Annotated in this window: 55 protein-coding genes and 1 tRNA gene (2 of these 56 running past the window's edge); 38 read left to right on the top strand and 18 right to left on the bottom strand. The window is 69.1% G+C overall.

Translation table 11 applies throughout. From position 1 onward, the window contains the following. Positions 1-193 carry the 5' end (the start) of a YdcF family protein gene (locus tag ACZ5IK_RS14525; protein ID WP_465488113.1) on the bottom strand. It extends 461 nt beyond the left edge of the window, so the window shows 193 of its 654 coding nt (coding positions 1-193); it begins with the start codon at positions 191-193; its stop codon lies beyond the left edge, outside the window. 73 nt (positions 194-266) lie between these two features. After that, a tRNA-Gly gene (locus ACZ5IK_RS14520) sits at positions 267-337 on the bottom strand. Between the two features lie 111 nt (positions 338-448). Here ACZ5IK_RS14520 and ACZ5IK_RS14515 point away from each other — a divergent pair. After that, positions 449-1,654 carry an oxygenase MpaB family protein gene (locus ACZ5IK_RS14515; protein WP_465488112.1) on the top strand — a complete coding sequence of 402 codons (1,206 nt, stop codon included), beginning with the start codon at positions 449-451 and terminating at the stop codon, positions 1,652-1,654. Positions 1,655-1,667: 13 nt separating this feature from the next. Further along, positions 1,668-2,249 carry a dCTP deaminase gene (gene dcd, locus ACZ5IK_RS14510; protein WP_016338162.1) on the top strand — a complete coding sequence of 194 codons (582 nt, stop codon included), beginning with the start codon at positions 1,668-1,670 and terminating at the stop codon, positions 2,247-2,249. On the opposite strand, the gene ACZ5IK_RS14505 is transcribed toward dcd, so the two are convergent. Together ACZ5IK_RS14505 and ACZ5IK_RS14500 are read right to left on the bottom strand one after the other, a co-directional pair. Next, entirely contained in the window at positions 2,246-2,683 is a 438-nt protein-coding gene (locus tag ACZ5IK_RS14505; protein ID WP_465488111.1) for an FAD-dependent oxidoreductase, read from the bottom strand. The genes dcd and ACZ5IK_RS14505 overlap by 4 nt on opposite strands. A gap of 14 nt (positions 2,684-2,697) precedes the next feature. Then, positions 2,698-3,261, bottom strand: a complete 564-nt coding sequence (locus tag ACZ5IK_RS14500; protein WP_465488110.1) for an FAD-dependent oxidoreductase — start codon at positions 3,259-3,261, stop codon at positions 2,698-2,700. Between the two features lie 72 nt (positions 3,262-3,333). On the opposite strand from ACZ5IK_RS14500, the gene ACZ5IK_RS14495 reads away from it, so the two are divergent. Next, positions 3,334-3,801 (top strand): MarR family winged helix-turn-helix transcriptional regulator, encoded by a 468-nt coding sequence (locus ACZ5IK_RS14495; RefSeq protein ID WP_465488109.1) that lies wholly within the window; start codon positions 3,334-3,336, stop codon positions 3,799-3,801. Between the two features lie 121 nt (positions 3,802-3,922). Then, positions 3,923-4,615 (top strand): CAP domain-containing protein, encoded by a 693-nt coding sequence (locus tag ACZ5IK_RS14490; RefSeq protein ID WP_465488108.1) that lies wholly within the window; start codon positions 3,923-3,925, stop codon positions 4,613-4,615. Here ACZ5IK_RS14490 and ACZ5IK_RS14485 read toward each other — a convergent pair. From ACZ5IK_RS14485 to ACZ5IK_RS14475, 3 genes are all read right to left on the bottom strand, one after another. Then, positions 4,609-5,604: a cation diffusion facilitator family transporter gene (locus ACZ5IK_RS14485; RefSeq protein ID WP_410662693.1), complete on the bottom strand. Its 996-nt coding sequence runs from the start codon at positions 5,602-5,604 to the stop codon at positions 4,609-4,611. The genes ACZ5IK_RS14490 and ACZ5IK_RS14485 overlap by 7 nt on opposite strands. 30 nt (positions 5,605-5,634) lie before the next feature. Further along, on the bottom strand, positions 5,635-6,036 hold the full coding sequence (locus tag ACZ5IK_RS14480) for a DUF742 domain-containing protein (RefSeq protein ID WP_465488107.1): 402 nt from the start codon (positions 6,034-6,036) through the stop codon (positions 5,635-5,637). A 317-nt stretch (positions 6,037-6,353) separates the two neighbouring features. After that, a complete protein-coding gene (locus ACZ5IK_RS14475; protein WP_465488106.1) occupies positions 6,354-8,636 on the bottom strand; it encodes a (Fe-S)-binding protein in 2,283 nt (760 codons plus the stop codon). Positions 8,637-8,805: 169 nt separating this feature from the next. On the opposite strand from ACZ5IK_RS14475, the gene ACZ5IK_RS14470 reads away from it, so the two are divergent. Genes ACZ5IK_RS14470 through ACZ5IK_RS14460 form a run of 3 tightly spaced genes read left to right on the top strand, consistent with a single transcriptional unit; the run spans position 8,806 to position 10,150 of the window. Continuing rightward, positions 8,806-9,132, top strand: coding sequence for a DMT family transporter (locus ACZ5IK_RS14470; protein WP_465488105.1), 327 nt, complete (start codon positions 8,806-8,808; stop codon positions 9,130-9,132). Continuing rightward, complete coding sequence (locus ACZ5IK_RS14465) at positions 9,133-9,693, top strand: TetR/AcrR family transcriptional regulator (protein ID WP_020632424.1); 561 nt, start codon at positions 9,133-9,135, stop codon at positions 9,691-9,693. A 22-nt stretch (positions 9,694-9,715) separates the two neighbouring features. Further along, positions 9,716-10,150 carry a GNAT family N-acetyltransferase gene (locus tag ACZ5IK_RS14460; protein WP_465488104.1) on the top strand — a complete coding sequence of 145 codons (435 nt, stop codon included), beginning with the start codon at positions 9,716-9,718 and terminating at the stop codon, positions 10,148-10,150. Positions 10,151-10,236: 86 nt separating this feature from the next. On the opposite strand, the gene ACZ5IK_RS14455 is transcribed toward ACZ5IK_RS14460, so the two are convergent. Then, positions 10,237-10,776 carry a YbhB/YbcL family Raf kinase inhibitor-like protein gene (locus ACZ5IK_RS14455; RefSeq protein ID WP_101611392.1) on the bottom strand — a complete coding sequence of 180 codons (540 nt, stop codon included), beginning with the start codon at positions 10,774-10,776 and terminating at the stop codon, positions 10,237-10,239. Positions 10,777-10,937: 161 nt separating this feature from the next. Here ACZ5IK_RS14455 and ACZ5IK_RS14450 point away from each other — a divergent pair, with 161 nt between their 5' ends. The 8 genes from ACZ5IK_RS14450 to ACZ5IK_RS14415 all read left to right on the top strand — a co-directional run bounded on the left by ACZ5IK_RS14450 (position 10,938) and on the right by ACZ5IK_RS14415 (position 21,433). Next, complete coding sequence (locus ACZ5IK_RS14450) at positions 10,938-11,705, top strand: DUF4097 family beta strand repeat-containing protein (RefSeq protein ID WP_465488103.1); 768 nt, start codon at positions 10,938-10,940, stop codon at positions 11,703-11,705. A gap of 26 nt (positions 11,706-11,731) precedes the next feature. Next, positions 11,732-12,418: a DUF4097 family beta strand repeat-containing protein gene (locus ACZ5IK_RS14445; protein ID WP_465488102.1), complete on the top strand. Its 687-nt coding sequence runs from the start codon at positions 11,732-11,734 to the stop codon at positions 12,416-12,418. Next, entirely contained in the window at positions 12,415-13,833 is a 1,419-nt protein-coding gene (locus tag ACZ5IK_RS14440) for an alpha/beta hydrolase (RefSeq protein ID WP_465488101.1), read from the top strand. Before ACZ5IK_RS14445 ends, ACZ5IK_RS14440 begins: the two co-directional genes overlap by 4 nt. 165 nt (positions 13,834-13,998) lie before the next feature. Further along, positions 13,999-15,876 (top strand): molecular chaperone DnaK, encoded by a 1,878-nt coding sequence (gene dnaK / locus ACZ5IK_RS14435; protein ID WP_465488100.1) that lies wholly within the window; start codon positions 13,999-14,001, stop codon positions 15,874-15,876. After that, entirely contained in the window at positions 15,873-16,646 is a 774-nt protein-coding gene (grpE, locus tag ACZ5IK_RS14430) for a nucleotide exchange factor GrpE (protein ID WP_465488099.1), read from the top strand. The genes dnaK and grpE overlap by 4 nt, the downstream gene beginning before the upstream one ends. Before the next feature lie 33 nt (positions 16,647-16,679). Next, the gene (gene dnaJ / locus ACZ5IK_RS14425; RefSeq protein ID WP_465488098.1) at positions 16,680-17,858 is read left to right on the top strand and encodes a molecular chaperone DnaJ; all 1,179 of its coding nucleotides are present in this window, start codon (positions 16,680-16,682) and stop codon (positions 17,856-17,858) included. A 5-nt stretch (positions 17,859-17,863) separates the two neighbouring features. Beyond that, positions 17,864-18,295 (top strand): heat shock protein transcriptional repressor HspR, encoded by a 432-nt coding sequence (locus ACZ5IK_RS14420; protein ID WP_101611386.1) that lies wholly within the window; start codon positions 17,864-17,866, stop codon positions 18,293-18,295. A 162-nt stretch (positions 18,296-18,457) separates the two neighbouring features. After that, positions 18,458-21,433 carry an AfsR/SARP family transcriptional regulator gene (locus ACZ5IK_RS14415; RefSeq protein WP_465488097.1) on the top strand — a complete coding sequence of 992 codons (2,976 nt, stop codon included), beginning with the start codon at positions 18,458-18,460 and terminating at the stop codon, positions 21,431-21,433. Between the two features lie 4 nt (positions 21,434-21,437). Here the strand turns inward: ACZ5IK_RS14415 and ACZ5IK_RS14410 are convergent, their stop codons facing one another. Beyond that, positions 21,438-21,614, bottom strand: a complete 177-nt coding sequence (locus tag ACZ5IK_RS14410; RefSeq protein WP_465488096.1) for a hypothetical protein — start codon at positions 21,612-21,614, stop codon at positions 21,438-21,440. A 174-nt stretch (positions 21,615-21,788) separates the two neighbouring features. Between ACZ5IK_RS14410 and ACZ5IK_RS14405 the strand changes: the two genes are divergently transcribed. From ACZ5IK_RS14405 to ACZ5IK_RS14375, 7 genes are all read left to right on the top strand, one after another. Next, positions 21,789-21,932 (top strand): hypothetical protein, encoded by a 144-nt coding sequence (locus tag ACZ5IK_RS14405; RefSeq protein WP_158255745.1) that lies wholly within the window; start codon positions 21,789-21,791, stop codon positions 21,930-21,932. Between the two features lie 63 nt (positions 21,933-21,995). After that, complete coding sequence (locus tag ACZ5IK_RS14400) at positions 21,996-22,748, top strand: hypothetical protein (protein WP_465488095.1); 753 nt, start codon at positions 21,996-21,998, stop codon at positions 22,746-22,748. Next, a complete protein-coding gene (locus ACZ5IK_RS14395) occupies positions 22,745-23,440 on the top strand; it encodes a hypothetical protein (RefSeq protein WP_465488094.1) in 696 nt (231 codons plus the stop codon). Before ACZ5IK_RS14400 ends, ACZ5IK_RS14395 begins: the two co-directional genes overlap by 4 nt. Beyond that, positions 23,437-24,666 carry an MFS transporter gene (locus ACZ5IK_RS14390; protein ID WP_465488093.1) on the top strand — a complete coding sequence of 410 codons (1,230 nt, stop codon included), beginning with the start codon at positions 23,437-23,439 and terminating at the stop codon, positions 24,664-24,666. Before ACZ5IK_RS14395 ends, ACZ5IK_RS14390 begins: the two co-directional genes overlap by 4 nt. Further along, positions 24,663-25,766 carry an insulinase family protein gene (locus tag ACZ5IK_RS14385; RefSeq protein WP_465488092.1) on the top strand — a complete coding sequence of 368 codons (1,104 nt, stop codon included), beginning with the start codon at positions 24,663-24,665 and terminating at the stop codon, positions 25,764-25,766. The genes ACZ5IK_RS14390 and ACZ5IK_RS14385 overlap by 4 nt, the downstream gene beginning before the upstream one ends. Next, positions 25,763-26,911: a peptidase M16 family protein gene (locus ACZ5IK_RS14380; RefSeq protein WP_465488091.1), complete on the top strand. Its 1,149-nt coding sequence runs from the start codon at positions 25,763-25,765 to the stop codon at positions 26,909-26,911. The genes ACZ5IK_RS14385 and ACZ5IK_RS14380 overlap by 4 nt, the downstream gene beginning before the upstream one ends. Beyond that, on the top strand, positions 26,895-28,082 hold the full coding sequence (locus ACZ5IK_RS14375; protein ID WP_465488090.1) for a cytochrome P450 family protein: 1,188 nt from the start codon (positions 26,895-26,897) through the stop codon (positions 28,080-28,082). Before ACZ5IK_RS14380 ends, ACZ5IK_RS14375 begins: the two co-directional genes overlap by 17 nt. Positions 28,083-28,516: 434 nt before the next feature. On the opposite strand, the gene ACZ5IK_RS14370 is transcribed toward ACZ5IK_RS14375, so the two are convergent. The 4 genes from ACZ5IK_RS14370 to ACZ5IK_RS14355 all read right to left on the bottom strand — a co-directional run bounded on the left by ACZ5IK_RS14370 (position 28,517) and on the right by ACZ5IK_RS14355 (position 32,812). Further along, on the bottom strand, positions 28,517-29,122 hold the full coding sequence (locus tag ACZ5IK_RS14370) for a DUF305 domain-containing protein (protein WP_101611380.1): 606 nt from the start codon (positions 29,120-29,122) through the stop codon (positions 28,517-28,519). Between the two features lie 10 nt (positions 29,123-29,132). After that, on the bottom strand, positions 29,133-29,888 hold the full coding sequence (locus tag ACZ5IK_RS14365; RefSeq protein ID WP_465488089.1) for a lytic polysaccharide monooxygenase: 756 nt from the start codon (positions 29,886-29,888) through the stop codon (positions 29,133-29,135). A gap of 158 nt (positions 29,889-30,046) precedes the next feature. Then, positions 30,047-31,147, bottom strand: a complete 1,101-nt coding sequence (locus tag ACZ5IK_RS14360; RefSeq protein WP_465488321.1) for a globin domain-containing protein — start codon at positions 31,145-31,147, stop codon at positions 30,047-30,049. A gap of 459 nt (positions 31,148-31,606) precedes the next feature. Beyond that, positions 31,607-32,812, bottom strand: a complete 1,206-nt coding sequence (locus tag ACZ5IK_RS14355; protein ID WP_410662683.1) for a globin domain-containing protein — start codon at positions 32,810-32,812, stop codon at positions 31,607-31,609. A 269-nt stretch (positions 32,813-33,081) separates the two neighbouring features. On the opposite strand from ACZ5IK_RS14355, the gene ACZ5IK_RS14350 reads away from it, so the two are divergent. The 4 genes from ACZ5IK_RS14350 (at position 33,082) to ACZ5IK_RS14335 (ending at position 38,389) form a co-directional block, all read left to right on the top strand. Beyond that, the gene (locus ACZ5IK_RS14350; RefSeq protein ID WP_101611378.1) at positions 33,082-33,546 is read left to right on the top strand and encodes a MarR family winged helix-turn-helix transcriptional regulator; all 465 of its coding nucleotides are present in this window, start codon (positions 33,082-33,084) and stop codon (positions 33,544-33,546) included. A 75-nt stretch (positions 33,547-33,621) separates the two neighbouring features. Then, the gene (locus tag ACZ5IK_RS14345; RefSeq protein WP_465488088.1) at positions 33,622-34,821 is read left to right on the top strand and encodes an MFS transporter; all 1,200 of its coding nucleotides are present in this window, start codon (positions 33,622-33,624) and stop codon (positions 34,819-34,821) included. Positions 34,822-34,893: 72 nt separating this feature from the next. Beyond that, entirely contained in the window at positions 34,894-37,491 is a 2,598-nt protein-coding gene (gene clpB / locus ACZ5IK_RS14340; RefSeq protein ID WP_465488087.1) for an ATP-dependent chaperone ClpB, read from the top strand. A 187-nt stretch (positions 37,492-37,678) separates the two neighbouring features. Beyond that, positions 37,679-38,389 (top strand): type III secretion system chaperone family protein, encoded by a 711-nt coding sequence (locus ACZ5IK_RS14335; RefSeq protein WP_101611375.1) that lies wholly within the window; start codon positions 37,679-37,681, stop codon positions 38,387-38,389. Here the strand turns inward: ACZ5IK_RS14335 and ACZ5IK_RS14330 are convergent. Further along, positions 38,386-39,519, bottom strand: coding sequence for a hypothetical protein (locus ACZ5IK_RS14330; protein WP_465488086.1), 1,134 nt, complete (start codon positions 39,517-39,519; stop codon positions 38,386-38,388). The genes ACZ5IK_RS14335 and ACZ5IK_RS14330 overlap by 4 nt on opposite strands. A 106-nt stretch (positions 39,520-39,625) precedes the next feature. Between ACZ5IK_RS14330 and ACZ5IK_RS14325 the strand changes: the two genes are divergently transcribed. From ACZ5IK_RS14325 to ACZ5IK_RS14295, 7 genes are all read left to right on the top strand, one after another. Then, positions 39,626-40,393 (top strand): SDR family NAD(P)-dependent oxidoreductase, encoded by a 768-nt coding sequence (locus ACZ5IK_RS14325; RefSeq protein ID WP_465488085.1) that lies wholly within the window; start codon positions 39,626-39,628, stop codon positions 40,391-40,393. 69 nt (positions 40,394-40,462) lie between these two features. Further along, positions 40,463-40,957 (top strand): PepSY domain-containing protein, encoded by a 495-nt coding sequence (locus ACZ5IK_RS14320; protein ID WP_465488084.1) that lies wholly within the window; start codon positions 40,463-40,465, stop codon positions 40,955-40,957. 71 nt (positions 40,958-41,028) lie between these two features. Next, complete coding sequence (locus ACZ5IK_RS14315; RefSeq protein ID WP_465488083.1) at positions 41,029-41,787, top strand: ABC transporter ATP-binding protein; 759 nt, start codon at positions 41,029-41,031, stop codon at positions 41,785-41,787. Further along, positions 41,787-44,321, top strand: a complete 2,535-nt coding sequence (locus ACZ5IK_RS14310; RefSeq protein WP_465488082.1) for an FtsX-like permease family protein — start codon at positions 41,787-41,789, stop codon at positions 44,319-44,321. Before ACZ5IK_RS14315 ends, ACZ5IK_RS14310 begins: the two co-directional genes overlap by 1 nt. A gap of 69 nt (positions 44,322-44,390) precedes the next feature. Then, positions 44,391-44,954, top strand: a complete 564-nt coding sequence (pyrE, locus tag ACZ5IK_RS14305; protein WP_101611368.1) for an orotate phosphoribosyltransferase — start codon at positions 44,391-44,393, stop codon at positions 44,952-44,954. Positions 44,955-45,073: 119 nt separating this feature from the next. Next, entirely contained in the window at positions 45,074-45,466 is a 393-nt protein-coding gene (locus ACZ5IK_RS14300) for a DUF2784 domain-containing protein (RefSeq protein WP_465488081.1), read from the top strand. A gap of 14 nt (positions 45,467-45,480) precedes the next feature. Next, complete coding sequence (locus ACZ5IK_RS14295; protein WP_465488080.1) at positions 45,481-46,137, top strand: TrmH family RNA methyltransferase; 657 nt, start codon at positions 45,481-45,483, stop codon at positions 46,135-46,137. A gap of 71 nt (positions 46,138-46,208) precedes the next feature. Here ACZ5IK_RS14295 and ACZ5IK_RS14290 read toward each other — a convergent pair whose 3' ends face one another. Then, positions 46,209-48,344, bottom strand: coding sequence for a molybdopterin oxidoreductase family protein (locus ACZ5IK_RS14290; RefSeq protein ID WP_465488079.1), 2,136 nt, complete (start codon positions 48,342-48,344; stop codon positions 46,209-46,211). 73 nt (positions 48,345-48,417) lie between these two features. Between ACZ5IK_RS14290 and ACZ5IK_RS14285 the strand changes: the two genes are divergently transcribed. Further along, entirely contained in the window at positions 48,418-49,437 is a 1,020-nt protein-coding gene (locus ACZ5IK_RS14285) for a glycoside hydrolase family 76 protein (RefSeq protein ID WP_465488078.1), read from the top strand. A 152-nt stretch (positions 49,438-49,589) separates the two neighbouring features. Here the strand turns inward: ACZ5IK_RS14285 and ACZ5IK_RS14280 are convergent, their stop codons facing one another. From ACZ5IK_RS14280 to ACZ5IK_RS14270, 3 genes are all read right to left on the bottom strand, one after another. Then, positions 49,590-50,123 carry a GNAT family N-acetyltransferase gene (locus ACZ5IK_RS14280; RefSeq protein WP_465488077.1) on the bottom strand — a complete coding sequence of 178 codons (534 nt, stop codon included), beginning with the start codon at positions 50,121-50,123 and terminating at the stop codon, positions 49,590-49,592. 47 nt (positions 50,124-50,170) lie between these two features. Next, positions 50,171-51,040 carry a LacI family DNA-binding transcriptional regulator gene (locus ACZ5IK_RS14275; protein ID WP_168214444.1) on the bottom strand — a complete coding sequence of 290 codons (870 nt, stop codon included), beginning with the start codon at positions 51,038-51,040 and terminating at the stop codon, positions 50,171-50,173. A gap of 88 nt (positions 51,041-51,128) precedes the next feature. Further along, entirely contained in the window at positions 51,129-52,163 is a 1,035-nt protein-coding gene (locus ACZ5IK_RS14270) for a LacI family DNA-binding transcriptional regulator (protein ID WP_465488076.1), read from the bottom strand. Between the two features lie 115 nt (positions 52,164-52,278). Here ACZ5IK_RS14270 and ACZ5IK_RS14265 point away from each other — a divergent pair, with 115 nt between their 5' ends. The 4 genes in view from ACZ5IK_RS14265 to ACZ5IK_RS14250 are tightly spaced (at most 8 nt apart) and all read left to right on the top strand, a layout consistent with a single transcriptional unit that may run on beyond the window. Then, positions 52,279-53,295 (top strand): substrate-binding domain-containing protein, encoded by a 1,017-nt coding sequence (locus ACZ5IK_RS14265; protein WP_465488075.1) that lies wholly within the window; start codon positions 52,279-52,281, stop codon positions 53,293-53,295. Further along, entirely contained in the window at positions 53,295-54,284 is a 990-nt protein-coding gene (locus ACZ5IK_RS14260; RefSeq protein ID WP_184897291.1) for an ABC transporter permease, read from the top strand. Before ACZ5IK_RS14265 ends, ACZ5IK_RS14260 begins: the two co-directional genes overlap by 1 nt. Next, entirely contained in the window at positions 54,281-55,090 is an 810-nt protein-coding gene (locus ACZ5IK_RS14255; protein ID WP_465488074.1) for an ATP-binding cassette domain-containing protein, read from the top strand. The genes ACZ5IK_RS14260 and ACZ5IK_RS14255 overlap by 4 nt, the downstream gene beginning before the upstream one ends. Positions 55,091-55,098: 8 nt before the next feature. Then, positions 55,099-55,301, top strand: the 5' end (the start) of a protein-coding gene (locus ACZ5IK_RS14250; RefSeq protein ID WP_465488073.1) for a PfkB family carbohydrate kinase. The gene runs 676 nt beyond the window's last position; the window shows 203 of its 879 coding nt (coding positions 1-203); its start codon is at positions 55,099-55,101; its stop codon lies off the right edge, out of view.

The raw sequence follows: 55,301 nt of genomic DNA, 5'->3' as shown, positions 1-55,301 counted from the left end.
CGTTGGCTCCGGTGAAGACGATGAGCGGGAACATCCCGGTCTGAAACAACTCCGCGGTGTAAGTCGCGACGCCGAGGTCATGGCTGCCGAGTCCGATCCCGACGTCGGAGGGCCGGGGTGCGTGGTGCATGTCGTGGTAGTCCCAGAGCGTCTGGACGTCGGTGCGGAGATCATCCGGCAGGGTCTCGGTCATCAGGGGACTCCCCGGACAAAGCGAAAGCCCCAGGTCCTAAGTGGACATCCACTGACCTGGGGCTTCGCGTGAGAGCGGATGACGGGAATCGAACCCGCGTATTCAGCTTGGGAAGCTGATGTTCTACCATTGAACTACATCCGCAGTGCTCGGCCAGCATACATGGTCCGGATCTCTCCCTGCCAAGACCCCGCCCACCTTGACGTCGCCACCTTCAAGTGACAACACTTGTTGTCTACATCGGAGGTGATCCGGATGGGCGAGAGGCTGCCTGACCCCGAGCTGTTCCGGCAAGGCGGGTTCCGGGTCGCGTCGAGGTTGTTCATCGAGGGCGACATCAGGGGTGACGAGCGCCAGGTGGCCCGGTTGCGGAAGTTCGCGCAGCGGGAGGATCCGGCGGCCGACGTGCTGGTGCCGCTGCTGCGAAAGGGCGCCCAAGGGCAGTTCGAACAGGCGCTCCGGCAAGGCATCGACAGCGTCGAGGAGCCGCCGGAGGAGCTCGAAGCCTTCTTCCGCAACGTCGAGGCGACGCCGTACTGGGTCGACCCGGATCGCCTCGACCGTGGGGCGCGGGCGATCACGCGTGCCGGGTTGCTCGGCCTCTTCCCGCTCGGTGACGTTTCGCTGATGGGCGGGTATCTCGCGTCGCGCGCGACGAAGTCGCTCGTCGGTACCGGTGAGATCGAGTACAAGGCGGCGCAGCGTCTCGTCGAGACGGCGACCTGGTGGATTCACGTGACCACGCCGGGCGCGCTGGTGCTCGGCGGGCGCGGGTACGAGTCCGCGTTGCGGGTGCGGGTGGTGCACGCGCACGTCCGCGCGGCCATGAATCGCCGCAAGGACTGGGATTACGCCGCCTGGGACAGGCCGGTCAATCAGGTCCAGACCGCGGGCACGCTCCTGCTCTTCTCCCTCGTCTACGTCTTCGGCACGCAACTGCTCGGGCTCCGCTACAGCGACCGCGAGCGCGCCGACATCCTGCACCTTTGGCGTTACGTCGGCTGGTTGATGGGAGTCGACGAGGAACTCCTGCCCGCCGGCGAGGAAGACGCCTGGCGTCTGCTGTGGCTGCTCGCCACCACCGAGTTCATCCCCGACGACGACTCCAAGCGGCTCGCCGCGGCGCTCATGAAGTCCCACGCCGGGATCGGTGACGGCCGCGGCGCGCTCGGCAAGGTCCTCGCCCACGTGTCGGTCGCGGGGCACGGGGCGATCAGCAGGCTTCTCCTCGGCAAGTCCAACGCCGACTTCCTGGAGCTGCCCGACGATCTGATCGCGCAGGCGGCCGTGGTCGCGGTGGCGGGAGTCAACTTCGCCGCCGAGACGGTCCGGCGGGTGGTGCCTGGGGCGACGGCCCTCCAGGAACTGATCGGAGCGGCCGGGCGGCGCCATTACCTCCGGCAGGTCACCAAGGTCTTCCGGCTCGACCCCACCTACGGCAGGCACATGAAGGCCGCTTGACTACGCTGATCTCGTGCTCCTCAGCGACCGTGACCTCCGTAAAGAGCTCGACGCCGGCCGTCTCGGCGTCGACCCGTTCGACCCGACGATGGTCCAGCCGTCGAGCATCGACGTGCGCCTCGACCGCTTCTTCCGCGTGTTCGACAACAGCAAGTACACGCATATCGACCCGCAGCTCCAGCAGGACGAGCTGACGTCGCTGGTCGAGAAGGAGGGCGAAGACCCCTTCGTGCTCCACCCCGGCGAGTTCGTGCTCGGCTCCACCTACGAGACCGTCACGCTCGCCGACGACCTCGCCGGCCGTCTGGAGGGCAAGTCCTCCCTCGGCCGCCTCGGCCTGCTCACGCACTCCACCGCGGGCTTCATCGACCCCGGCTTCTCCGGCCACATCACGCTGGAACTGTCCAACGTGGCCAACCTGCCGATCACGCTCTGGCCGGGGATGAAGATCGGCCAGCTCTGCATCTTCCGCCTGTCCAGCGCCGCGGAGTTCCCGTACGGCTCGAACGAGGCGGGCTCGCGCTACCAGGGGCAGCGCGGACCGACCCCGAGCCGTGCGTACAAGAACTTCCACCGCGTGGACACCTGGCGTTAGCCGACGGGGGCTTCCCAGTCGATCCGGTGCTGCCACATGAAGGCGTTCGGATCCTCCTTCGGCGGGTTCTTGAACGCCCGCGCGATGAAGAAGTCCCGGATCACCCGTCCGACGGACCCGACCGCCTTCGCGTCGCCGTTGCGCTTACCGCGCTCGACGACGGCCTCGACGCGCTCGCGGCGTAGTCCTTCGTAGGCGGCGAGAGCTTTCGGGATCGAGGGCACGTCACGCAGGCAGCGCGCCAGCGTGACGGCGTCTTCGATGGCCATCGCGGCGCCTTGGCCCGCCGCCGGTGAGGTCGCGTGGGCGGCGTCGCCGATGATGACCATCTGGTCCGTCCGCCAGGTCGGCACGGTCGGGAAGTCGTAGGTCGCCCACGGCCGGTAGATCTCCCGCGTCGCGCGCACGATCTCGACGGCAGGGGTGCGGTCCACCGCGAGTTGCCGGATCAGGTCCTCGCGCCAGCCGGTCGTCGCGGCGAGGTCGGCAGCGGACGGCTCATGGCCCGCGGGTCGATGATCTCCCGCACTCGCGACCGGAGCCCGTCCGCGCCGACCAGCAGGTCGCCCTCGGACGACGAGCCGTCCTCGAACGTCGCGAGCACACCGGAAGCGGTCTCTCGTGCGTCTGCCAAACGTTTGCCATAGCGGACTTCGATGCCGCGTCTCACCGCTTCGTCGCGAAGGGCGACGTACAGGTCGGAGCGCAGCACGGTCTGGCTCAGGGTGCCGTCTTCCAGACGCCCGCCGAGCGCGAAATCCGCCACCTCGCGCCCGTTCCCCACGTGCATTTTGATCTGCGGCGTGTCGAATCCCAGGTCTTTGACCAGCTCTTTCAGGCCCAGTGGCGCCAGCGCGTCGAGTCCGTTCACCGCGAGCGTCAGGAACGCGCCGACGCCCTCGGCGGTCCGGTCGTACGCCTCGTGGATCACCGGTTCGTGGCCCGTCTCGTGCAGTGCGATCGCCGTGATCGTGCCCGCGATACCCCCGCCGGCGACCAGTACCTTCGCCATGTAGTTCACCCATCGAATCTCTTAGAAACTAATTCGTTCTATCGAACTAAAGACTCCGCTAGGCTGGTCGACGTGTCAAGCGAGCGGGCGGAACTGGTCGAGCGGATCCTCAACGGGTCGCGGGCCCTGTCCACCGAGACGGTCATGTTCCACACGGCGATCGCCGAGCGGAGCGGCCTTTCGGCGGTGGAGAGCAAGGTGGCCGACTACCTCGCTCGCTTCGGCCCGCAGACGCCGAAGGCGCTTTCGCAGCTCTCGGGGCTCGCGCCGGCGTCGATCACCGCGCTCATCGACAGGCTCGAGGGCAAGGGGATCGTCGCGCGGAAGCCGCACCCCGAGGATCGGCGAAAGGTGCTCATCGAGATCGACGGGGCGATGATGGCCTCGGCCGCGCCGATGTGGGATCACCTGGTGAAGTCGGTCCGCGAGGCCTGCGAGAAGTACACGGACAGTGAGCTGGAGACGGTGATCCGGTTCCTGGGCGACGCCACGACGATCACGAACGAGTCCACGGGGTTGATCACCCAGCGCGACCGTTGACCGGTATTACTACTTTCGGGGGTATTGCCGTAACCAGTTCGTGATAGTTTTCGGCCTCGTGTCCCCCAATAGAACACGAAGCCGGTTACTGCTTGTCACACTCAGCGTTCTGTTGGGCGGGGTGATCGCCAGCGCGAGCTACCTGATGGTGACCGACCGTTTTCAGGGGACGGCACTGAGTAACCTGTCGTTGAGCATCCCGGACACCAAGGGCAGACCCGGCGACGCGCTCGCGAAGCCTCCCGCCTACTTCGGCCAAACGACCGCTCCGGCGCCAGGCGACCCCGCGCCCGGTCAGCCCGCTCCGGCACCGTCTTCTGAAGCTCCCACGACCTTCTCCGCCCCGCCCAGCTCGTCCTCCGCCGCGGCTGAGCCGCCCGCTCAAACTTCCGAGGCTCCGAAGCCCACCTCGAGCAAGGCTCCCGTGCCGCCTCGCTCGCAGGACAGTTCGCTCGCCGGTCAGGTCATCGACCTCGTCAACGCCGAGCGCGCCGACGCGGGCTGCTCGCCGGTGAGCAACGAGTCGCATCTCGCCGCGGCCGCGCAGGGACACAGTGACGACATGTCGGCCCGGAACTACTTCTCGCACACCACGCCGGAAGGCACCACGTTCGACCAGCGCATCCGGGCCGCCGGCTACGACAAGCCCGGCGCCGAGAACATCGCCAAGGGACAGTCGAACGCCGCCAAGGTGATGGACGCCTGGATGAACTCCGAGGGCCACCGCGCGAACATCCTCAACTGCAAGCTGAAGAAGATCGGCGTCGGCGTCAACACCAAGGGCATGTACTGGACGCAGAACTTCGGCTACTGACCCTTGTCCCATCGTTCCGCGATGTCGCCGTAGCGGGCCAGAACCGCCGCGCGCAGCTCGGGATCCGTGCGCGGGACCGGTTCGATGAACACCTCGGTGATGTCACCGAACGTCCGCGTCAGTTCGGCGGCCATCCGGACGCAGGCACGTTCGACGTCCGCCGCGCCCAGCGCGTCGTCGAAGTCGACGCGAGCGCAGACGAGCACCTGATCGGTGCCCATCAGCATGGTCTGCAGGTCGACGACGGCCTCGATCTCGGGCGCGCCCACCAGGTGGTCCCGCACCGCGCGCACCAGCCTCGGATCCGCCTGCCTGCCGATCAGCAGGCCGCGGTTGGTGCGCCCGAGCACGTAGGCGACGAGCGCCAGCAGCACCCCGATCGCGATCGACGCCGCACCGTCCCAGACATGCGATCCGGTGAGCTGGTGCAGCCCGATCCCGGCGAACGCGAGCAGCAGGCCGATCAGCGCCGCCGAGTCCTCGAACAGGACGGTCTTCGGCGCCGGGTCGTCGATCATCCGCAGGTAGACCGAGATCTTCTGGCCCGCTTCGGCGGCGTCGCGCCGCACCTGCCGCACGGCTTGGAACCACGAGACGGATTCGAGGACGAAGGCGATCGCGAGGACGACGTAGCCGACGATCGGATCGGTCTGCTCGGTCGCTTCGCCGAACACCGTCGAGAAGCCTTCGTAGAGCGCGAACATCGCGCCGGAGGCGAAGATCGACACCGCCGCGAGCAGCGACCAGAAGTACCGTTCCTTGCCGTAACCGAAGGGGTGGACGCGGTCTGCGGGGCGGTCCGAGCGTTTCAGCGCTGTCAGCAGGAGTACTTCGGTGATCGTGTCGGCCACCGAGTGCGCGGCTTCGGACAGCATCGCGCCGGAGCCGGTGATGATCCCGGCGATCAGTTTCAGCACCGCGATGGCGAGGTTCACCCCACCCGCCAGCACTACGGTCAAGGTGCTTTCGTCGCCGGATTCTTCACTCACCTTGCGTAGCGTAGTGCGAGTGCGCCGATCTCACAGGCGACGCAAACCCTGCAGCACGCGTTCCATCAAGGCGAGTGCCGGATGACCGTCGAATTCAGCTTGCGTTTCATGAACGGTAACCAAGCCGAGTTCGGCCATGTCACCCAAAAGGACCTTTGCAACGCCGAGTGGAACGCATAGTGACGCGGCTACTTCCGCGACAGAAGTCGGACGGCGGCACAGTGATCGGACCGAATGGAATTCGACGCTGAACCCCGGAGCGCTCCATGGCGCGTCGTTCCGGACGGAAATCATCGCTTCGATGGCGAAGTTCCGCTTGGACTGCGTGCGTCCGCCCGTGCGAACGTACGGGCGGACGCGCGTGCGTTGCCGTTCCTGTCGCGGCGGCCGCCGGGCGGCCGGGATGCTGGGGATGGTCGCTTCCTGAGCCATCCGGGCGAGTGCCGCGGCCGATGGGAGGCGGGCCATCGGGCGAGGGGTCGACGATCCCGGCGTCGCGAGGCGGTGTTCCTTGCGCTGACGGAGTTCGTGCCGGTTACCCATTGATTTCCTCGCCCCTTATTTCAGACCCAGAGCCGTGCCGCCTAAAGAAACCTCGCAGACGGACAACGGCAACGAGGAAACGCCAGCTTATCGTTGCCGTGTACCGCCGAACGGGTAACGGGACGGAATGGTCCGGACGGGATAAAACAAGAGGGAACATTCTCTCGCATTATGTGCGAGAGAATGTCCCCTCCGGCCTCGAGGTTCTACTTGTCTTCCTCCGAAGGAGGCGTTTCGCTGGCAGGCGCTTCGGTCTTCTCGTCGAGTTCAGCATCTGGGACGGCGTCCAAGGACGGCGCTCCCGCCGGGACGAGTTGCGGTTCCGGCTTGCGCTTGACGGCGGTCAGCAGCAGCTGCGCGACGTCGACGATCTCGACCTTTTCGCTCGCCTGGCCGTCGCTCTGCCGTGCGGTGAGGCCGTCATTGAGCATCACCTTGCAGAACGGGCAGCCGGTCGCGATCTTCGACGGCGCGGTGCCGAGCGCCTCATCCACGCGCTCGACGTTGATCCGCTTGCCGATCTTCTCTTCCATCCACATCCGCGCGCCACCGGCGCCACAGCACATCGACCGGTCGCCGTGCCGCGGCATCTCCCGCAGCTGCGCGCCCGAAGCGGTGACGAGCTCGCGCGGAGCGTCGTAGACCTTGTTGTGGCGGCCCAGGTAGCAGGGGTCGTGGTAAGTCACGTCCTCGGCGACCGCGGCCACCGGGGTCAGGTGCTTCTCCCGCACCAGGCGGTTGAGCAGTTGCGTGTGGTGCACGACGTCGAACTGGCCGCCCAGTTCCGGGTACTCGTTCGCGAGGGTGTTGAAGCAGTGGGCACAGGTGACGACCACCTTGCGCGCCTTGCGTTCGCGGCCCTCGAAGACCGAGTTCAGGACCTCGACGTTCTGCTGCGCCAGCATCTGGAACAGGAACTCGTTGCCCGCGCGGCGGGCCGGGTCACCGGTGCAGGACTCCTCCGAGCCGAGCACCGTGTACTTGACGCCCGCGATGTGCAGCAGCTCCGCGACGGCCCGCGTGGTCTTCTTCGCGCGGTCCTCGAACGCACCGGCGCAGCCGACCCAGAAGAGGTACTCGGCGTCGCCGAGGTCGCCGTCGAACACCGGCACCTCGAACTCCAGGTCCTCGGTCCAGGCGAGCCGGTCCTTGGCGTTCTGGCCCCACGGGTTGCCCTTGTTCTCCAGGTTCTTGAACATCCCGTTGAGCTCGCTGGGGAACGAGGACTCGATCATCACCTGGTAGCGGCGCATGTCGACGATGTGGTCGACGTGCTCGATGTCCACCGGGCACTGCTCGACGCAAGCACCGCAGGAGGTGCAGGACCACAGCACCTCGGGGTCGATGATGCCGCCGTCGTCGCCGATGAGCGCCTTCTGGGACTCCGCGATCGCGAGGACGTCGATGCCCGCGTACATGTCGTCACCTGACAAGCCGACCTCGTCACCCGCCATGTCGCGCTTACCGCCCGCGAGCAGGTACGGCGCCTTCGCGTAGGCGTGGTCGCGAAGCTGCGTGATGAGCAGCTTCGGCGAAAGCGGCTTGCCGGTGTTCCACGCGGGGCACTGCGACTGGCAGCGGCCGCATTCGGTACAGGTGGAGAAGTCCAGCCAGCCCTTCCAGCTGAAGTCCTCGACCTTGCCGACGCCGAAGGTGTCCTCGTCGGGGTCCGCCTCTTCGAGGTCGAGCACCTTGCCGTTGCTCATCATCGGCTTGAGCGCGCCGAGGGCGACACCGCCGTCGGCCTCGCGCTTGAAGTAGATGTTGAAGAAGGCGCTGAACCGGTGCCAGGCGATACCCATGGTCATCGTGCGCGCGATGACGATGAGCCAGATCGTGGCGCTCATCAGCTTGACGAACGCGAACACCGAGACCAGGTTCGGGCTGGCGGGCAGCAGCTCACCGATCGGATGCGAGACGAACGCGGCCCAGACCGGGGTTTCGTGGACGTTCAGCGCGGACTTCGCGGCGCGGACACCGATGATGCCGATGCCCTCGATGAGCACGACGGCTTCGATGAAGTACGCCCACTTGAAGTTGGAGCCCTGGAAGCGTGACTGCCTGTCGGCACGGCGCGGGTGGTTCTTCTGGCGGACCCAGATCAGCACCAGGATGCCGACGATGGTGCCGACGCCGAGCAGTTCCATGAGCAGCTGGAACAGTGACCAGTCGTCGAGGATGGGCCAGCCCCAGGTCGGCACGAAGACCTCGCCGTACGCCTCGAACAGGGCGAGCGACCCGATCAGGAAGCCCCACATGACCAGCCAGTGCGCCGGGCCGACGCTCTTGACCTTGTTCATGCGGGTGTGCGCGGCGAATTCCTTGATCAAGGTCTTCATCCGCGGCACGAACGGGCCGTTGCGGGTCGAGTCCGGCTGACCGAGGCGGATCACCCGCACGAAGCGGGCGATGGTCGCGAAGAACATTCCCCAGGCGACGACGCCGAGCAGGACCGCGATCCCGCCGAGCGTCAGCTGTACAGCGCCCATCGTCGGGTGCCTTTCGTCCGAGTGAAGCCATGTGGTGGGTGGGCAGAGTGTGGTTCGGGCAGACTAATGCTTCTTACTGATGGGTAACCCACTGACCGCGCCCAAGTCCCACCGATGTGGTGTACGCCTCTCTTTGTTTTAAGACGATCGTCCAGGTAGTTTTTGTGACATGGGTGCGTACCTTCTCCTCGCTTTCGCCATCGCCGCCGAGGTGACCGCCACGGTCTCGTTGAAGCTCTCCGAGGGCTTCAGCAAGCTGGGACCGTCGATCGTCGTGGTGGCCGGATACGCCTTCGCGTTCGTCGCGCTCGCGTACGTTCTGAAGGCGGGCGTGCCGGTGAGCGTCGCCTACGCGATCTGGGCCGCGGCAGGCGTCGCGCTGGTGGCGGCCGTCGGCATCGTCTTCTTCAAGGAGCCGGTCAACTTCGCCGTGATCGCCGGGCTGGCGCTGGTGGTCGGCGGTGTCGTGTTGATCGAGGTAGGGAGCGCGCACTAAGTGAAGATCCAGGTCGACGGCCGAAAGGCCAGGGGCGAGAAGCGGCGCGAGGAGATCATCGCGGCCGCGCTGCGGGTGATCGAGCGCGACGGCGTCGCCGGGGTCACCCATCGGACGGTCGCCACCGAGGCGGGTGTGCCGACCGCGTCGACGACCTATCACTTCTCCAGCCTCGACGACCTGCTGATCGCGACCCTCATCTCGTGCGCGAGGGATATGGCGACCGAGGTCTACTGGATGATCGACAGGGCCCGTTCACGCGGCAGCCGCGGCGCGGAAGAGGTCGCCGGACTGCTCGCCGAGGCGCTGGGCCCGCGGCGCGGGCGGACGATGGCGGAGTACGAGCTGTACCTGCTGGCCGCGCGCAAACCCGAGCTGCGGCCCGCCGCGCGGCGCTGGCTGGACGTGCTGACCTCGATGGTCCGGCACGACGACGAGGTCGCGTTCCGGGTGTTCCTCGCCGGTATCGACGGCCTCCTGATCCAGGGCCTCATCGACGACGAGCCGCCGTCCGCGGACGAGCTGCGGCCGGTGGTGGACTACCTGCTGAAACCTCGTTGACCTGCCGGGTAACTTGCGGATCATGAGGACTGTCGGTGCTTACGAACTGGACGACGACCCGGCTCGGGTGGACCTCGACGTGGTGTGGAAGTGCCTGTCCACCAGCGTCTACTGGGGCAAGTGGCGAGACCGCGAGATGATCGAGACGGTCTTCCGGAACGCGTGGCGCGTCGTCGGCGCGTACGAGGCTTCGACTGGCCGCCTGGTCGGCTTCGCGCGGGCGTTTTCGGACACCATCGGCAGCGCCTACCTGGCGGACGTCTTCGTCCTCGAAGACGCGCGCGGCGCGGGGCTCGGCAAGGAACTGGTCCGGGAGATGATCGACAACGGGCCGGGCGCGGAGTTCCGGTGGATGCTGCACACCGCCGACGCGCACGAGCTGTACCGGCCGTTCGGCTTCGGCGATCCGCCGGAGGGGCAGTACATGGAGCGGTCCCGACCCAACGGGCAGAGCTGAAGGGGACTTTCCCCGCATGGCACGCGGCGAAGGACGCTTTCACCACGTCGCATGCGGTGAAAGCGTCCTTCAGCCCCTGAAGCCGGTCAGCCCTTGTTCTCGTGCAGCGCCGTGAGCGACGCCCGCGCGATGGCGTGACTGAAGAGGTTGAAGCCGAGAAGAGCCGGCGTGGCGTCTTCGCCGACGTCCAGCTTTTCGACGTCGACAGCGTGCACCGCGAAGATGTACCGGTGCGGCCCGTGCCCGGGCGGCGGGGCGGCCCCGAGGAACTGCTTCACACCGCCGTCCCCCTTCAGGGTGACGGCACCCGCCGGCAGGCCGGAGCCCGCCTCGTCGCCCGCGTTCGCCGCGAGCGCGTTCACCGAAGCGGGGATGTCGAACACCGCCCAGTGCCAGAATCCGCTCGCGGTGGGAGCGTCGGGGTCGTAGCAGGTGACGGCGAAGCTCTTGGTCTCGGCGGGGAAGCCGGTCCAGGACAGCTGCGGGGAACGATCTTCGCCGCCCGCGCCGAAGATCCCGGAGAGCTGGGGCGTCGGCAGGAAGCCGCCTTCTTCGATGTCGGTGCTGCTCAAGGTGAAGGCAGGCAGATCGGGCAGGAAATCGTACGGATCGGGTGCCTGCGGCATGCGTCCTCCTGATCGTGGAACCGATGACCCCGCCAGGTTATGACCCCGGCGACCCTGGCGCGGGCTCAGGGACGATTCCGGGGGTTACCCCTATGTCCAACCCGTCGCGCGCCCCTTAGCGTCGAGACAGACGAAAACCTGCTCTGGAGGGACTCAAGACCATGGCGCGCCCACTCCTCGCAATCGGAGGCATCGCCCTGATCGGCGTCGGCGTCCTCACCGGCCTCGGCTGGTGGTGGCCGTCCGACGCGTCGGCGACCACCGAACTGACCCAGTCGATCAAGAGCGTCCGCGTCGAGAACGACAGCGGGGCGCTCAAGATCCGCTCGGGCGGCGGCCAGGCCGTGGTCCGCCAGGACTTCTCCTACCGCTGGAACAAGCCCGGCGACGCCTACCGCGTGGAAGGCGACACCCTGGTCCTCGCCGGCTGCGGAGACCACTGCGAGGTCGACTACGACGTGACCGTCCCGGCGGGGGTCCCGGTCACCGGCCGGGTCGACTCCGGCGCGGTGGAGATCGCCGGGGTGTCCACTGTGGACATCCAGGTCGACTCGGGACGGGTCGAGGTACGCGACGTACCCGGCACCGTGAAGGTCCAGGCCGACTCGGGCCGCGTCGAACTGAAGAACATCGGGCAGGACGTCGACATCCACGCGAGTTCCGGCGCCATCAAGGGCGAGCGGCTCGGCGGGAACGTGAAGGCCGACGCCAACAGCGGCCGTATCGAACTCGAACTGGTCAAGGGCGCGGACGTCACCGCGCGGACCGACAGCGGTTCGATCGAGGTCAAGGTGCCCTCCGGCGACTACAACGTCACCGGCACCACCGACAGCGGCAGTCGCGACATCGACGTGAACCAGTCGGGTTCGGCCCAGCACAAGCTCGATCTCACCACGGACAGCGGAAGCGTCTCGGTCAAAGCGGCCTGACGCACTTATCGGGGGAACACTTTCTCATGGTCAACAAAGCTCTGTTCACTAAAGAGCGGCGCGTCCTCGGCGCGCTCGCTCTCGGCGCGCTGGTGGCCTTCGGCGTCGTCGGCTGCACAGGCGAAGGCCGCGAGACGCTGAGCGACGGGACACCGGTCACCGAGCAGATCACCGCGATCCGGGTCGACGTCCCGGTCGGCGGGCTCAAGCTCCGGGTCGAGGACGGCGCACCGGTCTCGCTGCATCGCGAAGTCACTTATACGGGCCGGAATCCCGGCAAGACGCACAGCGTCGAGAACGGCACGCTGGTTCTCGGCGGTTGCAGCCAATGCGGCGTGGACTACGAGGTCGTGGTCCCGCGTGAGCTCGCGATCTCCGGATCCATCGGCACCGGCAAGATCACCCTCACCCGCGCGGCCGCGGTGGACCTCCGGGGTGACACCGGGGATCTCGAGGTCTTGAGTTCGACAGGGCCGGTGAAAATGGTCACCGGCACCGGGGACATCAAGGTCGGGCTGACCAAGCCGGGCGCGGTCACCGCGAGCGCCGACACCGGGCAGGTCACCGTCACCGTTCCCGACGGCGCGTACCGCATCAACGCCAGCTCGGAGACCGGCAAGGTCGAGACCGTCGGCGTGCGGCAGGACCAGGCCTCGGCGAACGTGCTGGACCTCAAGTCCGGCACCGGCAAGGTCACGGTGCGGCCCGTATGAGGACGAAGGCACTCGCCGCCGTCACGGCGCTGACCCTCCTGCCGCTGTCCGCGCTGCCCGCGTCCGCCGCGCCCCGGCTCGACTGGAAACCGTGCGCGACCGAGTACGCGCCGACGCTGGAATGCGCGAACCTCCAGGTGAACGGGACGATCTCGATCGCGCTGGCGAAACTGCCCGCCACCGATCCCGCGCGCCGTATCGGTTCGCTGCTGACGAATCCGGGTGGTCCCGGCGGCGCCGGGGTCACCGTGCTCAAGTACGGCGGCCGCGGTTTCGCGTTGGACAAGCCGGAAACGGCCGCGCTGCGGCAGCGGTTCGACGTCATCGGGTTCGACCCGCGCGGCGTCGGCGACAGCAGGCCCGCGGTCACTTGCGCGCCCACGCTGCACGACCCGGCGATCGGCCGGTTCCCGAAGAGCCGCGCGGACTACGACAAGTTCATCGAGCACAACCGTGCTTCGGGCGCGGAGTGTCTCAAGAGGACAGGACCCGTGCTGTCCCAAGTGGACACTTGGCACGCGGCCGACGACATCGAGTCGATCCGGGTCGCCTTGGGTGAGCCGAAGATCAGCTGGCTCGGCGTCTCCTACGGTTCCGAGCTCGGCGCCGTGTACGCGGAGAAGTACCCGAAGCGAGTCCGGGCGATGGTGCTCGACGGTGCCATCGACCACTCCCTGCCGACGAGGAAGGCGATCCTCGACGAGGCCATCGCGACCGAACGCGCGCTCGGCGACTTCGCGAAGTGGTGCCCGACCTCGGACGAGTGCGCGCTTCGCGGCAAGGACGTCCTCGCCACCTACGACGCGCTCATGGCGACGCCTGGCGGTGTCCCGGCGAGCGCGCTCGGGCGGAACGTGACCGCCGAGGAAATGGCGTCCGGTGTCTACGGCGCGCTCATCCTGCCGGCGTTCTGGCCGGAGCTGAGCAAGGTGATCTCGGCCGCGACGGCGGAGAAGCCGGACGCGTCCGGGCTGGCGCCGTACTCGCAGCTGGACCCGTCCTACGGCGCGTACCGCGCGATCGGCTGCCACGACTTCGGCCCGGCCTTCACCTCCTACGCCGACATGCGCGTCATGCAGGGGCTGGTGAAGACCCTCGCGCCGCACAGCTGGCGCTACTCGGAGTTCTGGGACATCACGAGCGGCTGCGCGGGCTGGCCCGTCGACCCGGCGTATCCGCCCCAGCCGCAGAAGGTGCGGGGCGCGGCGCCGATCCTCGTGGTCGGCGGCGAACACGATCCGGCGACGCCACTGGCCTGGGCCCGGGGGCTCGCGAAGAACATCGAGAACTCGACGTTGCTGGTCGACGCCGGGTACGGGCACACGGGGCTCCTCAACTCGCCCTGCGTGCGCACCGAAGAGGTGAAGTACCTGGTGAGCGGGGTCACACCCGCTCCGGGCAAGGTCTGCCGGTAGTCCGGGAACAAGACGCCCCGGCCGCTCGTTGAGCCGGATACAAGGTTGAGTGCAGTCGGCTCAAGTCCGGCTTGACGGAAACCCCACGATCCCGATAGAACTTGCGTGACGCCCACTCAACATGGGGGCGAACGTGCAGGTCACGAATAGCAGGAGGAACACACCATGGCGCGAGCGGTCGGCATCGACCTCGGCACGACCAACTCGGTCGTCGCTGTCCTTGAGGGCGGCGAGCCGACGGTCATCGCCAACTCGGAAGGTTCACGCACCACCCCGTCCATCGTCGCCTTCGCCAAGAACGGCGAAGTGCTGACCGGTCAGCCGGCGAAGAACCAGGCCGTGACGAACGTCGACCGGACGATCCGGTCGGTCAAGCGGCACGTCGGTACCGACTGGAAGACCGAGATCGACGGCAAGGCGTACACCTCGCAGGAGATCAGCGCCCGGGTGCTGATGAAGCTCAAGCGCGACGCCGAGGCGTACCTGGGCGAGACCATCACCGACGCGGTCATCACCGTCCCCGCCTACTTCGAGGACGCGCAGCGGCAGGCCACGAAGGAGGCCGGGCAGATCGCCGGCCTGAACGTGCTCCGCATCGTCAACGAGCCCACCGCGGCGGCGCTGGCGTACGGCCTGGACAAGGGCGAGAAGGAACAGACCATCCTGGTCTTCGACCTCGGTGGCGGTACGTTCGACGTCTCGCTGCTGGAGATCGGCGAGGGTGTCGTGGAGGTCCGCGCGACCTCCGGTGACAACCACCTCGGTGGTGACGACTGGGACGAGCGCATCGTCACCTGGCTGGTCGACAAGTTCAAGGCCTCCAGCGGCATCGACCTCACCAAGGACAAGATGGCGCTCCAGCGCATCCGTGAGGCCGCCGAAAAGGCGAAGATCGAGCTGTCCAGCTCGAACTCCGCGGGCATCAACCTGCCGTACATCACGGTGGACGCGGACAAGAACCCGCTGTTCCTCGACGAGCAGCTTTCCCGCGCCGAGTTCCAGAAGATCACCTCGGACCTGCTCGAGCGCACCCGCAAGCCGTTCAACAACGTCATCCGTGACGCGGGTGTCGCGGTCGGCGACATCGACCACGTCGTGCTCGTGGGTGGTTCCACCCGCATGCCCGCCGTGTCGGACCTGGTCAAGGAGCTGACCGGCGGCCGCGAGCCGAACAAGGGCGTGAACCCGGACGAGGTCGTCGCCGTCGGCGCCGCACTGCAGGCCGGTGTGCTCAAGGGCGAGGTCAAGGACGTCCTGCTGCTCGACGTGACCCCGCTTTCGCTGGGCATCGAGACCAAGGGCGGGGTGTTCACCAAGCTCATCGAGCGCAACACCACGATCCCGACCAAGCGTTCGGAGATCTTCTCCACCGCGGACGACAACCAGCCCTCGGTGCAGATCCAGGTGTTCCAGGGTGAGCGCGAGATCGCCGCGCACAACAAGAAGCTCGGCATGTTCGAGCTGACCGGTCTCCCGCCCGCCCCGCGTGGCGTGCCGCAGATCGAGGTCACCTTCGACATCGACGCCAACGGCATCGTGCACGTCCTCGCGAAGGACCTCGGCACGAACAAGGAGCAGTCGATGACGATCACCGGTGGCTCCGCGCTGCCGAAGGACGACATCGAGCGCATGGTCAAGGACGCCGAGGCGCACGCCGAAGAGGACAAGCAGCGCCGCGAGGAAGCGGAGACCCGCAACCAGGCGGAGACCCTCGTCTACCAGACGGAGAAGTTCGTCAAGGACAACGAGGACAAGCTGCCCGAGGAGCTCAAGGGCAAGGTGAAGACCGCGATCGACGAAGCCAACGAGGCGCTCAAGGGCACCGACTCGGCGAAGATCCGCGAGTCCATCGAGAAGCTGAACACCGCTTCGCAGGAGCTCGGCACGGCGCTCTACGCCAACGCGGCGGGCAACGCCGCCGATGGCGCAGCTGCCGGTGAAGGCGCGGCCGGGACCGCGGGCGCGGGCACCGGTTCGCAGGCCAAGGCCGACGACGTCGTCGACGCCGAGATCGTCGAAGAGGACGAGAAGGACAAGAAGTGACGGGACGCTACGACGAAACCGAGGGCCGGGGCCCCGAGGAACCGGTGGTCGTGCGGGACCGTCGGCGGATCGATCCGCTGACCGGTGAAGTCCGCCCGGCCGCCCCGGCCGCCGAAGCGCAGGACGGTCCGAAGCACGCCGCTCCGACCGAGGAACCCGTAGTGGCCGAAATGCCGGAGCCCCCCGTGACCCACGCGGGGCCCGGCCTCGGGGACTCCATTGTGGACGATTCGGTGTCGGTGGCCACCGGTCTGGAGAAGGAGCTGGCGGAGCGCACCGCCGACCTCCAGCGTCTCCAGGCGGAGTACGCCAACTACCGCAAGCGCGTGGATCGCGACCGCGAGCAGGTCGTCACCGGCGCGAAGGCGTCGGTCGTCAACGACCTGCTCCCGCTGCTCGACGACCTCGAGCGCGCGGAGCAGCACGGCGATCTGACCGGTGCCTTCAAGGCGGTCGGCGAGAAGCTGGTCGGGAGCCTGCAGCGGTCGGGTCTCGAACCGTTCGGTACCGAGGGCGAGCCCTTCGACCCGAGCGTGCACGAGGCCGTGCAGCACAGCACGTCACCGGACGTCGCGGGCCCGACGGTCACCACGGTCATGCGCCGCGGTTACCGCTTCGGCGAGCGTGTGCTGCGCGCGGCGCTGGTCGGGGTCACCGACCACGAGCCGGGTGCCGCCGGAGCACCGGCGGCGCAGGCCGCCCCGGTGGACCCGCCCGTCGGCGGCGAGCTGCCGCTCGAGGGCGAGCTCTTCGATGAGAACGACCGCTGATCGGCGATACGGCGTGAAAGGAGGAGACGTTCGGTGAGTGCACGGGAATGGATCGGTAAGGACTTCTACCGTGAGCTGGGCGTCTCCTCCGACGCCACCGCGGACGAGATCAAAAAGGCCTATCGCAAGCTGGCCAAGGAGAACCACCCCGACGCCAACGCGGGCAACGCGGAAGCCGAGAAGAAGTTCAAGGCGGTCTCCGAGGCGTACGGCGTCCTGTCCGACACGTCCAAGCGCAAGGAGTACGACGAGGCACGCCGCCTCTTCGGCTCCGGCGGTCCCGGTGGCTTCGGTTTCCCGGGTGGTGGCGGTGGCGCCGGCGGTTTCGACGTCGGCGACATCTTCGGTCAGGCGGGTGGCCAGCAGCAGGCCGGTTTCGGCGGGCTCGGCGACATCCTCGGCGGTCTCTTCGGCCGCCGCGGTGCCGCGGCCGGTGCCACGGCGAACCGGCCGCAACGCGGCGCGGACGTCGAGACCGACGTCCGGATCGACTTCACCGAAGCGGTCAAGGGCGCGACCCTGCCGCTGCGGCTGTCGAGTCCGGCGACCTGTTCCACCTGCGGCGGGAACGGCGCGAAGCCGGGGACCTCCCCGAGGACGTGTTCGACCTGTCAGGGCAGCGGGCTGGTCAGCCGGAGCCAGGGCGCGTTCGCGTTCTCCGAGCCGTGCCGCGACTGCCGCGGCCGCGGCACGATCATCGACGAACCCTGTCCGGAATGCGCGGGCGAGGGTGTCTCCACCCGCACCCGCACCCTGACCGTGCGGATCCCGCCGGGCGTCGCCGACGACCAGCGGATCCGGCTGGCTGGCCAGGGCGAACCGGGCCGCGGTGGCGCGCAGGCGGGCGATCTGTACGTCCGCGTGCACGTCGCACCGCACGCGGTGTTCGGGCGGCAGGACCTCGACCTGACGATCTCCGTGCCGGTGTCCTTCGCGGAACTGGCCCTCGGCGGCACGATCACCGTGCCGACGCTCGAGGGCAAGGTCTCGCTGAAGGTGCCGCAAGGTACGGCGAGCGGTCGCGTGCTTCGCGTGCGTGGCAAGGGAATCGCCAAACGGGACGGCGCGCAGGGCGACCTGCTGGTCACCCTGCAGGCGGCCATCCCGTCCAAGTTGGACGACAAGGCCCGTGAGGCCCTCGAGGCCTACGCGGAAGCCATGTCCGACCACGATCCACGACCGGAGATCACCGAACTTCTCGAAGGCAGGTGAGCAGGATGTTCGGCGGGCTGCCGCACGGCGCGGACGAGGACACCCCGGTGTTCGTCATTTCGGTGGCGGCGCAGCTTTCCGGCCTGCACGCGCAGACCCTCCGGTCCTACGACCGGCAGGGTCTCGTGTCGCCGGGCCGGACCTCCGGTGGTGGACGCCGATACTCCATGCGGGACATCGCGCTGCTGCGTGAAGTGCAGCGACTGTCCCAGGAGGACGGTGTCAATCTCGCGGGCATCAAGCGGATCATCGAGCTGGAGAACCAGGTCGACGCCCTGCGGGACCGGATCGCCGAACTGACCGAAGAACTCACGGCCGCGTACCTCACCGCCGAACAGACGGCCGCGGCCGTGCACGCCTCCTACCGCAAGGACCTCGTCCCGCTGCGGCAGCAGACGGCGCTGGTGGTCTGGAAGCCCAAGCCCAGAAGGATCTGAACCACCGGGCAGGACCCGATTCGGCACCTGGTTCCGGCCAGGTGCCGAATTGCTTTCTTGCCCGCTTCGGCGCGGGAGACAGGACTAACGGGCAGCGTTCTCCGAGTTCGGGCCGACGCTCACCGTCCGTGTGTATCGTCGCGACCGAAAGGGGCGGCGCGGATGACGGCGGCACTGCCTGGGGTGGGATTCGTTCTGCTGGGCCCGATGCGGCTGCGGCGGCCCGATGGCGTGATGGTCCCCGTCGGGACACCCAAACAGCAGGCGATGCTGGCCGCGTTGGCGCTCGCCCCCGGAACGGCGCTGTCCCTGGCCAGACTGACGGACACGTTGTGGGACCAGGACATTCCCGCCCGGTCCGCCTCGATCGTGCGGACCTACGCCTGGCGGCTGAGACGGCTGCTCGCCACCTCCGGAGCCGAAGACGAACTGCTGGTGACGGCGGGCGACGGCTACCGGCTGGTCGTCCCCTCCTCGGCCGTGGACACCTCCCGCGCCGAAGAACTCGGTGCCGTGGCTCAAGAAGCGCTGGCTTCGGGCGACGCGCACCGGGCCAGGCGCGTGCTGTCCGAAGCACTCGGGCTGTGGACCGGTGAGCCGCTCGCCGGGGTGCCGGGACTGTTCGCCGAGCACAGCCGGAGCTGGCTGGACGAGCTGCACACCGCGCTCACCGAGCAGTACCTGGAGGCGGAGCTCCGCCTCGGTCACTACTACGAGGTCCAGCCGCGGCTGACGGCGATGATCGCGGAACACCCGATGCGGGAACGGCTGTACGTCCTGCTGATGCGCGCGCTCCACGGGATGGGCCGCCAGGTCGACGCGTTGCGCGTGTTCCACGACGCTCGCCGGACCCTGGTGGAGGCGCACGGGATCGACCCCGGTGCGGAACTGGTCGAACTCCACGAACGCATCCTCCGCGGGGACGACGTGGCCCCGCGCGCCGAGCCGCCGGTCGTCGTCCCGTCGCCCGCCGAACCGCCCGCGGGCGCCTGGCGACCGATCCCGGCGCAGCTTCCTCCCGATCTGCCGGACTTCACCGGCCGCGCCGATCAGCTCGCCGCGCTGCGGGAGGTGCTGACCGCCGCCGACCGGGCGACGCCCGCGGTGGTGGCGATCACCGGGATGAGCGGGGTCGGCAAGACCAGCCTCGCGGTGCATCTGGCCCACGGACTCCGCGAGCGGTACCCGGACGGCCAGCTGCACGCCGATCTCGGCGATCTCGACCAGGTCGGCGATCCGCTGACCGGCCCGGAGCTGCTGGAAGTGCTGCTCACCGGGCTCGGCGTGCCATCGAACCGGCTGCCCGAGCGACTGGCCGAGCGTCGCGGGTTGTGGCGGTCGCTGGTCGACGGCCGCCGGATGCTCATCGTGCTGGACAACGTCTTCGACGCCGCGCAGATCCGTGACGCGCTGCCCGGTACGCCGGGGTGCGCGGTGCTGATCACCAGCCGCGCGCGGCTGGACGGGCTGCCGCTGCTCACCCAGGTCAGCCTGGAGGTGTTCACCCCGGACGAGGCGCTCGGCCTGGTCCGGCAGTGCGTCGGCGCGCACCGCGTGGCGGCCGAACCGGCAGGCGCGCTCGACCTCGTCACCGCGTGCGGACTGCTCCCGCTGGCCGTGCGGATCGTGGCGTCGCGGCTCGCGGCACGCCCTCACTGGACCCTTGCGTCCATGGTCGAGAGGTTGCGGGACGAACGCCGCCGGATAGCCGAACTGCGGGCGGGGCCGCTCGCCATCGAAGCGGTCTTCGAGGTGGCCTATCGGCAGCTTCCGGAGCCACTCGCCGGAGACTTCGTGCTGCTCGCCACGGTCGCCGGCGCCGAGTTCACGCTGCCGGAAGCGGCGGCGGTCCTCGGCGTGGACCCGGCCGAGGCCGAAGCAAGGCTGGAGGGCCTCGTGGACGCCTCCATCCTGGACGACACCTTCACCGGCAGATTCCGCGTCCACGAGCTCCTGGTCGCCTTCGGCCGCAGTCGTGACCGGGACCCGGCCGACGAGGCCGCCGCTCTCGACCGGTTGTTGTCGCTGCTGGTGGCCACCGCACGCAACGCGTTCGCGCACGCGGTCCCGGGGGATCCGACCGGCGACGTGCTGGGCACGCGGTCGCCCGCGGGCGCGGGACTGCCGATCGCCGACCTGCGGGCGGCCAGGGAGTGGGCGTCGTCGGTGGGGGACACCGTGGTGTCGGCCTGCGCCAGGGGCGTCGAAATCGGCATCGCACCCTTGCTGAGCACCGCTGTCGACCTGCTGATCGCGATGAGCCCGTTCACCGCCGAAGCGGGCGCGAGACGACTGGACGTCGCGGCGGCGAACCTGACGAAGGCGGTGGCCCGGCTCCCCGAGCCGATGGGGCCGGGACGGCGGGAGCATCACCGCACCGTCGGCCGTGCCGAATTCCTGGCCAGCACCGTCGCGTTGCGCACGGCCACCCACGCCGACGTCGAGGCGCACGCGCGACGCGCGGTCGACGCCGCGACGGCGGGCGACGATCCGGTGATCCTCCGGCAGGCGCTCAACAATCTCGGGCTGGCCGCCCAGCTCCGTCACGACTACCAGCTCGCCGTCCGGTGTTTCGATCGCTCCGCCGAGCTGGCGCGGCAGCTCGGCCACGGTTCGGGAGCGGTGACCAGCAGCCTGAACTCCGCGCACGCCATGCTGCGGGGCGGAGACCCCGCGAACGTCCTCGCCGTCTGCGAGTCGGCTCTCGCCCTGGCCAGGGAAATGGGCGACGCGTCGGGGATCGGGTACGCGCTTTACGTGCTCGGCCTCGCGAACCAGGCGCTGGAGCGCCACGAAGCCGCGGCCGAGCGGTTCACCGCCTGCGTGGAGAGCTGCCTGGCGGCGGGAATCCGGGAGCGGGCGGCGCACGCCCTCTACCGGCTCGCCGAAACCCTGCTGGCGCTGGGCCGGGCCGAAGAGGCCATGACAGAGGGGCTGTCGGCCCTTCGGCTCTGCGAAGAAATCGGAACCCGGCGCGACCAGGCCAACGCGCTGCTCGTGCTCGGCAGGGCCCTCGCCGCGCTGGGCAGATCCGCCGACGCCGTGGCACGGCTGGACCAGGCGCATCTGCTCTTCGTCGATCTCGAACTCCCGGAAGCCGATGACGCGATCCGCGCGATCGAGGAACTCACGCGGTGAGTTCTCAGCTCGCCGACGACGGTGGCGGCGTATCCGAGATGGTGTTGTTCCAGGACGGTCCGGGATCGCTCGCGCTCGCCTGAGCGGCAGGGAACCCGGACACCGCCAGCAATACCGCCGTGGCCAGCACGACGACCGTCGCACGCCGAGATCGTCTCCGGCCGCCGTCTTCCAAGATCACGCAGTAGCTCCTTCGCGTCCTCCCCAGGTCCCTTCCACCTTCTCGCGGGTCGATCTACGTCCGATCTACGACCACTGCGAGCGGGCGCAGATCCGCCGTCACGACGATCGGTTGTGCCAACGCGCCACGCCGGTCATCGGTCGTGGCGCAGCCGCACCAGGAAGGAGCAAGTGCATGAACGCGAATCTGGTGACCGCGGAGCAGCTGCTGAAGGTCGAGGCCATCGTGACCGGCCTCCGTGAGCTCGACGCCACCGACGAGGGCCACCAGGCCCTGGTCATGGCCCAGGCGGGCTTCACCCACCCGGACGACCTGTAAGCGCTCCGCAGGCACGGGCCGGGGAGCGATCCCCGGCCCGTGCCTGCGCGGAAGGGGGCCGGATTGCTCACCACCGATGCCATCGGTCTGTTGTTGTCCCGGTTCGCCGAGGTCGGCAGGCGGACCGAGGACTCCTACGGCCCGCACTCGCAGGCGAGGGTGTTCGTCCTCTACGAGGAGCTGATCGCGTTGCGGACGGTGCTGACCGCGGACCCGGGCGAGGAGCGGGTCGCCACCCGGATCCGCGAGCTGAGTGCGCTGATCGGCCAGGCCTATCTCTCCTCCGCGGGCGCCGCGCCGCCTCCCCGGCGAACGGTGCTCTCGGCGGATCCACCGTTGCTGGAGTTCGACCGCGAACTGTTCGAGGAGCGCTATCGTTCCGTCTGCGACGCCGTCCTCGCGGACACGATCGAGCTGCGCGATCCGGTGGAACCGTTGCGGCACTTGACTTCTGGCATCTCTTACATGTTCGTCATCGACGAAGACGAGCGGCTGCTGGTCTGGACGCGGCCGTTCGAACTGGTCGATCTGATCTTCGGCCGCAACCGCGCCAGCGTGGACGGTGTCCCGGTCGCGCATCCGATGCTGGTCCCCGATCGCCTGCTCGCCCGCGCGGCGGGCGAAATCGTGCTCATCGGCGCGGACCGGGTCGCGATGGTCGTCGCCAACACCAAGTCCGGGCACTTCCAGCCGCCCCTGCAGTCGGTCGCGGTGGTGCGGGAGACCTTCCGAAGGGTCTTCGGGCTGACCGAGCGGGACGTCGACGTCTTCCACCTCTTCCCGCCTGCCTCGCCGGACGAAAGGACGGGCCGATGACCCGGATCGTGGGTGTCGAGCACGAAAGCAAATGGGCACTCGACCACGCCGACGCCCTCGCGGATCCGTTGCGGTGGCTCGATTCCCCCGCCGTCCGCGAGAACCTCACCGGGCTCACCGAGACGGTGGTCGCGACCCAGAGCATCCTGTACCTCGACGACGCCGAGCGCAGCCTCACCGGCGACGGACACTCGTTGCGCATCGCCGCGAACCAGGGCGCGCTGGCCGGGATCGGCTGGATCGGGATCAAGCAGACCATCGACTGGGAGGGCCGCCGGGACGCGCTGGAGATCTCCGAGCGGATCGACCCCGGCGAGCTGACGGCGGTGCTGACCGCCGGGGAGGTCCTGCCGCTGCGCCATCTCCGGAACCTCGGACTGGTGCGAGGGCCGCTGGAGACGGTGGGGATCACCAGCCAGCGGCGGATCAAGCGCTTCGGCACGCTCGCCGGCGGCCACCCGTGCGTGTTCAGTGTCGATCTCGTCGAGTTCCGGCGGCCGGACGGGGAGATCACGCCGATCGGCCGGTACGCCTGCCTGGAGGCCGAAGTCAACCAGTCCTCGTTGCCGTGCCTGGAGGCCTTCGACGAGTTCTGCGGGGCCGTCGACGGATGGCTCGGCTCGCCGCGGGAGTCGCGGACCAAGGCGCAGCTGGCGGTCGCCGTGGCGGACGCGGCGCGGCTTCCACGATGACGGCGGTCGCCGGCGCCGAGGTCAAGGAGCGGCTCGGGCGGCCGTTCTGGTGGCTGTGGGCCGGGCAGTCGTTGTCCGGGCTCGGCGGCACGGCGCAGTCGCTGGCCATGCCGCTGTGGGTGCTGCAGGTGACCGGTTCCGCGAGCCTGACCGGCGGCGCGTTCGTCGCCGGCCTGCTGCCCAGGATCGTGTTCTCGCCGTGGGCCGGGGTGCTGGCCGACCGGTTCGACCGGCGCGGACTGTCCATCGTGCTCAATCTCCTCGCTGGTGCGGTCACCCTCGTGCTGCTGCTCGTGGTGGAACTGCGGAACATCCCCCTGTACTACGTGCTGACCGTGTTGCTCGGCACGGTCAGCACGCTCAACTCGGCGGTGCTGCCCAGCCTCACGCCCGCCTTGGTGCCCGCATCGCGCCTGGCCGCCGCCGACGCCGCGCAAGAGGTGACCAACGGCGCGATCCTCGCTCTTGGCCCGTTGCTGGGGGCGGTCGTCGCGGTCGGGCTCGGCTTTTCCGGTGCGGTGGCGGCGAACGCGGCCAGTTTCGTGCTCGCCGCGCTGCTCACCTTGCCGATACCGCGTCAACAGCCCGCCGCACGGGGCAGGAGCAGCCCGCTCGCCATGCTGCGTGACGGCGTGCGTGCCCTGACCGGCGACCGTCTACTTCGGACGGCCGTGCTGGCCGAGGCGTCGCTTTTCGCCTGCCTCGGTGCCGTTCCGCAGTTCGCGGTGGTGCTGGTGGGCGCGGACGGCCGGACCGCGCAGGCGGGGTTGTTCGCCTCCGCGATGGGCGTCGGGTGGCTGACGATGTCGGCGTCGGTGGCCAAACGGCGGGGCGCGCTCAACCCGGCCGTGATGGTGACCGTGGGCGCCGCGCTGGCCGCGCCGGTCATCGGCCTCGTGGTCCTGTGCGCGCACGCCTCGCCGGTCTGGGTCTTTCTCGCCGGATTCGTGGCCGGGGCGCACAACCTGCTGTTCGCGATGCCCAACACGCTGCTGTGCCAGCGACACGCGGATCCGGCCGCGCTCGGCCGGGTGCTGGCGTTCCGGCGGTCCTTCGTCGTCGCGGCCCAATGCGTTTCCCTTGCCCTGGTCACCTTTCTGGCGCCCATCTGGGGAGTGGGGCCGGTGCTCGCCGTCGCCGGGATCGCCGCCACGGTCATCGCCCTGCCGACGGCCGTCTTCGCGGCGCGACTGGCCCGGAACCTGCCGAAGGCGGTGACGGCGTGAGTCCCACATCCGACGCGGCCATCGTCGATCTCCCTTACGGATACCTGGCCGATCCAGAAGGTCTCGAAGGCCTGGCCGCGCTGGCGGCGCGGTGGATCGCGGCCACCCCGGGCGGTTCGCTGCGGGAGGAACTGGGCTGGCACACCCGGCACCGGCTCGAAGCGCACGTTTCCTCGTTCTCCTACTGGACGGCTATGGGTGACCTGGGCAGGCTGGCCGGGCACTACGAGTCCCGCTTCGGCGGACCGGCCACCCGGCAGCTGACCGGATTGCGCGAGGCACAGACGCGGTTGCTGCGGAGCCGTTCGGGGAACCTCTATCTGCGGATGCTCGACACGATCGAGACGGCGGCTTCCGGAAAAGTCCACTGTGGACCATTGGGCGACGCCGAATCGATGGCGCGGGTCTCGGCCGAGGACGTCAAGGAGTACCTGGATCGCTGCCGGGAGACGGGCATCGACGTCCACTACGCGAGTGGCTCACCCCTCGGCGCGGTCACCCACCGGAGCGATGCCGCGAACCCTTGGCACGGTGGCCTGGTCACCGCGCCGGTACCCGGGGAGACCAGCGCCAGGGTCGCGGTCCGGCTGCCGCTGCGGGCGGACACGCTGCCGGACGGCGCGTTGCCGCTGCTGGTCGAGTCGCTGGGGACGGGAGCCGAGGGCCGGTTGATCCGGCTGCTGCGCGGGGAGCGCGGTCTCGCCTACGGAGTCGCCGCGCTGAGCTGGGACGAAGGCGCCGGAGGGGCGAGCGTGGGCGGTTACGCGCTCGTGGATCCCGGGCGCGTGGCCGAAACCGCGACGCTCCTGCTCGACGTGGTGCGCGAAGCGCTGTGCCAGCCGCCTTCCGCCGAACTGGCCGACGCGGCGGTGCGCTGCCGCACGTTGCTGCTCGTCCAAGCCGACGAGCCGTTCGGCGCGGTGGCCGACCGGCGACGTCGGGCACGGGGCGAAATCCCGCTGGGACGGCTCGCCGAAGCGGTGGCGGAACGTGCGGAGGAAGGTCTCGACTTCGGCGTTCCCGACCCGGCTCCGCCCGCCGTCGCGGTCACCGGAGAAGTGCGCCCGGATCAGCTTTCCCGGCTGGAGTCCCTGACATGACCATGCCCGAAGAGACCGTGGTTTCCGGGCTCCGCGTCCGGCTGCTCCCGGTGCCCGGCGCGCATACCGTCGGCGCCTGCCTGCGGGTTTCCGCCGGATCCAGTGCGGATCCCCCGTTCCCCTGGGGGACGGCCCATCTGACCGAGCACCTCCGGATCGCCGCCGCGCTCGACGGCGGTTCCCGGTCGCACCTCACCGGCCACACGGGCAACGCGGAGACCCGGTTCACCGTGGCCGCGGTGCCCGAACACGGCGACCGGGTCGTCCGGACGCTGGTCCGGCTGCTCGACCCGGCGCGGTCCGGCGCCGCCGCACTCGAAGCCGAACGGCACGCGGTGGCACTGGAAATGCGCGCCGGGGCGGTCAATCCGTTGGTACTGCTCGGTCCGGCCGCCGCCGAAGCCGCCGTACCCGAGGGACGGGCGGCCGATACCGCCCGCGCCGACGGGGAAAGCCTCGACCGGATCACCCTCGACGACGTCGCCAGGTTCACCGCCGGGCACTATCGGCCCGAAAACGCGGTGCTGGTCCTCGCGGCGCCTTCGGTGGACCGGGAACGAGTACTGGACGTCATCGCCTCCGCCCTGCCGTCACCGAGCGCGCCGGTGACGCCCGGGAATGGCGGCGCGGAAAGGCTTCCGCTCGTCCTTCCGTCCGATGTGGACGGACTGACGGTACTCACCCTGCCGTCCGCCGTCAGCGACCTCGTGGGCCGCTCGGCCGTCCGGGCCCTGACGTCACGATCCGGTCCACTCGCGACGCGGACCGCCCGTGCCGGATTCCCGTTGGTGGGTTCCACCGTCATCACCGCCGAGGAACACGAGGTCACCGTGCTGTGCTGGCGTGACGAACGATCGGATCGACGGCTGCGGGACGCGCTGACGAGCGCCTTCGCGGCCGAGGACGAAGGCGTCGCGGCCTGGCAAGGCGCCGACCGGCGGGAGTACCAGGAACGGGCGTTCGCGGGCGTTTCGCCGCTCGGCCGGGCTCAGCTGGCCTTGGTGCCGCCGTCACCGGTGCCCGGCGCGGGAACGATGCCCGGGGAGTTGCGCCGGGCGGCGGGATCGGCGCGCCTGTGGCGGATGCGCGCCGGAGTACTGCACGCCGAAGACCTTCCGGAGGAGCATCGTGATCAGCAGTTCTGAACTCGTCGACCTGCCCGAGGATCTCTACCGCGATCCGTATGCCGTGCTGGCCGGACTCCGGGAACGGGGACCGGTGCATCACGTCCGGTGGCCGGGTGGCGGCGACGTTTGGCTCGTCGTCGGCTACGACGAGGCCTTCGCCGCGCTGGCGGAGCCGACCCTGATCAAGAACTGGCTGCGCGCCACCGGCCGGATCGGACCCGGCGCGATCGGGGCCAACATGATCTCCAGCGATCCGCCGGACCACACCCGGCTGCGCAGGCTGGTCTCACGGTCGTTCACCGCCCGCCGGGTCGCCGCGCTGATCCCGCGCGTCGAAGCGATCGCCGTCGAACTCGTCGACCGGATGGCCGCCGCCGGCGGCCCGCGCGATCTGATCGCCGAGTTCGCCTTTCCGCTGCCCGTCTCGGTCATCTCCGAACTGCTCGGAGTGCCGTTCCTGGACAGGGCGGAGTTCTCCGCGTTGTGCGGCCGGATCATGGCCTCCGCCGGGGACGCCTCCGCGGGCCCGATCGACGTCGACGAGATCAACCGGTACTTCGACGGCCTGATCGAGCGGAAACGGGCCGACCCGGGCGAAGACCTGCTCAGCGCGCTGATCCGGACCACCGACGAGGACGCCGACCGGTTGAGCCAGGCCGAACTCCGGGCCACGACCTTCCTGCTCCTGGTGGCGGGACACGTCACCAGCACGAACCTGATCGCCAACGGTGTCCTCGCGCTGCTCGACCACCCGGATCAGCTCGCGGCGTTGCGCGCGGACTGGGACCTGCTGCCTCGCGCCGTCGAGGAGATCCTGCGCTACGACGGACCGCAGCCGTTCTCGACCCGCAGGTTCACCACCACACACTGGCCGGTGGGCGAATCGGGAACGGTGATCCCGCCCGGGGAGACGGTGATGATCGCCCTCGCCGCGGTGGGTCGCGATCCGGAACGCTTCCCTCGGCCCGGCGGCTTCGACATCCACCGCGCCGCGACCGGCCATCTCGCGTTCGGCCACGGCATCCACTACTGCCTCGGCGCGCCGCTGGCCCGGATCCAGGTGAGCACCGCGCTCCGGGTGCTGCTGACCCGGTTCCCGGATCTCGCCCTGGCGTCCGGTCAGGACCGCTCCTGGCGACGAACGCTGATCTCGCGCGGTGTCACCGAACTTCCCGTTCTGCTCGGCTGAGAGCGACGGCCTCGTGAGTGGTAAGGACGGTTAGAGCGGACCGGTATTTGCCTACCTACGTGTGACCAGGGTGAAGGTGGGGTGCGGTAGTCGAGGGGCCCGCTCCGTTCTCGGAGTTTGATGACACCGGGGTTTCACCGCGACAGGGTTCGGGTGTGGAGGATTTGGGACGTTGAGTGTCCTGATTCCTTCATCGTCGAGGGGGGTCGGTCCGGTCTGGGTGCTTGATCGACGGAGGATCGGGGACGCTCAATGTCCCCGATCCTCCGTTGATCAAGACCGTGCCATCCCCGTGACCTCGCGGACGGCAGCCGTGTGGGGAAGATTTAGGACGTTCACCGTCCCAAATCTTCCCCGCTCACCCAGGATCCAGTGGGTAGACAAATACGGATCCACCAGAACCGCCCTTACCACTCACGAGATGGACCGAAGGTTCACTGGCCGGGGACCAGGGTGCGGATCTGCTGGACTTCGCCGGTACGCGAGTCCATGATCCGCTGTGCCAGCGCCTTCGACTCCGGGTTCTTGCCGTCCTTCAGCTCGGTCCTCGCCAGCGCGACCCCGTTGTGCTGGTGCGCGACGAAGATGTCGGCGAAGTCGAGGGTGAACTCCTGGCCGTCCTTTTTGGACAGTGCCTCGAGCAGTCCCTTGTCCGTGAGCCCGTCGCCACCGTGATGGTGGTGCGCGTGCGGATCCATCGAGCCCGTCTCGGGTTTGCCCCAGGCCTTCAGCCAGTTCCGCATGTCGGTGCTCTCGGTCTGCTGCGTCGCCTCGATGGCGGCCGCGAGATTCTTGAGCTCCTCCTTCTGCGCCTGTTTGGCGGGCACCAGCTTGACGATCTCCACGCCCTGGCTGTTGTGGGCGAGCATCATCTGCAGGAACATCACGTCGGCGTCGTTGTACTCCGCGGACGCCGGGGCGCCCGTGGCCGACTGAGGAACCGGGGAGATCGGGGCGCCGGCGGTGTTGGGTGAGCCATCGCCGGCCCCGCAGCCCACGAGGGCCACGAGACCGGCGACGAGAACGAGGGCGAGCTTCACTGCCGTGTCCTTACTGCCGAGACCACAGCGCCGGGGTGTTCGGGGGTTCCCAGCCCTGGATCGCCGTGTGTGCCAGCTGGCAGCGGTAGCTCGCGCCGCCGTAGGTCACCGTGCTGCCGACCGCGTAAGCCGTTCCGGTCGCCCAGGTGCCGCCGGCGGGCGGGTTGCTGGTGCTGGTCGGGGGGTTCGACGTCGACGGCGGGTTGCTGGTGGTCGGCGGGTTGCTGGTGCTGGTGGGCGGGTTGCCGCCGCCGATCTGCAGGTCGATGCAGCTGTAGAAGGCCATCGGCGTGTCCGCGATGTTCCAGATGGCGAGCACCTTCTGACGGCCGCTGAAGCCGTTCAAGCTCACCGTGTGGGACGTCGGGTCCTTCGGCGCGGAGTTGTTCCCGCTGATGTCGGCGATCTTGGTGCCGCCGATGTAGTACTCGTAGTTCGTGGTCCGGTGGTAGGCGGTGAACTTCCAGTTGAAGGTCACGCTGTTGCCGACCGACGCGGCGGGCCACGGCTTCGAATCGTCGTTGAGCTGCGCGAACCCCGGGAGGCCGCCGTTACAGCTGCGTAGCCCCTTGGGGCCCTCGACACTCTGGGGTTCGTAGACGATGCTGCCGCAGCCCGAAACCTTGCCCTGGGCGCAGTTCGCCTGGCGGCTGGGCGGGGTCAGCACGTAGCCGTGCGCGCTGGCCACCTGCGGGATGGCCACGATGGCGATCGGGGCGAGGATCGCACCGGCGGCGGCTGCCACGAGTTTGCGTTTGACGGTCATGCCGGCTCCTGGGGTGGAACGACGGTGTTCCCGTGAGGGGGAGCAATGTGGTCTAGACCATAAATCCGACGGTGACCGTGGTCAATGATTCACAGACCTACTGCTGCATAGAGCCCAGGTAGAACAGCCGAACGGCCTAATACGAACGAACCACTGGATCAGTCCAGGGTGAAGGGGTCGTACTTGATCCGCGCCAGGTCCGTGCCGGCGGCGAGCAGTTTCGCGATCGTCGCGCGGATCATCGACGGTGACCCGGCGACGTACACGTCGCGGTCCTTCCAGTCGCCGCGCTGCGTGACCGCCGTGGCGAGCGTGCCGCGGTCACCGCCGGTGATGGTGCCTTCCTCGGTCACCGGCGTCACCGTCAGCCAAGGGCAGGTGACGGTCAGCCCGCGGAGCTCGTCGAGGGCGTAGAGGTCTTCCGGCCTCCGGCCGCCGAAGAACAGGTGTACCGGCGGGTTGTGCCGCCAGCGTGACATGTCGTCGATCAGGGCGAGCAGTGGCGCGATCCCGGTACCGCCGCCGATCATCAGCAGCGGACGGCTTTCCGTGTGGTGCACCGAAAGCGCGCCGAGCGAGGGGCCGAGGCGCCAGACGTCGCCGAACCGGGTGTGGTGGGCGATCGCGCGCGAGACCCAGCCGCCGCGCACGGCGTGCACGTGGAACTCCATCGTCCCGTCGTCGTGCGGCGCGGTGGCGGGTGAGAAGTACCGCCACATCCGGGGCCTCTGGGGGACCTCGACGCTGACGTAACCGCCGGCGCGGTACGGGAGCGGCTGATCCGTGCGCACCTTGATGATGGCGACGTCGCGGGACGCGAGACGGTGTTCGATGACCGTCGCCTTCCACCACGCGGGCCCGATCTCCTTGCCCGCGGCTTCGCGCATGCTCTTCGAAATGACGCCGTACGCGGTGACCCAGGCGTCTTCCACCTCCGGCGTCCAGTCGTCCTTCAAGAACCTTTTCAGCGCGGCGATGAGCGCGACGCCGACAGCGTCGTAGTGGCGGCCGAGGACGTCGAACTTCCGGTGATCCCGGCCGAGCTGGGCGAGGAAAGTGGTCAGTTCGTCGGGCCGGTCCACCATCTGTACGACGTAGACGAGGGCGCGCAGTAAACGATTTCGTTGCGTGGCCATGTTGATCGGGAACAATGCCCTGGCATCCGGCGAAACGGAGAAGAGTACCCCGTAGAAGTACTGGGACAGCTCTTCGGCTCTCGTTTCGACGGAGGCGAAACTTTCCCGGATGAGCTTCGCCATCTGGACGGTCTTGTCCGCGGCGGGTGCTTCGACCAGAGGCGGGACGGGAACCGGTGAAGATCTCGACGAACTCGGTGGATGTTCGTATTTCACTGTTTCTGCTGTCATGGGTGAACGATGTTCTCCTGTTTGATCGGGCATATTCTCCAGACCCGATGTCGTGATGGTGCTCTTGTTCCCCTGAAGGTTCTCGACTGTAGGCCCGAAAGTCGTAAAAGGATCCGCGAATGGATGTTTCCCGCTCGAACGGACCAAGCGATATACGCGCCGTCAACGCCATCTGGCACTAAGTAAAGGTGATCATGCGCGGGCGCTTTTTGTTGCTCACCAGTGGTTTTTCGCCAGTTCGCGGCGAAACATGATCCGCCGATCGGGTGGCGTTCTTTCCGCGATTAGCCGGTTACGTAACGGTGCGCCGGTTTTTGCTGATCTCCATTGTGGAGTCGCATTCACCGGGGTCTAGTCGATGGTGAAGGGGTCGTACGTGATCTGGTCGAGTGCGCTGCCCGCGACCAGCATCCGGGACACCGTCGCGCGGATCATCGTCGGCGAACCGGAGACGAGGATCCGGTGGCCCGGCCAGGATCCGTTCTGGGTGACGGCTTCCGCGAGGGTGCCCTGGACGCAACCGGGCGCTTCCTCGCCGCGCTCGACCACCGGGGTCACGGTGAGCCAGGGGTTGGTGGCAGCGAGGGCGCGCAACTCGTCGAGGTCGTACAGGTCCTCACGCGACGGTCCACCGTAGAACAGCTGGACCTTGGGATTCTCGCCCCACTGCGCGAGGTCGTCCAAAATGGCGCGCAACGGCGCGACGCCGGTGCCGCCCGCGATCATCAGGACGGGGCGGCCGTCGGCGCGGTCGATCGAAAGCCTGCCCAGCGGCGGACCCAGTCGCCAGACGTCGCCCGGCTGTGTGTGACTCACGATCGCGCGGGACACCCAGCCACCGTCGACGGCGCGCACGTGGAACTCGATGCCGCCGTCCTCGCGCGGCGCGTTCGCCGGCGACAGATAGCGCCAGAGCCTCGGCCGCTGCGGGACTTCGACACTCATGTACTGCCCAGGCTGGTACGGCACCGGGAATTCGGGCTGGACGCGGACCAGGGCGAGATCCCAGGTGAGCCGCCGGTGTTCGAGCACGGTGGCCGACCACGACGCCGGGTTGACGTCGGCCGCGGCGGCCTCCTGCATCGCCCTGGCGACGATGGTGAACGCCTCCGCCCAGGCCCGTTCGACCTCCGGTGTCCAGTCCGGACCGAGGTGGTTCTTGAGCGAGGCGAGCAGCGCGGTGCCGACGGCCTCGTAATGCCGCGGGATGACGCCGAACTTGCGGTGGTCGCGGCCGAGCTGCGTCAGGAACGGCACGAGGTCGTCCGGCCGGTCGACCATCTGCACGATGTGGACCAGCGCCCGCACCAGCCTGCCGCGCTGGACCTCCATGTTGATCGGGAAGAAGTCCCGGGTCGCGGGCGCGAGGGTGAACAGCATCCCGTAGAAGAACTGGGAGATCTCCGGGATGAAGGGTTCCGACTTCGCCCACGTGTCACGGATGAGCCGCACCATCGCGGTGACCGCGGGCGGGGCTTCCCTCGGCGCCGAGGACCGGGGGACCGGGCTGACCGCGTCGGCCGTCACGGGCTGGGAGTCGCTGATCGGGAAGTGCATACCGGAAGGGGAATCCGACGGTTCACGGACGAGGGACCACCGGAGAAGGATTCACGGATCATTCACCTCTCCGGTCAGTGGCTGTCGGCCGGTCGGCTGGTTCCGGCTCGCTCGCGAGACTAGCTGTCGAGAGACCTTTTGCCTGCATCGTTGCTCCGGACGGGTGTACTCGAATCCGGGTCGCAGTGGGCGATCTCACGAGGTAAATAGTTGCCTTACGCAAGTGTCGCCGAATAAAGTTGTACTGTACAAGTAGCTGGGAGGCAACGATGAGCTCCGCCGACGACGCCAGGGTCGAACTGATGCGTGAGCTGAAGGCCGCCTCCCAGCTGCAGCACGCTTGGATCATGCAGGCCTGGCAGGACGACCCCGGTCTGCATCCGGCGGCCGCGATGCTGCTGTCCGACCTCGCGAAGCACGGCGAAGCGCGCCCCTCGGAACTGGCCAAACGGCGCTTTGTGGACCTTTCCGTCGTGAGCCGACAAATCTCCCAGCTGTCCGCCGCGGGCATGGTCGACCGCCGACCCGCGCCCGAGGACGGCCGCGCGTCGATCATCAGCATCTCCGAACAGGGCCACGAGGAACTGGGCCGACGGCGGGCCGGTTATCTGAAGTTCATGGAGCGCGCGCTCGGTGATTGGGACGAGGAGAAGGTCCTCGAACTGACCACGCGCCTGGCGGAGATGAACGCCGACGTTCGCGCCGTCCTGTCGGTACGGACTTGCGACGTTTGAGAGCGGCCGTTGCTACCCGTCGGTCTTGACTGAACGGACCTTTCGTAGCGCTGTGGCGCCGGTAGCGTCGAAGTTGTGCGGAGCAGGGTCGCGTTGCTGGTCGCTTTGGGAATCGACAACTTCGGCTCGGGACTCTTCCTCCCGCTGGGCCTCGTCTTCGTCATCCGTGTGGTGGGTCTTCCGCTCGCCCAAGCGGGGGCGGCCGTCACCCTCGGTGCGCTGGCCGGGCTCCTCGTCCCCGTGTTCGCGGGGCGGTTCGTGGATCTTTTCGGCCCGCGGACGGTGATGATCTGCTCCCACCTCCTCCAGGCCGCCGGGGTGGGCGCGTTCCTGCTGGCCGGCGGTTTCACCGGGGTCGTCGGCGCGTCGGTCATGCTCGCGGCCGGGCAGCAGTTGTTCTACAGCTCGCAGTTCTCGCTCATCGCGGACGTCGCGGGCGAAGGGCCGAAGGACCGGCCGTTCGCCGAAGCCGCGATGGTGCGCTCCGCCGGCTTCGGGCTCGGCGGGCTCGCGGCCGCCGGGTTGCTGGTGTGGGTCGGGCGTGAGGGCCTCTATGTCGCCGTCATCCTCGACGTCTTCACGTTCGTCGTCGCCGCGGCGATCCTCGCGACGCTGGTGCCGCCGGTCCAGCGTCGCGTGCGACGGCTTTCGAACCCCGCCCGTGTTTGGCGAAATCGCCCCTACCTGGCGCTGATCGTGTTCAGCGGGCTCTTCGCGCTCACGATGGACTTCTTCCTCATCGGAATGCCGGTGTACGTCTTCAACGCGCTGCAGGGTCCTGGCTGGCTTCCCGGCGCGATCATCGCGCTGCTCACCGTCGTCACCAGTCTGGGTGGTGTCGCCGGGTTGCGGCTCACCCGGAGGCTGACCCGGATCGCCGCGATGCGCGCGGGCTCGGCACTGTTCGCGGTGTGGTGCCTGGCGTGCCTCGCGGTGGTGCTCGTACCGAAGGTCTTCCAGCCGGTTTACCTGCTCGGCGCGACCCTCGTGCTGGCCGCGGGCGATCTCGCGTTCGGCCCGCGGTCCGGGGCGCTGGCGGAAGCCGCGGCGCCACCCGAGGCGCGAGGCCGCTACTTGGCGGCCTTCCAATACGCGTTCACCCTCGCCGCGGTGATCGCTCCGGCCGTCGTCGCGCTGTTCTCCGTGGCAGTCTGGATCCCGTGGGTGCTCGTCGCCGCGTGCGCCTGCGCGGCCGTCGTCGGCCTCGGCCGGGTGGGCCCGCGGTTGCCCGCGGAAGCCGTCTCGCCGACCGGAGTTCGACCGATTCAGAGTTGAGCGGAACAGACTCAACTTTTCTGACGTTGTACCTGTCGACAGACTTGGAAAACAGCTAGTACGAGGTGAGGGATGGACGCTTTCAACCCGACCACGAAGACCCAGCAGGCGATCTCGTCGGCGGCACAGGCGGCAACGATGGCGGGGAACCCGCACGTGGCGGCCGCGCATCTGCTCGGCGCCCTGCTGGCGCAGGGTGAGGGGCTCACCGCACCGCTGCTGACCGCGGTCGGGGCCGACCCCGCGCAGGTGCACAAGGAGCTGGAGCCGCTGATCGCGGCGCTGCCGTCGGCGACCGGCGCCACCGTGTCGAGCCCGCAGTTCGACGCGCACGCGGTCAAGGCGCTGACGCACGCGCAGAAGCTCGCGACCGAACTCGGCGACGAGTACGTCTCGACGGAGCACCTTCTCGTCGGCCTCGCCACCGAAGGCGGCCCGGTGGCCGACCTGCTCAAACGGCACGGCGCCACCCCGGACGCGCTGCGCGAGGCGTTCGCCAAGGTGCGCGGTTCCGCGCGGATCACCAGCGCGGATCCGGAGAGCACGTTCAAGGCGCTGGAGAAGTACGGCGTCGACCTGACCGAGCGCGCCCGCGCCGGCGAGCTGGACCCGGTGATCGGCCGCGACACCGAGATCCGCCGCGTGGTGCAGGTGCTCTCACGCCGGACCAAGAACAACCCGGTGCTCATCGGCGAGCCCGGCGTCGGCAAGACCGCCATCGTCGAGGGGCTCGCCCAGCGGATCATCGCCGGTGACGTGCCGGAGTCGCTGCGGGGCAAGCGCGTCGTGGCGCTGGACCTTGGCTCGATGGTCGCGGGCGCCAAGTTCCGCGGTGAGTTCGAAGAGCGGCTGAAGGCCGTGCTCAAGGAGATCACCGACTCCGCGGGCGAGGTCGTCACCTTCATCGACGAACTGCACACCATCGTCGGCGCGGGCGCGACCGGCGAAGGCGCGATGGACGCGGGCAACATGATCAAGCCGATGCTCGCCCGCGGCGAGCTGCGGATGGTCGGCGCGACCACGCTCGACGAGTACCGCCAGCACATCGAGAAGGACGCCGCGCTGGAGCGGCGCTTCCAGCAGGTGCTGGTCGGCGAACCGTCCACAGAGGACACGATCGGCATCCTGCGCGGGCTCAAGGAGCGGTACGAGGTGCACCACGGGGTGCGCATCACCGACGCCGCGCTGGTCGCCGCCGCGACGCTGTCCGACCGTTACATCACCGCCCGGTTCCTGCCGGACAAGGCGATCGACCTGGTCGACGAGGCCGCGTCGAAGCTCCGCATGGAGATCGACTCGCGGCCCGTCGAGATCGACGAGGTCGAGCGCGCCGTGCGGCGGATGGAGATCGAAGAGATGGCCTTGTCCAAAGAGGACGACGCCCCCTCGAAGGACCGGCTCGCCGTGCTGCGCTCGGAGCTGGCGGAGAAGCGGGAGACGCTGACGGCGCTGACAGCGCGTTGGCAGAACGAGAAGGGCTCGATCGAGCGCGTCCGCGATCTCAAGGGGCAGCTGGAGCAGCTGCGCGGCGAGTCCGAACGCGCCGAACGCGACGGCGACCTCGGCAAGGCCGCCGAACTCCGCTACGGCCGGATCCCCGCGCTGGAGAAGGAGTTCGAGGCCGCGACGGCCGCCAGCGAGGTCAGCCAGCAGAACGTCATGCTCAAGGAAGAGGTCGGCGCGGACGACGTCGCCGACGTGGTCAGCGCGTGGACCGGCATCCCGGCGGGACGGCTGCTGGAGGGCGAGACGGGCAAACTGCTCCGGATGGAGGAGGAGATCGGCAGGCGGGTCGTCGGGCAGAAGGAGGCCGTGCAGGTCGTCTCGGACGCGGTGCGCCGCACCAGGGCGGGCGTCGCGGACCCCGACCGGCCGACCGGTTCGTTCCTGTTCCTCGGCCCGACCGGGGTCGGCAAGACCGAGCTGGCGAAGGCGCTGGCGGAGTTCCTGTTCGACGACGAACGCGCGATGCTGCGGATCGACATGAGCGAGTACGCCGAGAAGCATTCGGTGGCGCGCCTGGTCGGGGCGCCGCCGGGGTACGTCGGCTACGACCAGGGCGGGCAGCTGACCGAGTCCGTGCGCAGGCGGCCGTACTCGGTGGTGCTGCTGGACGAGGTCGAGAAGGCACACCCGGACGTGTTCGACGTGCTCCTTCAGGTGCTCGACGACGGACGGCTCACCGACGGCCAGGGCCGCACGGTGGACTTCCGCAACACCATCCTGGTGCTGACCTCGAACCTCGGTTCGCAGGCCATCGCCGATCCGGCGCTCGACGAGCGGCAGCGCAACGACGCGGTGATGTCGGTGGTGCAGCGGCAGTTCAAACCGGAGTTCCTGAACCGGCTGGACGACATCGTGGTCTTCCACGCGCTCGGCACCGACGAGCTGACGTCCATTGTGGACATCCAGATCGACAGGCTCGCCTCGCGGCTGTCGCGGCGCCGCCTGACGCTGGACGTCACCGCCGGGGCGCGCGAGTGGCTCGCGCTGAACGGCTTCGACCCGATCTACGGCGCGCGGCCGCTGCGGCGGCTGGTGCAGTCGGCGATCGGCGACAAGCTGGCGAAACAGTTGCTGGGCGGTGAGGTCCGGGACGGCGACACGGTCCGGGTCGACATTCCGGCCCAGGAGGCGTCGGAAGCGCTGACGGTCACCCGGGTGGACTGACCGCGATCTCGTGAGTGGCAAGGACGGTTCTAACCGTCCTTGCCACTCACGAGCCTTGGCGACACGGCGACTTGTCGACGTTTTCCCGCGTCTTTCGTGGTCTTTCCCGCGCCCGCCACCGAAAGGTGGGCGCGACACGGCGCCCGGCGATCACATCCGGTGAGGGCAGGGGGATACCCTGACCGTCGTGGGTATTCCGGCGTGGATCTGGTTCGTCATCGCCGCCGTCGCCTTGGTGGCGGGGCTGGCGCTGCTCGCGGCCGACCGGGCGAAGGAGGGCTCGCGCAATCGCGAGCGAATGCGCTGGGCCGAGCTGCGAGGCTGGCAGTTCGTCGAGGAGGACGAGCGGTTGCCGCGGCAGTGGTCCGGCGGCGCGATCGGGTACTTCGGCGCGCAGGTGGCGGTCAACGTCGTGGCCGGGTCCACCTTCACCTCCGACGGGCGGCGCCCCGTCTTCATCTTCGACATCGAGACCGAGGGCCAGATCCCGGCGGTCGTGGTCGCCGTGCGCTGCAACCGCGTGCACGAGACGCCGCTGGAGATGTGGTTGTCCAGCGTGCCGTTCCAGCGCCAGGACATGCCCGAGATGCTCGGCCCGATCGGCCAGCGCTACGCCTTCGCCGACGATTCCGAGGGTGCCCGCAAGGTGATCACGCAGGAACTCGTCGACGCGGCCGACTCGCTCGGCGGCGACGTCGGCGTGGCGTGGCTGGAGAACGAGTGGGTGCTCGCGAGCGTCGCGCCGAACGCCGGCCCGTCGCGGCTCGAGCGGCTGCTGCGCGACCTCGGCGAGATCGCCGACATCGTGGACCCGTTCGACGAGGAGTACGACAACGCCCAGGCCCCGGGTCGTCACTGGCAGGCCGAGGCCGCCGATGACATCGAGCCCAAGAGTTAGGACGGCTTGAGCTCCAGCGGGAGCGCGCTCGCGGTCATGCCGGTGTGCGACGGCTGACCGAGCACGGTCAGGTCGAGCGTCCCGGACTGCGTCAGACGCCCGGCCTGTGCCGGATCGGTCGTGGGCAGCACTCCGCGCAGCGAAGTCGTCGCGGTGCCGCGGGCGGACGCCACGTCGCCGATGCCGAGGTCGCCGCTGATCGTGTTCGCGCCGGATCCGGTGAGCCCCGCGCCGCGCTGCGCCAGATCCGCGTCCTGCCCGGTGGTCACCAGCCCCGTCGCCGGACCGATGGTGCCGCCGAGCGCGTGTTCCTGGCCGAAATCGGTGCCCGAGCCGACGTCCAGCGGCAGGACACCTTTGAACCGGCCGCCGCCGTGCTGCGCCGACGTCGTCCCGACGGCGGCGAAGTCACCGAGGTCGACGGCGTGCCCGGAAGACCGTCCCGTCTCCAGCATCCCGCCGAGGTCGCCGGAGAACCCGCCGTCGAGCCGCAGCGCCCGGCCGAGTCCTCCGGTGGCGTGCTGTTCGGTCTCGTTGATCACGCCGACGCCGGGCAGCGGGCGGACGGAGTGATAGGTCCCCTCGGAAGCGCCGACACCACGGCTGTCTTGGGAGATGAGGCGGGGGGTGCCCGTGCGCGGGTCGAGCGCCGCCTCGGTCAGCCGCGCGCCGGATCGCTCGAGTTTGGTCTCGTTCCCGGCCACGACGCTGCCGTAGCGGTCGAGCTTCACCGTGTCCCGCTGGCCTTGCGTGACAGCCTCGGCGGTCTTCGCCGCGGCGAGCGCGCCGACCTTGTCGGGACGAACGGTGACGCCGTCGCGGGTCTCGATGGTCTCGCTCGCCGACCGGCGGACGTCCGCGACGATCTTCGCGTCGCCGAGGTCCTTGCTGTAGACGTTCCGTTCGGTGCTGGTCAGGAAGCCGCGAAGGACGGACGTGTCCCCTTCGCTCGTGAAGCCGACACCGCGTTCGAGGGTGCCTTCGCGCTGATGATCGAGAGGGAGCGGGATCGCCGGATCCGTCTGGGCGGCGAGCGCGGTGGCCGGACCGGCGAACAACAACGCCAGCGGCGCGGCGCCGGCCGCGACTTTGGGCAGGTAGCTCGGCTTGCGCCTGCTGTGCTTCCCCATGGTGCGGGACGATACTTCCCGACTTGGGCGGATGCACGCCAGGTCCCCACGGTGGGTGACAAGCAGGCTTGGACTCCGGAACCCGACTGAGGAGTAGGTTCCCGATATGACACAAACCGCCCTGATCACCGGCGCCACCGCCGGCATCGGCGCGCAGTTCGCGCGCAGGCTCGCCGCCGAGGCGTACGACCTCGTGCTCGTCGCCCGCGACGTCGACAGGCTGGAGAGCTTCGCCGCGGAACTGGTCGAGGCGCACGGCGTCGACGTCGTCGTGCTGCCCGCCGATCTGTCCGAAGTGGACGGACGTGGGCTGGTCGAGGCCCGCCTGGCGGACGAGCCCGTGGATCTCCTGGTGAACAACGCGGGCTTCGGCCTCAACGGAGACTTCTGGACCATCCCACCGGACGCGCTGCAGCGTCAGCTCGACGTCAACGTCACCGCGGTCCTGCGGCTCACCCGCGCCGCGCTGCCGGGGATGATCGAACGCGGCGAAGGCGCGATCATCAACGTCAGCTCGGTCGCCGGCTTCTTCAGCGGCCGCGGTTCGACGTACACGGCCAGCAAGAACTGGGTCACTTCGTTCACCGAGGGCATCGCGGCCTCGCTCCCGAAGAGCATCCGCATGATGGCGCTCTGCCCCGGGTTCACCACCACGGAGTTCCACGAGCGGGCCGGGCTGGACCGGCCGGGCCCCAAGGCGTTCTGGCTCGGCGTCGACCAGGTCGTGGACGAGGCGCTCGCGGATCTGCGCCGCGGCAAGGTGATCTCGGTGCCGAGCCTGCAGTACAAGGCGCTCGTCGCGGTCGGCGGGCTGCTGCCGAGGGCGGTGCTGCGGAAGCTCGGCGGCGGGTTCGGCGGCAAGGGCCGCACCTGAGGGGTGTGTGAGACCGGCACCTCGCCGCACGGCGGTTCGAGCCCGTGCCGGGCGGGTATCTCTCCGATCATGAGGTCATCACGTCTTGTCGCGGCCGGAGTGCTGACGCTGGCCTTGGCCGCCTGTTCCACCGAGCCGCCGGCGGGCCCGCCGGCACCGGCGCCGGGCGGAGAGAGCGCGCAGCCGGTGAAGGCGATCGAAGCGGCGGCGGGCGCCGTGCCCGACGGGAAAGTCTTCGACGTGGAACACGCCAACGACGGCTGGGAGATCAAGGTCGCGTCGAGCGGGCAGGAACACAAGGTGCGCGTGAGCCGCGACGGTGCTCGGATCCTCGGCAAGCAGCAAACGGCCAAACCGAGCGACGACTTGGCGAAGGCCGAACAAGCGAGTGTCGACGCGGTCAAGGCGCTGCGGTCCGCGCAGCAGCGTCAGCCCGGTGAGCTGGACGAGATGGAGATCGATCGCGCCGCCGACGGCACCGTTGTCTGGGAGGTCGGGCTTCGCGACGGCACGGGGACCGAGCATGAGGTCATCGTGGACGCCAAGACCGGCGAGGTGAGGTAGGGCGCGCCCTACCAACGAGACGCACGCTTGCCCCAGGGTGCTTCCGACCTGGGATTTCTAGGGTTTTCACCATGAACACTGGGTGGAACGGTGACGCGGTCCGGCTCGACGGCGTCCGCAAGGAATACGGCAAGGGCGTCATCGCTCTGGACGGGGTGACGCTGGCGTTCCCGCGCGGCGGCTTCACCGCGGTGATGGGACCTTCGGGTTCGGGCAAGAGCACTTTCCTGCACTGCGCGGCCGGGCTGGACAGGCCGACGTCGGGGTCCGTCGTGCTCGACGGGCAGGAGCTGGCCGGAATGAGCGAGACGAAGCTGACGAAGCTGCGCCGCGACCGGGTCGGCTTCATCTTCCAGGCCTTCAACCTGCTCCCGGCGCTGACCGTCGAGCAGAACGTCACGCTCCCGCAGCAACTCGCCGGTGCCAAGCCGGACCGCCGCGTCGTCGAAGAGATCCTCAACCGCGTCGGGCTTTCCGGCCGCCGCAAGCACCTTCCCGGTGAGCTTTCCGGCGGGCAGGCACAACGCGTCGCGATCGCGCGAGCGCTGGTCACCCGGCCCGCGGTGGTCTTCGCCGACGAGCCGACCGGCGCGCTCGACACCCGCACGGCCGCCGAAGTCCTCGAACTGCTGCGTGCCTCGGTCCGCACGACCGGCCAGACGGTGATCATGGTGACCCACGACCCGATGGCCGCCTCCTACGCCGACCGCGTCATCTTCCTCGCCGACGGCCGGATCGCCGACGAACTGCACGCGCCGACCGCGGACGTCGTCGCCGAGCGCATGACCCACCTGGGTGCCTGGGGCAGCCCCGTGCGGGCGGGTGCGTGATGCTGCGACTCGCCTTCCGGACCCTGCGCCTGCGCAAGGGCGGATTCATCGGTACCTTCATCGCCGTCTTCTTCGGCGCGTTGATCGTCGCCTCCTGCGGTGGCCTGATGGAGACCGGGATCCGCAGCGACGCGGAACCCCAGCGGCTCGCGGCCGCCCCGATCCTCGTCACCGGCGGTCAGACCTTCGCTCTGCCCAAGAAAGACCCGGCTTCCCTCGACGCCGACGACAAGCACAAGTTCGAGGACGCACGGCTCCCCGAGCGCGTCCGGCTCGACAACGGCCTGGTCTCCCGGTTGCGGTCGGTGCCCGGCGTTGCGGACGTCGTCGGCGAAGTGAGCTTCCCACTCGCGGCGAGCGGGCGACCGGCACTCGGCCACGCCTGGGATTCCGCCGCGCTGACCCCGTACGCGCTGGTCACTGGTGCCGCGCCCGTCGCGGGCGAGGTCGTCGTCGAGTCCGCGTCCGGGTTGAAGCCCGGCGATCTCGTCGACGTCGCCGCGCGCGGCGAGACCGAATCGTTCCGGGTCGCCGGGGTGGCGGGAGGGCCGCGGCCGATCACGCAGGCCGCCGTGTTCTTCTCCGCCACCGACGCCGCCCGGCTTTCCGGGCACCCCGGGAAGGCCGACGTCATCGGCGTCTTCACCAAGCCGGGCGCCGATCTCGAAGAGGTGCAGGCGAACGTCGCCAAGGCCGCGGCCGGGGCGACCGTCCTGAGCGGCATCGACCGCGGCGTCGCGGAGTTCCCCGAGGCCGATTCGAGCGGTTCCAACCTGATCGTCATCGCCGCGGTGTCCGGCGGGCTCTCGGTGATGGTCGCGATGTTCGTCGTCGCGAGCACGTTGAGCCTGTCCACCCAGCAGCGTTCGCGGGAACTCGCCCTGATGCGGGCGATCGGCACGACGCCGCGCCAGCTTCGCCGGATGGTCCTCGGCGAGGCGTTGGCCGTCGGCCTGCTCGCCACCGCGCTCGCCGCCGCCCTCGGCCCGATCCTCGGCGAGTGGCTGTTCGGCCAGCTGGTCGAGAACGGTGTCGTGCCGGGGGTTCTGCGGTTCTACCAAGGCTGGCTGCCGTCGGTCGTCGGCGCGGGCGCCGCGATCCTCGCGGTGTTCATCGCCGCCTTCATGGCGGGCCGCCGCGCCGGGAAGATCCGGCCGACCGAGGCGCTCGCCGAGGCCGCGGTCACCCGCCGCTGGCTGACCCCGACGCGTTTCGTGCTCGCCGCACTCTGCTTCGGTGGCGGCACCGCGCTGGCCATCGTGACCGTCGCGGTGATGACCGGTCCGATCGCGGCCAGCACCGCCGGGCCCGCGGTGATCCTGTGGGCGCTCGGCGTCGCGATGATCACCCCCGGCGTCGCGAAGGTGATGACTGCGATCCTGCGGTGGCCGATGCGCCTGCTCGGCGGGATCGACGGGCACCTCGCCGTGCTCAACACCCGCGCCGGGATCGTCCGGGCGGCGGGCGCGGTCACCCCGATCATGCTCGCCGTCGGGATCGCGACCGCGAACATCTACCTGCAGACCACCCAGCAAGAACTGGCAAACCAGGCGTTCACCGAGGACGTCCGCGCCGACGCCGTGATCGGTTCGACCGCGGGCGGGCTGTCGCCGGACCTGGTCCAGCGGATCCAGGCCGTGCCCGGGGTCGCCGGAGCGTCCGAGTACGTCACCAGCAGCGTGTTCCTCGAGGATCCGTACGACTCCTCCGACGACGGACGCCCGGCGATCGGCCTCACCGCGTCCGGTGCGGGCGCGACGACCGACACCAAGGTGACCCAGGGAGACCTGAAGGCGCTGACCGGCAGGAGCGTCGCGCTCCCGGAGGTCTTCGCGAAGGACTTCAACCGCGGCATCGGCGACACGCTGAGCCTGAGGCTCGGCGACGGCACCCCTGCCGACGTCAAGGTCGTCGCGGTGCTCAGCCAGCGACCCGGCTTCGAGAGCCTGCTGTTCCCGGCCGATCTCCTGGCCCCGCACACCACCGCCGGGCTCGCCGGGCAGCTGCTGGTCCGCGCCACCCCGGACGTCGATCCGGCGGCGCTGACCGAACGGCTTCGCGAGGTGACGGCCGGGCTGCCGGTGTCCGTCGGCGACCGGGAAGCGCTCGTCGCGGCGCATTCGAAGGACCAGGCCGTCGGCGCGTGGGTCAACTACCTGCTGGTCGGGATGATCATCGCCTACACGGTGATTTCGGTGGCCAACACGCTGGTGATGGCGACCGTGCGGCGGCGCCGTGAGTTCGGGTTGCAGCGGCTCACCGGTTCGACCAGGGCGCAGGTGCTGCGGATGGCGGGCTTCGAAGGCGGGCTCGTCGCGCTGATCGGGATCGTGCTCGGCACCGTCGTCTCGGCGGGCGCGATCGTCCCGTTCTGCCTGGTGGCGGCCGATTCCCTGCTGCCGATGGGCTCGCCGCTGATCTACCTGACCATCATCGGGCTCGCCGCGGTGCTCGCGCTGACGGCGACCCTGGTCCCGGCCTGGGTGGCCACCCGTGGCCAGGCCGTGGACGCCGCGACGTCCGGCAGTGACTGAACACACGGGGACCGACTCCGGGGAAACACCCCGGTGGTGCGCCGCGAGCCGTGTGTAAGACTCTCGGCCGTGGCGTACCCCGGGGTTGATCAAGCGGCGAAACTCGAACTGGCGAGACTGGTCGGCGAACTCGCCGTCGTGCACGGAAAGGTGACCTTGTCGTCCGGCAAGGAAGCCGACTACTACATCGATCTCCGGCGGGCGACGCTGCATCACGCGGCCGCCCCGCTCATCGGGAAGCTGCTCCGTCAGCTCACGCACGACTGGAACTACGTCGCCGCCGGCGGCCTGACCCTCGGCGCGGACCCGGTGGCGCTGGCGATGCTGCACTCCGCGGCCACCGACGGTGTCGTGCTCGACGCGTTCGTCGTCCGCAAGGGCGCGAAGGCGCACGGCATGCAGCGCCAGATCGAAGGCGTCGAGGTGCTGGGGCAGCGGGTGCTCGCCGTCGAGGACACCTCGACCACCGGCGGCAGCGTGCTCACCGCCGTCAAGGCGCTGCGCGACGCCGGGGCGAACGTGGTCGGCGTCGCGACCGTCGTCGACAGGGACACCGGAGCGCGCGAGGCCATCGAGAAGGAAGGCCTCGAATACCGTTACATTCTGAACAAGGACGATCTCGGTCTGTCCTGATTAAAGCTTCCCCAAGGGGGCATCCTCCGTTCGCGAACGGAGGATGCCCCTTTTTTCGTGAGCGATTCTCAATACGAGAGGGGTAACGTCGCTGGTAGGGGAGTGAAAGGGGGCTTGAGGTGGCGGGTTTCCTGGCGAACGTGACAGTCGCGGTGCACATTTTCGCGCTGCTGTTCATCGGATTCGGTGGTTTTCTCGCGTGGCGGTGGCCGAAGGTGATCTTCGTGCATGTGTTCTTCGCCGCATGGGGGATCCTCGTCAACGTCTTCCCCTGGCCGTGCCCGCTGACGGCGGCCGAGAACTACTTCCGTCACCAGCAGGGCCTCGGCGACCTGCCCGGCGGCTTCAACGCCTACTACCTCTACGACACGGTGTTCCCGCGCTCGATGCTGCCGGTCGTGGTGCTGATCGCGATGGTGACGGTGATCGTCTCCTACGTCGGCACGGTCCAGCGCTGGCGCCACCGCCACCACGACGGGGACGCACCGGCGCACCGCGTCAGCATGGGCTGAGTGACAATCTCCGGGTGAACTCGTCGGAAGAAGCGGGCCCCACCGAATGGGTGGCGCGGGAAGAGGTCGGCGTCGGACCGTGGGAGGGCGAGTGGCCCGCGGACGAGCGGTACGACCCCGAACTGCTGGCCAACGGTGACCGCCGCAACGTCGTCGACCCGTACCGCTACTGGCGGCGCGAGGCGATCGTGTCCGATGTGGACGCCCGGCGGCACCCGTTCCACGTGGCGATCGAGAACTTCCAGCACGATCACAACATCGGCACCGTGGTCCGGACGGCGAACGCGTTCGCCGCCGCGGCCGTGCACATCGTCGGACGGCGGCGCTGGAACCGGCGCGGCGCCATGGTGACCGACCGCTACCAGCACCTTCTCCACCACGAGGACGTCTCCGGGCTGCTGACCTTCGCCGCCGAAGAGGGGCTCGCCGTGGTCGCCGTCGACAACACCCCCGGCTCGCAGCCCGTCGAGACCGCGGAACTGCCGCGCGAGTGTGTCCTCCTGTTCGGCCAGGAAGGGCCGGGGCTGTCGGCCGAGGCGCAGAAGACCGCGTCGCTGGTCGTCTCGATCGCGCAGTTCGGCACGACGCGCTCCATCAACGCCGGCGTCGCCGCCGGGATCGTCATGCACGCCTGGGTCCGGCAGCACGCCGACCTCGCCACGGCCTGGTAACCCCCCGCGTTTCGTCCTCTAGTTGCGGTAGTTGCGTGTGCAAGGACCGCAACTAGAGGACGAAACGCGGGCTAGACCGGGGCGACCTCGACCGGGATCCCGTTCAGCACGGCGTTCCCGGACGGGACGTCGAGCAGGGTCTCGTCGGCGACGAGGTTCGAGTTGACCCCGGCATGCGCCGTCGCGACCTTCGTGCGCATGCCTTCGGCGTCGTGACCCCAGCCGTGCGGCATGCTCACCACGCCGGGCCGGACGTCGGCCGTGACCTCGACCGGCACTTCGAGCTTCCCCGCCCTCGACGTCACCGACGCGAGCCCGCCGTCGGTCAGCCCGAGCCGGGACGCGTCGTCCGGGTGAACTTGGACGGTGCACCGGTTTCCGCCGCGCACCAGGGGCGTCAGGTTGTGCATCCACGAGTTGTTCGAGCTCAGATGCCGCCGTCCGATGAGCAGCAGCCCGCCGTCGGGTGCCTTGCCGAGTTCCGCGCGCAGCCGCGGGACGTCCTTCGTGATCGCGTCCGGGGCCAGCTCGACCTTCCCGCTCGCGGTGCTGAGCACCTCCGGCAGCCGCGGCTTCAGCGCGCCGAGGTCGATGCCGTGCGGCGCGGCTTCGAGGTCGGCGAGTTTCAGCCCGTACGGTCCGCCGCGCAGCATCAGGTCGATCATCCGCGCCGGTCCCGTGCGGCCTTCGGCGAGCGACAGGTCGACGCCGGTGCGCCGCGCCGTCTCGGCCGCGACCATCGTGTCGAAGGCGGCGACGTCGACGTCCGGGCCCTGGCCGGCGGCGATCCCGGCCATCCGCAGCAGGGTCACCCATTCCTGCGGCATGTCCGTTTCGAGGGTCGGAGGCGTCCAGTTCGCCACGTTGCGCACGGCGAGCGTGTACAGCGCGACGTCGTAGTGCGGCCGCTCCAGCGGTGACGGCCCGGGCAGGATGACGTCGGCGTGCCGGGTGGTCTCGTTGAGATAGACGTCGAGGGAGACCATGAAGTCCAGCTGCCGCAACGCTTCCGTGAGCCGCGCGGAGTTGGGCGTGCTCAGCGCCGGGTTGCCGCTGATGGTCACCAGCGCCCGGACCCGGCCCTCGCCGGGCGTCTCGATCTCGTCCGCGAGGGTGGCCACCGGCAACTCGCCGAGCACCTCCGGATAGCCGCGCACCCGGCTTGTCCAGCGGCCGCTGGTGAACGGCGAAGACCGTCGCGGCTTCCACGCGGCGGGCAGCGGGAACATGACGCCGCCCTCGCGGTCGAGGTTGCCGGTGAGCGCGTTGACGACGTCGACCAGCCAGCTCGCGATGGTGCCGTACGACTGGGTCGTGGTCCCCATCCGGCCGTAGACCGCGGCCCGCTCGGCGTTGGCGAGCTCGAGGGCGATGCGGCGGATCTCGGCGGCGTCGATCCCGGTCGCGGGCGCGACCGCCTCCGGCGTGAACGGCTCGGCGAGCGCGCGAACCTCGTCGACACCGTTGACGTGCTCACCGGGACTGACGCGATTTTCCGCGAACAGGACGTTGACCAGCGCGAACAGGAACAACGCGTCGGTGCCGGGCCGGATCGCGTGGTGCTCGTCGGCGAGCTGGGCGGTCCGGGTGCGGCGCGGATCGAGGACGACGATCTTGCCGGCCCGCTTCTGGATCCCGCGCAACCTGCCGCGGGTGTCGGCCGCGGTCATCAGGCTTCCGTTGGACACCAACGGGTTCGCTCCCAGAATGAGCAGGTGCTCAGTGCGGTCGAGGTCGGCGACGGGAATGGTCTGCGGATCGCCGAAGAGGTAGCCGGACGAGAAGTGCTTCGGCATCTGGTCGACCGTGGTCGCGGTGTAGAAGTTCTTGGTGCCCAAGGCTTTGAAGAACACACGGCCGTAGAGCACCAGTGCCGCGTTGTGCACCGTCGGATTGCCCGAGTAGACGGCGACGGCGTTCTTGCCGTGCTCCTCGATGATCGGCCGGAGCCGCCGGTCGATCTCGGCGAAGGCCTCGTCCCAGCCGACCTCGACGAACTCGCCGTCGCGTTTGACCAGCGGCGCGGTGAGCCTGTCCGGATCGTGGTGCAGCGCGCCGAGCGAGGCGCCCTTCGGGCAGAGGTAACCCTGGGAGAAGACGTCCTCGCGGTCGCCCTGGACCCGGGTGACGAGGCTCTTCTCGTCGATCGTCACCTCCAGGCCGCAAGTGGCTTCGCAGAGCGGGCAGGTCACGTGCGCCGTGGTCATGAAGCACCTCGCGGGGTCGGGTATCGCCTTAACATACTGAGCGGTATGTCAGCGGGCAAGGGATGATGGCGCGATGACCGCACTCGCCGACCGGGCCGCGGCCGCCGAACGCGCGGTCCGCGACCGGCATCTGCGCCGGGTATGGGGACTGCCCGGGACCGTGCTCGGCCGCAGCGGCTGGCCGCCGTCGGTGGGTCAGCGTGTCCACTGGCACTGGAACTACTGGTGGCAGGCGCATCTGCTGGACACCCTCGTCGACGCGCAACTGCGGGACCCTTCGCCGGACAGGCTGAAGCTGATCGACCGGTTCGTGGCGTCGGTGCGACTGCGCAACTTCGGCAAGTGGATCAACGACTATTACGACGACATCGCCTGGCTCGGCCTCGCGCTGCAACGCGTGGGGCACCTCGGGCTGGACGTCCGCGGCGGGCTGGAGGCGATCAGTTCGCGGCTGCGCGAAGGCTGGACCGACGAAGCGGGCGGCGGGATCCGGTGGCGCGTCGGCGACGATTTCAAGAACGCGCCCGCGAACGGCCCGGCCGCGATCTTCCACGCGCGCGAAGGGGCCGAACAGCACGCGCGGGGTCTGACCGACTGGATGACCGAGCGGCTCGTCGATCCGGAGACCGGACTAGTGTGGGATGGCCTCCGCGTCGGCTCCGGCGAACTGGTCAAGCACATTTTCACCTACTGCCAAGGGGTTTACCTCGGCGCCTGTCTGGAACTGTCCGAAGTGGACAGAGTGGAGCACGTGATCCACGCGGTAGCGGAGCACGTCGCGCCGAACGGGGTGATCCGGGGACAGGGAGACGGCGACGGCGGCCTGTTCGCCGGGATCCTTGCGCGCTACCTGGCCCTCGCCGCGCCGCTGCTGCCGAGCGGGGTGGCACGCGATCTGGTCATCCGGTCGGCCGAGGCCTGCTGGACCGGCGCCACCGAGACGCCGCACGGGCCGCTCTTCAGCGCGGACTGGGCGACTCCGGCGCCTTCGCTCCCCCTCGCCCCCGACGCCCCCGAACGCGACCTGTCCGTTCAGATCAGCGCTTGGATGCTCCTCGAAGCCGCCGCCACCCTGGAGCGCCGGATGTCTTGAAAGGGGCTTTCAGGACATTTTTCGTCCTGAAAGCCCCTTTCAAGACACAGGCGAGACCGCACGCAAGTAGTCCTCTACTTGCGGCGCTCACGTGGGGTGACCGAGCGCGAGTGGGGGTAAGCCGCAAGTAGAGGACTACTTGCGGTCAGGGGTCACCAGACGTCGCCCGAGCGCCAGTCCGCGGTGATCTCCCCGTCCAGATCCATGGTGACCCCCACCGGCAGCACGTGGATCGACCCGTCGTCCTCCTTCGTCGCCTCCACGCCCGAAGGCGTCATGGCCGACGAAGGACCGCGCCACAGCAGCCACCCGCGCGACGCGTAGAACTCCAGCGCCTCGTCGGACGCCGAAAGCGCCCCGAGGTCGTACGCCTTCCGCAGGACCAGCTCCAGCGCGTCCATCATCGCGGCGCCGTGACCGCGCCGCCGGTGATCCGACCGGACGGCGACCGCCTCGACGTACCCCGTCCGCAGCGCCCGCCCGTCGTGCATCAGCCGTCGCTGGACCAGCGACGCGTGCCCGATCAGCTCGCCGCCCTCCCAGATCAGCGTATGCATGCCGCCGAGGGCGTTCTGCCAGTCGTCTTCGCTGAAATCACCGTCGAAGGCGTCGTCGAGCAGGGCGCGTGCCGCTTTCAGCACGGCGGCGTCGAGGTCGGCGGTGTGCACGGTCCACAGCTCGGTCATTCCGCCATCATCACCCGGAGGCGGCCTTCTGACCAGCGGGTTGTGATTCAGCAGCCGCACGACTGACGGTGTATGAAGCGCGGTGCGAGCCGTACGGATTCGGGTCGTCGCTCAGGGTCGGTGATCCGGGCCAGCAGGAGTTCGACGGCCTTGCGCCCGATCTCCTCGATCGGCTGCGCCATCGTGGTCACCGCCGGGGTCACCTGACCCGCCCACTCCATGTCGCCGTAGCCGACGATCGCCAGGTCGCGCCCGATCCGGATGCCGAGCCGGTGCGCCTCGTACTGGACGCCGATCATCATCGCCTCGCTCGCCACCACGAGCGCCGTCGGCGACGGCCAGCTGTCGAGCAGTTTCGCCGTCGCGGCGGCCGCTCCACCCGGGGTCGACTGCCCGCACGCGACCAGCTGCGACGTCCACCGGATGCCGGAGCGGCCGAGGCCGAGCCGGTACCCCAGCGCCCGCTCCTCGAAGGTGGCCATGTCCTCTTCGCCCGAGATGAAGCCGATCTTGCGGTGCCGCAGCCCGGCGAGGTGCCGCACGAGCGCGCACACGGCCTGGATGTTCTCGGAACCGACCTGGTCGACGTCGTTGCGTCCGGCCATCCGGTCGACGAGCACGGTCGGCACACCCATCCGGACCAGTCCGTTGATCACCGCTTCGTCACCGGCCGCCGGGACGAGCAGGACACCGTCGACGCGGTCCGCCCGCAGCGCGCGGATGACCGCGGCCTCTTCGGCGACGCTGTCCCCGGTGTCGGCGAGGGTGATTTCGCAGCCGTGACGTCGTCCGGCGCGGCGGATGGCGCGGATGAGCTCACCCGAATAGGGGTTCGCGTGCATCGCCATGGCCACCCCGAACCGGTGGGTGACAGGGGTGTCCTCCCACAGGGGTAACGCCGGCGACAATGCGGTCATCGGTCCACGCCTTCATCCGAGCTTGAATGAAGGTAACGGCTGACGGACCCCCGCTCGGCGGCGAGACCGGAAAGTCGGCCAACAATCATCAATGTGAGTGAACATGCGCGCATCCGCAGGACGCCCGATGGCGGAGAGTAGGCGGAATCCGAAGCGTCTGGGCCTTGCGTGCCGGATCGTTGATCCTGGCCAGCAACAGGCGCACCGCCTGTGTGCCGATCTCCTCGATCGGCTGCGCCATCGTGGTCAGCGGCGGATCGACCAGATCGGCCCACTCGACGTCGTCGTAGACCACCACCGGCAGGTCGATCCCGGCGCGCAGCCCGCGTTTGCGCAGCTCGTGCAGCACCCCGACCATCATGCTGTCGTTGCCGACCACCAGCGCCGTCGGCGGTTCCGGCAGCGCGAGCAGCGTGCTCAGCGCCAGCGCGCCGCCCGCACGCGACGACTGTCCGCACGCGACCAGGTCCTCCGACCAGGTCAAACCCGACCGGCCGAGCCCCAGCCGGTAGCCGAGGATGCGTTCCTCGCTGGTGCTCAACCCCGCCGTGCCGCTGATCATGCCGATCCGCTGATGCCCGAGCGACGCCAGATGCGCCGTCAGCGCGGACGTCGACTGGATGTTCTCCGCGCCGACCTGGTCGACGTCGGTGCGGGTGGAGAGCCGGTCGATGAGCACCGTCGGAACGTCCAGCGAGACGAGCTCGCCGATCACCGAACCGTCGCCGGGCGACGGCGTGATCAGCAGTCCGTCGACCCGGCGTGAGCGCAGGGTTCGCACGGTTTCACGCTCGGTGTCGACGGTGTCGTGCGTGTCCGCCAGCAAGACCGTGTAGCCGGCTGACGCGGCTTCGCGCTCGATCGCCTGGATCAGCAGGGCGAAGTACGGGTTCGCCAGCAGGGAGATCGCGACGCCGATCGACCGCGTGCCGCCGGTGACCAGGGAACGGGCGATGGCGTCACCGGTGTAGCCGGTCTGCTCGATCGCGCGCAGGACCGCGGCCTTGGTCTCCTCGGCCACCGCTCTCGTCCCGTTGACCACGTGTGAGACCGTCGTGATCGAGACTCCCGCCAGCTCGGCGATATCGCGTTGGGTGGGGCGGGAGGAGCGTGACGGCGGCATTACCAATCCTCGATCAAAGTCGCTGGCAAGCGTTTGCGCAAACGCTTGCGAGTGAGCATAACCCTGTCTACCTTCCGGTCCATCGCCGATAGCCTTGAATCGGAGGGCATCTCTCATGAGACAGCGCAGTCTCACTGTGCTCGCCATGGCCGCCGCACTCGCGGTGACCTCGGCCGGGTGCACGGTCGAACGCCACTGGGGTGGCGGATCGAACGCAGGCGGTGGTGGCAAGGCCAAGGTCGGCCTGGTCACCAAGACCGACACCAATCCCTACTTCGTCGAGCTGAGAGCGGCGGCCAAGGCGGCCGCCGAAGCGAACGGCGCCGAGTTCAACGCGCTCGCCGGCCAGTTCGACGGTGACAACGACGGCCAGGTCCGGGCCATCGAGAACCTCATGCAGCAGGGCGCGAACACCATCCTGATCACGCCGAGTTCCTCGACCGGCGTCCTCGACGCCATCGACCGCGCCCGCAAGGCCGGGGTGCTGGTCATCGCGCTCGACACCGCGACCGAACCCGACACCGCCGTCGACGCCACCTTCGCCACGGACAACTTCGAGGCCGGACGTCAGCAAGGCGCGTACGTCAAAGCCGTGCTGACAGGCAAGCCGCCGAAGCTGTTCATGGTGGACGGCACCGCCGGATCCACAGTGGACACCCAGCGGCACACCGGGTTCCTCAAGGGCATCGGCCTGACCGACGCGTCGCCGGAGATGAAGGGCAAGACGCCCGCGAACGGCGACCAGAGCCTGGCTCAGCAGGGCGTGGAGAACCTGCTGCAGCGCACCACCGACATCAACGCCGTCTACACGATGAACGAGCCGATGGGCCGCGGCACCTACGCCGCGCTCCAGGCCCGCGGCCTGGTGAACCAGATCGTGATGGGCTCGATCGACGGTGGTTGTGAAGGTGTCAAGAACGTCCGCGACGGCCAGTACGCCGCCACGGTCATGCAGTTCCCCAAGAAGATGGCGGAGCAGGGCGTCCTCGCCGCCGTCGAGTACGCCAAGACCGGCAAGAAGCCGAGCGGGTTCGTCAACACCGGATCCGCGGTGATCACGGACAAGCCGATCCCCGGCGTGGAAAGCCAGGACACCAAGTGGGGCCTCGAGAACTGCTGGGGGACGAAGTGATGGCAACAGCGACCCTCAAGGGCAACGAGCGGCCGACCATCGGTGAGTTCTTCCTGCGCGCACCGGCGGTCGGGCCCGCGCTGGCCCTGCTCGTCGCGATCGTGGTGTTCTCCCTGTCGACGGACACCTTCCTCGATCTCGACAACCTTTCCCTTGTGGTGCAACAGTCCCTGGTGGTCGGCACGCTCGCCCTCGGGCAGACGCTGATCATCCTGACCGCGGGCATCGACCTGGCCAACGCGGCCGCGATGGTGCTCGCGACGCTGATCATGGCGAAACTCGTCGTCGGCGGCGTTTCCGGGATTTGGGCGCTGCTGCTGGGAATCGTGGCGACGGTGGTGATCGGGATGGTCACCGGTTCGCTGGTCACCCGGATCAAACTGCCGCCGTTCATCGTCACGCTCGGCCTGCTGACGGTGCTCACCGCGGCCGCGAAACTGTTCGCGAGCGGCCAGGCCGTCCCGGTCGCCGACTCGCTGCTCAAATGGCTCGGCACCCGCCGCTACCTGTTCGGCGGCATCCCGATCACCTACGGCATGACGCTGGCTTTGCTGATGTACCTGGCACTTTGGTACGCGCTCACGCGGACGCCGTGGGGCAAGCACGTCTACGCGGTCGGCAACGCGCCGGAATCCGCGCGGCTGTCCGGGATCAAGGTCAACCGGACGATCCTTTCGGTGTACATCGTCGCCGGGGTGATCGTCGGGATCGCGGCCTGGCAGGCGCTCGGCCGGGTGCCGAACGCCGACCCGAACGCCTTCCAGCTCGGCAACCTCGACTCGATCACCGCGGTGGTGCTCGGCGGCGCGAGCCTGTTCGGCGGCCGGGGTTCGGTTCTCGGCACGATGATGGGCGCGCTGGTCGTCGCGGTCCTGCGGTCCGGGCTGACCCAGCTCGGGGTGGACGCGCTCTACCAGGACGTCGCGACCGGTGCCCTGCTCATCGGCGCCGTCTGCGTCGACCGTTTCGCGAGGAGGCAGCAGTCATGAGCCCCACTCCCACGTTGTCCGCCCAGGGACTCGTCAAACGCTATGGCCGGGTCACCGCCATCGACGGCGCCGACTTCGAACTGTTCCCCGGTGAGGTGCTCGCCGTCGTCGGCGACAACGGCGCCGGGAAGTCGAGCCTCATCAAAGCCCTTTCGGGCGCGGTGATCCCGGACGCCGGTGAGATCAAAGTGGACGGTCGGACCGTGCACTTCAAGTCCCCTTTGGACGCTCGCCACTACGGGATCGAGACGGTGTACCAGGATCTCGCCGTCGCCCCGGCGCTCGACATCGCGTCGAACATGTTCCTGGGCCGGGAAAAGCGGCGCAAGGATCTGTTCGGACAGCTGTTCAGGAAGCTGGACACCGCGACCATGCGGGCCGACGCCCAGCGGATCCTGGACGAACTCGGCATCAACATCAAGTCCATCACGCAGCCGGTGGAGACGCTGTCGGGCGGGCAGCGCCAGGGTGTCGCGGTCGCGCGGGCGGCCGCGTTCGGCACCAAGGCGGTGATCATGGACGAGCCCACCGCCGCGCTCGGCGTCGCCGAATCCGGCAAGGTGCTCGACCTGATCAACCGGATCCGTGAACGCGGCCTGCCGGTGGTGCTGATCAGCCACAACATGCCGCACGTGTTCGACATCGCCGACCGCATCCACGTGCACCGCCTCGGCAAGCGCGTCGCGGTCGTCTCGCCGAAGACGCACACGATGAACCAGGTCGTCGGCCTGCTCACGGGTGCGCTGAAGCTCGGCGAGAACGGCGAAGTCGAAGAGGTAGCCGCAGCCGTGCACACGGGCCTGTAGTGCGGCGGGTGCTGCTGGCGGGCTTGTGCACCGTCGACCAGGTTCAGCGCGTCGCCGAATTCCCGGCGCCGGGCGAGAAGGTGCGTTCGCTGTCCGTGGACGTCGCAGCCGGGGGGCCGGCGACGAACGCGGCGGTGACCGTGGCCGCGCTCGGCGCCGGGGCGACGCTCTTGACGGTCGCCGGTGCGCACCCGCTGGCGGCACTGGCCCG

This window comes from Amycolatopsis sp. NPDC031561 (genome assembly GCF_055580625.1).
This window is presented reverse-complemented; position numbering and strand designations above follow the sequence as displayed.

Bases quoted from the DNA above. Each gene is read 5' to 3' on its own strand.
- ACZ5IK_RS14515 (WP_465488112.1), top strand. From the start codon at position 449: ATGGGCGAGAGGCTGCCTGACCCCGAGCTGTTCCGGCAAGGCGGGTTC.
- ACZ5IK_RS14500 (WP_465488110.1), bottom strand. From the start codon at position 3,261: ATGGCGAAGGTACTGGTCGCCGGCGGGGGTATCGCGGGCACGATCACG.
- ACZ5IK_RS14480 (WP_465488107.1), bottom strand. From the start codon at position 6,036: ATGGCTCAGGAAGCGACCATCCCCAGCATCCCGGCCGCCCGGCGGCCG.
- ACZ5IK_RS14475 (WP_465488106.1), bottom strand. From the start codon at position 8,636: ATGGGCGCTGTACAGCTGACGCTCGGCGGGATCGCGGTCCTGCTCGGC.
- ACZ5IK_RS14470 (WP_465488105.1), top strand. From the start codon at position 8,806: ATGGGTGCGTACCTTCTCCTCGCTTTCGCCATCGCCGCCGAGGTGACC.
- ACZ5IK_RS14460 (WP_465488104.1), top strand. From the start codon at position 9,716: ATGAGGACTGTCGGTGCTTACGAACTGGACGACGACCCGGCTCGGGTG.
- ACZ5IK_RS14455 (WP_101611392.1), bottom strand. From the start codon at position 10,776: ATGCCGCAGGCACCCGATCCGTACGATTTCCTGCCCGATCTGCCTGCC.
- ACZ5IK_RS14450 (WP_465488103.1), top strand. From the start codon at position 10,938: ATGGCGCGCCCACTCCTCGCAATCGGAGGCATCGCCCTGATCGGCGTC.
- ACZ5IK_RS14445 (WP_465488102.1), top strand. From the start codon at position 11,732: ATGGTCAACAAAGCTCTGTTCACTAAAGAGCGGCGCGTCCTCGGCGCG.
- ACZ5IK_RS14440 (WP_465488101.1), top strand. From the start codon at position 12,415: ATGAGGACGAAGGCACTCGCCGCCGTCACGGCGCTGACCCTCCTGCCG.
- dnaK (WP_465488100.1), top strand. From the start codon at position 13,999: ATGGCGCGAGCGGTCGGCATCGACCTCGGCACGACCAACTCGGTCGTC.
- ACZ5IK_RS14420 (WP_101611386.1), top strand. From the start codon at position 17,864: ATGTTCGGCGGGCTGCCGCACGGCGCGGACGAGGACACCCCGGTGTTC.
- ACZ5IK_RS14415 (WP_465488097.1), top strand. From the start codon at position 18,458: ATGACGGCGGCACTGCCTGGGGTGGGATTCGTTCTGCTGGGCCCGATG.
- ACZ5IK_RS14405 (WP_158255745.1), top strand. From the start codon at position 21,789: ATGAACGCGAATCTGGTGACCGCGGAGCAGCTGCTGAAGGTCGAGGCC.
- ACZ5IK_RS14395 (WP_465488094.1), top strand. From the start codon at position 22,745: ATGACCCGGATCGTGGGTGTCGAGCACGAAAGCAAATGGGCACTCGAC.
- ACZ5IK_RS14390 (WP_465488093.1), top strand. From the start codon at position 23,437: ATGACGGCGGTCGCCGGCGCCGAGGTCAAGGAGCGGCTCGGGCGGCCG.
- ACZ5IK_RS14380 (WP_465488091.1), top strand. From the start codon at position 25,763: ATGACCATGCCCGAAGAGACCGTGGTTTCCGGGCTCCGCGTCCGGCTG.
- ACZ5IK_RS14365 (WP_465488089.1), bottom strand. From the start codon at position 29,888: ATGACCGTCAAACGCAAACTCGTGGCAGCCGCCGCCGGTGCGATCCTC.
- ACZ5IK_RS14360 (WP_465488321.1), bottom strand. From the start codon at position 31,147: ATGGCGAAGCTCATCCGGGAAAGTTTCGCCTCCGTCGAAACGAGAGCC.
- ACZ5IK_RS14355 (WP_410662683.1), bottom strand. From the start codon at position 32,812: ATGCACTTCCCGATCAGCGACTCCCAGCCCGTGACGGCCGACGCGGTC.
- ACZ5IK_RS14350 (WP_101611378.1), top strand. From the start codon at position 33,082: ATGAGCTCCGCCGACGACGCCAGGGTCGAACTGATGCGTGAGCTGAAG.
- clpB (WP_465488087.1), top strand. From the start codon at position 34,894: ATGGACGCTTTCAACCCGACCACGAAGACCCAGCAGGCGATCTCGTCG.
- ACZ5IK_RS14330 (WP_465488086.1), bottom strand. From the start codon at position 39,519: ATGGGGAAGCACAGCAGGCGCAAGCCGAGCTACCTGCCCAAAGTCGCG.
- ACZ5IK_RS14325 (WP_465488085.1), top strand. From the start codon at position 39,626: ATGACACAAACCGCCCTGATCACCGGCGCCACCGCCGGCATCGGCGCG.
- ACZ5IK_RS14320 (WP_465488084.1), top strand. From the start codon at position 40,463: ATGAGGTCATCACGTCTTGTCGCGGCCGGAGTGCTGACGCTGGCCTTG.
- ACZ5IK_RS14315 (WP_465488083.1), top strand. From the start codon at position 41,029: ATGAACACTGGGTGGAACGGTGACGCGGTCCGGCTCGACGGCGTCCGC.
- ACZ5IK_RS14310 (WP_465488082.1), top strand. From the start codon at position 41,787: ATGCTGCGACTCGCCTTCCGGACCCTGCGCCTGCGCAAGGGCGGATTC.
- ACZ5IK_RS14290 (WP_465488079.1), bottom strand. From the start codon at position 48,344: ATGACCACGGCGCACGTGACCTGCCCGCTCTGCGAAGCCACTTGCGGC.
- ACZ5IK_RS14285 (WP_465488078.1), top strand. From the start codon at position 48,418: ATGACCGCACTCGCCGACCGGGCCGCGGCCGCCGAACGCGCGGTCCGC.
- ACZ5IK_RS14280 (WP_465488077.1), bottom strand. From the start codon at position 50,123: ATGACCGAGCTGTGGACCGTGCACACCGCCGACCTCGACGCCGCCGTG.
- ACZ5IK_RS14275 (WP_168214444.1), bottom strand. From the start codon at position 51,040: ATGACCGCATTGTCGCCGGCGTTACCCCTGTGGGAGGACACCCCTGTC.
- ACZ5IK_RS14270 (WP_465488076.1), bottom strand. From the start codon at position 52,163: ATGCCGCCGTCACGCTCCTCCCGCCCCACCCAACGCGATATCGCCGAG.
- ACZ5IK_RS14265 (WP_465488075.1), top strand. From the start codon at position 52,279: ATGAGACAGCGCAGTCTCACTGTGCTCGCCATGGCCGCCGCACTCGCG.
- ACZ5IK_RS14260 (WP_184897291.1), top strand. From the start codon at position 53,295: ATGGCAACAGCGACCCTCAAGGGCAACGAGCGGCCGACCATCGGTGAG.
- ACZ5IK_RS14255 (WP_465488074.1), top strand. From the start codon at position 54,281: ATGAGCCCCACTCCCACGTTGTCCGCCCAGGGACTCGTCAAACGCTAT.